Origin of the sequence: Brevundimonas sp. AAP58 (genome assembly GCF_001295975.1) — a bacterium.
In the GTDB taxonomy this organism is placed as follows: Bacteria; Pseudomonadota; Alphaproteobacteria; order Caulobacterales; family Caulobacteraceae; genus Brevundimonas.
In genome coordinates this window covers 1-42,863 of sequence record NZ_LJHU01000131.1, presented here as the reverse complement: position 1 = coordinate 42,863, position 42,863 = coordinate 1, and the positions used below count along the sequence as shown (strand labels likewise).

Here is a 42,863-nt window from a genome sequence, read left to right as displayed (position 1 = left end):
AACACACCCGGATATGAGGGCGCGTTCAGCGCGTCTCGAACAGGACGGGCGTTGATTCCACTGACGAAATCCGGGCGTCGTTGGATGATTGAGAAAAACAGCGCGCTTTCCTCCCTCCCCGGCACGGGGAGGGAGGAAGACGAAGGGCCCCCGGATCGCTCCGGGGGCCCTCGTCACTTCAGCGCCGGTCGGTTTCAGGCCGCGCCGTCCGCCGCCTTCTTCTTCTCGGCATAGATGAGCAGAGGCTGAGCCTTGCCTTCGATGACCTCGGCGTTGACCACAACCTCCTCGACACCGTCGAAGGTCGGCAGTTCGAACATGGTCTCGAGCAGGATGCCCTCCAGGATGGAGCGCAGGCCGCGCGCGCCGGTCTTGCGCGTGATCGCCTTCTTGGCCACCGCCGACAGGGCGTCGTCGGTGAAGGTCAGGCCGACGTTCTCCATCTCGAACAGGCGCTTGTACTGCTTGATCAGGGCGTTCTTGGGCTCGGTCAGGATCTTGACCAGAGCCGCCTCGTCCAGATCTTCCAGGGTCGCCAGGACCGGTAGACGGCCGATGAACTCCGGGATCAGGCCGAAGCGCATCAGGTCATCGGGCTCCACGCCTTTCAGGATGTCGCCCGTCCGGCGCTCATCGACTTCCTTCACCTTGGCGCCGAAGCCGATCGAGGCGCCCTGGCCGCGCGCGGAGATCACCTTCTCCAGCCCCGCGAAGGCGCCGCCGACGATGAACAGGATGTTGGCCGTGTCGACCTGCAGGAACTCCTGCTGGGGATGCTTGCGGCCGCCCTGCGGGGGCACGGAGGCGACAGTGCCCTCCATGATCTTCAGCAGGGCCTGCTGCACGCCCTCGCCCGAGACGTCGCGGGTGATGGAGGGGTTGTCGGACTTGCGCGAAATCTTGTCGATCTCGTCGATGTAGACAATGCCTCGCTGGGCCCGCTCGACGTTGTAGTCCGACGCCTGAAGCAGCTTCAGGATGATGTTCTCGACGTCCTCGCCGACATAGCCCGCCTCGGTCAGGGTCGTGGCGTCGGCCATGGTGAAGGGCACGTCGATGATGCGCGCCAGCGTCTGGGCCAAGAGCGTCTTGCCCGAGCCGGTCGGCCCGATCAGCATGATGTTGGACTTGGCCAGTTCGACGTCGTTGTTCTTCGTCGCGTGGTTCAGGCGCTTGTAGTGGTTGTGGACCGCGACCGAGAGGACCTTCTTGGCGTGGCTCTGGCCGATGACGTAGTCGTCCAGGACCTCGCGGATTTCCTTGGGCGTCGGGACACCGTCCTTGGACTTGACGAAGCCGATCTTGTGCTCTTCGCGGATGATGTCCATGCACAGCTCGACGCACTCGTCGCAGATGAACACGGTCGGTCCGGCGATGAGCTTTCGCACCTCGTGCTGGCTCTTCCCGCAGAAGGAGCAGTAGAGCGTCGACTTGGCGTCGGTGCCGGCGGCTTTGGTCATGGACCCTTCTCACTCTCACGTTCCGGGGAGGGAACGCGCTTCCTTCGCGTTGATTCCACCACTATGGACGCGAAGATATTCAAAAAATGACAATCCCCCATCCGGAGCGCCGCCACAACCCCGTATTCGGGGCCGAAACAGGCTTCGCCGGGGATGGTTCGATGGACGCGACAGACATGACGGGGATTGCGGCGCATGACTGAGATGGGGGCCGCGCCGGGCCTTCGCCAGCCCCCCGCTCCCGGCCAGCCGATCGTCGCGTTCGACTTCGACGGCACCCTGACGGTCCGGGACAGTTTCACGAGCTTTCTGAGACAGCGGGCAGGGCGCCGGCGTTGGGCGCTGGGTCTCGTTCGTCTGGCCCCGGCGACGGCAGCCTATGCCCGAGACCGCGACCGGGGCGCGATCAAGGCTGCGGCGGTGAAGGAGTTCCTGCAAGGGATCAGTCGTGCCGAGCTGGAGGCCGACGCCGAGGCCTATGCGGCGCGGGCGTGGACCAAGCTGATGCGGCCGGATGCGCTCAAGACCTGGGCGGACTGGGGCGCGAAGGGCGCACACCGGGTCATCGTCACGGCCTCCCCTGCCCTGACGGTCGCGCCGTTCGCGCGCAGGCTGGGTGCCGACGGGTTGTTGGGGACGGAACTGACGTTCGACGCCGAGGATCGACTCACCGGCCACTTCGAGAGCCCCAACTGTCGGGGCGAAGAGAAGGTTCGGCGGCTCTACGCGGCCTATGGCGCTGACCTGCGGCTGGCGGCGGCGTACGGCGACACCTCCGGCGACACTGAGATGCTGCAGATCGCTGATCACGCGGGGTTTCGCGTCTTCAAGGGCCGCCCTTAGCCCGGATCAGCGCCCCTCGGCGTCGACATCGAACACCACGGCCTTGCCGCGCGAGGCGGGGTCCCAGCCCGCTTCGATGGCGGCCGTCACCGCATTGCGGACCGCGTCGAGGTCGACCTTCTGCTTCTCCACGTCCGGCCGCCCGTTGGGACGCAACGGCGGCGGGAACTGCACGATGGCTTCGCGCTTGAAGTCCTGATGGCGCAGGCTGACGGCCACGCCCTCCCAGCCGCCACCGGCGACCGGACGCGGCTGGCGGCGCAGCTCCCAGACGTAGGTTTCACCCTCCACCTCGAGGGTTCCGGACTGGTCTCGCGTGGACTGCGCCACCGCTTACGTCGGCCTCAGACCGTCTTGACGCCGTCTTCGTCGGCCTGCTCGCGGCGGTCGTAGACGTGGTCGACGATGCCCCAGGCCTTGGCCTCTTCCGCGCTCATGAAGTGGTCGCGGTCCAGGGTCGTCTCGACCTCCTCATAGGTCCGGCCGGTGTGCTTGACGTAGATCTCGTTCAGGCGGCGCTTGGTGTAGCGGATGTCCTCGGCGTGACGCTCGATGTCCGAGGCCTGGCCACGGAAGCCGCCGGACGGCTGGTGCACCATGACGCGTGCGTTCGGAAGGGCGATGCGCTGGCCCGCCTCGCCCGCCGTCAGGATCAGGGAGCCGGCCGAGGCCGCCATGCCCATGACCACCGTCGAAACCGGCGACTTGATGTACTGCATGGTGTCGTAGATCGCGAGCGCCGACGACACCTGGCCGCCAGGGCTGTTGATGTACATGGAGATTTCCTTCTTGGGGTTCTCCGATTCCAGGAACAGCAGCTGGGCGCAGATCAGGCTGGCCATGCCGTCCTCGAACGGCCCGGTCAGGAAGATGATCCGCTCGCGCAGCAGGCGCGAGAAGATGTCGAACGCCCGCTCCCCCCGGCTGGACTGCTCCACCACCATGGGGACGAGGTTGTTCGAGATGAGGTCGAGGGGGTCGCGCGTCATAGGATCTCGCTGATGGACTGGCGCGACTCGAAACGGCCGCCGCCTTGTGTCCAGCATATCGCCACACACCCGCCGGTGCGCAAGACGCTCAGTCCGGCGTAGACGTCGTCCGGTCTGCCTCGCGCCGGCGCGCGAGGGCACCCGCTACCGCATCGGCCTGGGCTGCGGCGTTCTGTGGTCCCTGCGGCTCATCCAGGGTCGTGTACAGCGCCTCGAGGAAGCTGCGGTCCCAATCGGTCAGCCCATCGGGCGCACCCGACCGCTCGACGAACAGGTTCAGGATGCTATCGTAGCCGACGAGCTCGGCTTCGGGATCGATCTGCGCGAGGGCCACGAGGGCCAGATAGTCGGCAAGCTGGGCCGCCGTGACATCGTGGAGTTGATCGATGTCCACGAAGATCAGGGCCTTGAAGATGTCATCTCGGACCTGTGTGTTCAGGCGAGAGGCAATGGTCGAGACATAGGGAGCTGACGGGGCGCCGCCTGACCTTATGTCTCCAGGCAGGCGTGTCGCTCGAGCACCCGTCTCCGCGTCGACGGGCATGCTGAGGTGCCACCAGCGCACGGGACGGTCGCCGTTCAAAAATGCCTGAAAAGCGCGCTCGCCTCGTTCGAGCCCGCTGGTTCCCGGCCGAAACGCGCGACGTCGTTCCTCTGCTAAGGTTCCGACCATGGCCGTGGCGTCGGCGGCGAACACGATCACTACGTTCGCGTCACAGCCGTCGCCCCCGATCCGAAGGCCAAGGCCAGCCGCCATGTCGGATACCCGCTCGACGATGGGGCGAGCGATCTCCGCGCGCAGATTGACCACAGCGGCGCAGACACGCCCCTGCCAGCGACCGAGACCCCGGCCCCGAGCAGGCGCTGCTGCACGATCAACGAAGGTCTCTGCACGCTCGCGAAGTCGGACGCCCTCGACGACGACGTCATCGACGGTCGCCGGGGCCTGCTGGACGGCTGACTGAGCGTGCACATGTGACGCGACCCCACAAGCCAAGACCCAAGCCGCGACCACAACGCCCAGCCTGCCCGGGCAGCACCTCATGCCATCACCTTAGCTAGGTCGAACAAACCGGAAGTTGAAAAAATCGATAGCGCAACACGGCATGGTCACTCATGGAGGACGCTATGAAGTTCATCCGTTCGACTGTACTTGCGCTCGCGGTGGCTGGTGCAGCTCTTGTGGCCCCGGCATCAACAGCGCCAGTTCAGGCCCAGACGTGCATTGAGGACGAGTGTTATTGGACCTACTACCACCTATGCCTAGGGCGTGGCGAAGGTACCGCCTACTGCGCGGCTTCCTGCGCCAACGAAACCTGTTGACCGCCTAGTAGGCCTCGGGGGCGTCCAGCCGGGCGTCGGCCATGGCGTCGGCGACAGCGCGCGCGTTGCGACGGCCGTCGACCTCGGTCTGGTCGGCGGAATAGAGGCCGCGCAGATAGGCGAGGTCCCAGTCGGTCAGGTATTCGTCCACCGCCACGGTCGGCTGGAACAGGTTCAGGATGGTATTGAAACCGCGCGTGTCGGCCTGGGGATCGACCTGGGCCAGGGCGATCATGGACACGTAGTCCGCGATCTGGGTGAAGCTGGCATTGCCCAGGGCGTCGACGTCGATAACGACGATGACCTTCTGCAGGTCGTCCCGGATCTGGCTGTTCAGCCGGGACGCGGCATTCACGGCGAGGGTCGGGGCGTAGTCGTAGATGCTGTCGCAACTGCCGGTGCATTGACCGGGGATGCGGACGGCCGGGGCCCCAGTCTCTGAGTCGATTGGCAGGCTGACGTGCCACCAGCGGATCGGGCGCGTCGAACCGATGAAGTCCTCGAGAGCACCATCAGGACGGTTCGCGCCGGAGATGTTGGTGTCGAAGGCCCGACGCTCACGGCCTACCAGCTCGCGCGCCATCGCCTGACCATCCTCCGCACCGGCGATGATGACGTTGGGCGTACATCCCGGATCGCCGATATCGACGCCCAGATCCTCGGCGACGGTGGAAACGCGGTCGACCAGATACTGGCCCGCTTCCCGCTGAAAACCGACCGCGCCCACGCACAGGCGACCTCGCCAGAGCGCAAGCCCCCGGCCTCTGGGAGGAGCGGCGACCTGACCGACAAAGTCGCGGGTCGCCTCGTCGAGCCTGCGCCCCTCGACCACGACGTCGGGTAGGGCGTCAGGATCGGCGGTCTCTTGCGGAACGGCCTGAAACGCCCCGATCGCCGCTAACAGGGCCACTGAAAAAGACATGAACGCCTCCCCGGGGGGCCACAGTGTGCAGCCGATGGCGGTTCGCTAACGGAGATTGATGACAACCGTTGGGCGCATCATTACGCCGGCGTCACAGAGGGCCGGAGCCCGAGGTCGAAGGCTCAGATCAGCCCTCGTCCTCGTCCTTGAGCAGATCCTCCTTGGAGATCGGCGTGTCCTTGACCTCGGCCAGGGTGAAGATCAGGTCGCAGACCTTCTCCTCATAGATCGGGGCGCGCATCTGGGCGGCCGCGCCGGGGTTCTGGCGATAGAAGTCCAGCACCGCCTTCTCCTGGCCCGGATAGTTGCGGGCTTCCTGCATGATGGCCTGGTTCAGCTCCTGATCGGAGACGCCGACGTTGTTGGCCCGGCCGATCTCGGCCAGCACCAGACCCAGGCGAACGCGGCGCTCGGCGATCTTCCTGTATTCTTCCTTGAGCTTCTTGTCGGACTTCTTGGCGTCCTCGGGCGTCAGGCGGCCGGCTTCCTTGTCAGCCTCGACCTGCTTCCAGATGCCGTCGAACTCGGCCTCGACCATCTTGGGCGGCAGGTCGAAGCTGTGGGCGGCGTCCAGAGCGTCCAGCAGGGCGCGCTTCAGCTTGAAGCGGGCGGCGCCGGCGTACTGCTGGTTCAGGTTCTGACGCAGGAGGTCCTTGAGCTTGTCCAGGCTCTCCAGCCCGATGCGCTGAGCGAATTCGTCATCGACGGTCGTCTCGGCCTCGGCCTTGATGGCCTTCACCTTGACGTCGAAGGTGGCCAGCTTCCCGGCCAGGTTCTTGGCCTGATAGTCCTCGGGGAAAGTGACCTCGATGGTCTTTTCCTCGCCGACCTTGGCGCCCTTCAGCTGCTCTTCGAAGCCGGGGATGAAGCGGCCCGAGCCGATCACCAGGTCCGCGTCCTCGGCGGCGCCGCCGTCGAACGGCACGCCGTCCAGCTTGCCCAGGAAGTCGATGGTCAGCTGGTCGCCCTCGGCGGCCTTGACCGTCTTGCCCTTCTTGTCCTCGTAGGACTTGGCCTGACCGGCGAGCTCCTTCAGCGCCTCGTCCAGATCGGCGTCGGAAGCTTCATAGACCGGGCGCTCCAGCTTCAGCGTCTTGGGATCGACCGGCTCGAAGTCGGGCATGACCTCCAGCGCCATTTCGTAGGCGAGGTCGTCGGAGCCGGCGAGCACCTTGTCCATGTCGGACGTCAGCTTCATCTCGGCGGGGGCGGCGGGGCGCACCTTGGCCTCGTCCAGCGCCTTCTGGCTGCTTTCGTTGATGGCGTCGTTGACGATCTCGCCCATCATGTCGCGGCCGAACGACTTCTTGACGTGCGACACTGGCACCTTGCCCGGGCGGAAGCCCTTCAGCTTCATCTTCGGCGCGATCTCGGCGGCCTTGGCGTCCAGGCGGGCGGTCAGGTCGGCGGCCGGGATGGTCACGGCGATGACGCGGCTCAGGCCTTCGGTGGATTTCTGGACGACTTGCATGGACGGATCTGACGCTCTGGGGCGGCGCCGAATCAGGCGCGCGCGGCGGGAGGGATAAACGAAAAGAGGCCGCCCCATCCGGAGCGGCGTCTCGAAGCCCGCCCTTATGTCGAGACAGGGCCGAAAGGTCAACGCGGGGGACGGCCAGAGCTTCTCCCTCCCCCGGCGGGCGAGGGTGGTCGCGCAGCGACCGGGTGGGGGCGGCAAGGCTGGACGCACGCGACGGTCGGAGTCTAGCTCGCCCGGCCGCCCCCACCCGGTCTTCGCTTCGCTTCGACCACCCTCCCCCAAGTGGGAGGGAGAGGCTATGTCATTGATCATGACCTCCTCCCCCTCCCCCGTCGGCGTGTTCGTGACGCCGGTCACACCGCTTCAGCAGAACTGCACGACCGTCTGGTGCACGAAGACGATGAAGGCCGCGGTGATCGATCCCGGCGGCGCGGTCGATGCGATCCTCGGCGAGGTGGCCCGACGCGGCCTGACGCTCGACCAGATCTGGATCACCCACGGCCACCTCGATCACGCTGGTGGCGCAGCCGAGATGGCGGAAAAGTCCGGCGCGCCGATCATCGGCCCGCATCTGGAAGACCAATTCTGGATCGACGGCATCGAGGCCCAGGGCCAGATGTACGGCCTGCCCGAGGCGCGCGGTTTCGTCCCGACCCGCTGGCTGGATGAGGGCGATGAGCTGTCGTTGGGCGAAACCCGCTGGGCCGTCCGCCACTGCCCCGGCCACACGCCGGGCCATGTGATCTTCTTCAACGAACAGGCCCGTTTCGCTCAGGTGGGCGACGTCCTGTTCAAGGGCTCGGTCGGGCGAACCGACTTCCCGCGCGGCGACCCCGACGCCCTGATCCGGTCCGTCATCGACAAGCTCTGGCCGCTGGGCGACGACGTCACCTTCGTGCCGGGGCACGGCCCGCATTCGACCTTCGGCGAGGAGCGGCGGACCAATCCCTTCGTCTCGGATCGGGCGGTGGCCGGAACGCCGCCGGCGCGGGCGGCGTCCGGTCCGGCTTAGGCCTCAACGGCGCAGCAGGATCCCGATCATCACACCGACGCCCAGCGCATAGAGCGTCGCCTTGAGCGGCTGGTCCTCGATCGCTGTCCGGGCACGGCTCGCACGGTCGCGCGCCCAGTAGCGTCCGGTCTCGATATCGCTGCGCAGGGCCTGCCGCAGGCCCCGCTCGCGGGCGAAGGCGCGCTGCTCGCCTTCCACCAGAAGGCGGTCACCCTCGACGTCGAGCGTTCGGGTCATGTCACCGTCGTCGACGATGTCTTCGGCGTTCAGGGCGGGGTTCAGATCGGTCATGGAAAGCTCCTTGGGCGGGGCGTCGGTGCTGACCGATTGAACCCGACGCCCCGCGAGCGGTTCCGACAGGATCACCGTTCTCTTGCGAGGCTCCCATGACCGACCCGATCCAACCCACGCCGCAACCGGAAATCCCGCCGCTGAACCCTGTCCCGCCCCAGCCCGAGATCGACCCCGCTGGCACGCCAGATGAGGTCCCGCCCCAGCCCGGCGAGAACGACGGAGAGGTCCGCGTGCCCGGCGTCCAGTAGGGCTCCAGTTGATTCGCAGCCTGTTGAAAACGCGGACCTTCGGAACCTTGGCGGGGCGGCGGGGTTTGTCATTCAACCGGCAGCACCAGTTCAGTAAAGGGATCATCAGATGGCCGAAGGACAAACCCCCCGTCCCTCCGGAGTCTCCAAGCGCGGCTTCGCCTCCATGGACCCGGCCCGCCAGCGCGAGATCGCCCGCAAGGGCGGTGCCAGCGTCCCCAGCGAAAAGCGCAGCTTCTCCCAGGACCGCAGCCTGGCCGCCCAAGCCGGCCGCAAGGGCGGCGAAGCGTCCCACGGCACCCGAAAGCCCGGTGACGTCGCGGGCCAGGCCGAATAGGTCTGTATCAGGTTGGAAGCGAAGGGCGGCCGGCGAAAGCGTCGGCCGCCCTTATTCGTATCTGTCCGACTGACCTCAGGCCAGGACGGCCAGCGCCACCGACGGCGCGGGACCCGCCCGGAACGTCGCCACGCGCCAACCTGCCGCTTCGGCCATCGCCGCGACGGAGCCTTCCGTGAACTTGCGCGAGCTCTCCGTGTGGATGGTGTCTCCGGCAGCGAAGGCGAATGTCTGTCCGCCGATATGGACCGACATGTCGCGTCCGGCGCGCAGGTGCATCTCGATGCGCGACGCCTCGGCGTTCCAGCGCGCCTCGTGGGCGAAGCTGTCCAGGTCGAAGTCGGCGCCGAGCTCCCGGTTCGCCCGCACCAAAAGGTTCCTGTTGAACGCCGCCGTCACGCCCTGGGCGTCGTCATACGCCGCGACCAACGTGGCCTCGTCCTTCACCAGATCGACGCCGAGGATGAACAGGGCGTTCGGCCCCAGCCGCTCGCGCGCATTGGCCAGGAAGGCCACGGCCTGATCCGGCTCCAGATTCCCGATGGTCGAGCCGGGGAAGAAGCCGATGCGGCGGCCGCGACCCAGTTCTGGCAAGGGCGCGAGGTTCAGGAAATCGCCCACCATCGGCGCCACCTGCAGATGGGGATAGGCCTCCGCGATCGAGGCGGCCGCCGCGTTCAGCGCATCGGGACTGATGTCGATCGGCACATAGGCGCCGAGCGTCGGGGCGGTGTCCAGCAGGATGCGGGTCTTCTCGCTGGCCCCCGACCCGAATTCCACCAGGACGGCGTTATCCCCGAACCCGGCCGTCAACTCGCCCGCCAGCGCGCGCAGCAGGGCCGCCTCCTGCCGGGTCGGATAGTACTCAGGCAGGCGCGTGATCTCCTCGAACAGCTCCGACCCGGTCGCATCATAGAACCACTTGGGCGACACGGCCTTCTGTGGTCGCGACAGACCCGCGATCAGCTCGGCGCGGAAGCGGGCGGTCTCGACGGATTCGATGCGGGGTTTCGACATGACAGGAGCGTCCGAGGCGAGGCGGAGGCCGAGGAACGCCCAACGCTGATGCGGATAGAAGAAGTTACGATAGGTCCGACGCGCATGGCCCGACGGCGTGGCGAACGACCCGCCGCGCATGACCCGCTGATTGGCCATGAACTTGCCGTTGTACTCCGACGCCGTGCCTTCGGTGGGCTTAAAGCCCGGATACGGCGCATAGGCCGACGACGTGTGCTGCCACACCTCGTTGAACAGGTTGGAGAAAACGGCCGGGGCGGTGGCGACCGCGCTTTCCCATTCGGCCTCGGTCGGCAGGCGCTTTCCGGCCCAGGCGGCGAAGGCCTCGACCTCCCAGGCGCTGACGTGGCGTACAGGCGCGTCCGGATCGACGGGGACGCGACCGGTCAGGCTCATGGTCGTCCAGCCGCCGTCCGCCTCCTGTCGCCAGTACAGCGGCGCGGTCCAGCCCTCGGCCTTCACCGTGGCCCAGCCGTCGGCGAGCCACAGCTCGGGTCGACGATAACCGCCGTCGGCCATGAATTCGATCCACTGGCCGTTGGTGACCAGGTCGTGGTCGAGGTGGAAGGGCTCCAGCCAGACCTTGTGGCGCGGCCCCTCGTTGTCGAACGCGAAGTCGCTGCCGCCGTGCCCGATCTCGATCAGACCGCCCTCGAACCGGGTGGCCCCACCCCGGGCCGCCTGGCGCGCGCCCCCCGGACGCGGCTCCTCGGCATAGGCGGCGGGGTCCAACGGCGAGTGGGCCATCAGCGCCAGCAGGTCCATCAGGAACAGCTCCTGATGCTGCTGGTCGTGATGCAGACCAAGCACGAACAGATAGCGTTCCAGCTCGGTCTCGAACCCCGCCCCGATGCGGGCCTCCATGCGCCGGTCGATCTCGGCGCGATACGCCACCACCTCGTCCAGCGACGGTCGGGTCATCAAGCCCCGCTCATGCCGCTCCACGCGGTGGCCGAGGCTTTCATAATAGGAGTTGAACAGGGTCTGCAGGCGCGGATCGACGGGCCTATAGCCCTCCTCGGCCGCCAGGATCATGGCCTCGAAGAACCAGCTGGTATGCGCGAGGTGCCACTTGCCGGGGCTGGCGTCCGGCATCGCCTGGGCGGCGAGGTCCTCACCCGACAGCCCGGCCGCAAGTGCGGGCATGGCGACGCGAACGGCGCGGTATCGGGCCAAGAGGTCGGTTTCAGCCACCGGACTCTGCGCGGAAAGGGTGCGCGCGGGGTCGTGCATGATGGGCGGCTCCGTGACGTCGTCCAGCTAGGCTGCCAGCCGGACTACGCTAACACGCCGCCCGAGGTTTCGTTGCCCCGGTCACGCGGTTCGGTCGCGACTGCTGACGCGGTGTGGCAACAGCCGATCAGCGGACCGGCTTGCCGCCGTGCTTGGCATACTCCAGCCGCGCGATGGTGCGATTGTGGACCTCGTCGGGGCCATCGGCGATGCGCAGCGTCCGCACCGTCGCATAGAGCTCAGCCAGCGGCGTGTCGCCCGAAACGCCCGCCCCGCCGAAGGCCTGGATGGCGTCATCGATGACCTTCAGCGCCATGCGCGGCGCGGCGACCTTGATCTGGGCGATCTCGGACTTGGCGTTCTTGGCTCCGGCCTGATCGATCATCCAGGCGGCCTTCAGCACCATCAGGCGGCACATCTCGATGTTGGTGCGGGCCTCGGCGACGCGCTGTTCCCACACCGAGTGCTCCGCGATCTGCTTGCGGAACGCCGTGCGGCTCAGCAGCCGCTGACACATCAGCTCCAGCGCCCGTTCGGCGCAGCCGATCACGCGCATGCAGTGGTGGATGCGGCCCGGTCCCAGGCGCCCTTGCGCGATCTCGAAGCCCCGCCCCTCGCCGGCGATCAGGTTCTCGACCGGGACACGGACGTTCTCCAGCACCACCTCGGCGTGGCCGATCGGCTTTTCGTCATAGCCGAAGACGCTCAGCATCCGCTCGACGCGGAAACCTGGCGTGTCGACGGGCACCAGGATCTGGGACTGCTGCTGGTGCGCGGCCGCGCCCGTGTCGGTCTTGCCCATGACGATGGTGATGGCGACGTTGGGGTGCGCCATGTTGGTCGACCACCACTTGCGGCCATTGATGACGTAGTGGCCGCCGTCGCGCTCGATGCGGGTCTGGATGTTGGTGGCGTCGGACGAGGCGACCTCGGGCTCGGTCATCAGGAACGCCGAGCGAATCTCGCCGGCCATCAGGGGCTTGAGCCAGCGCGCTTGCTGCTCGGCGTTCCCGTACATATGGAGCACTTCCATATTGCCGGTGTCGGGCGCGTTGCAGTTGAACACCTCGGGCGTCCAGAGCCCCGCCTTGCCCATGGCCTCGGCCAGCGGCGCGTATTCCAGGTTGGTCAGGCCCGCGCCGTGATCGCCGGGCAGGAACATGTTCCAGAGGCCTGCTTCGCGCGCCTCGGCCTTCATCGCCTCCATCGTCGGCGGCTGGCGGTTCGGATCGGCGTGGACCTCGTCGTGATAGTCGGCCGCGCGGGGCAGCACCCGGTCCTCGAGGAAGCGGCTGACGCGCTCCTGCCAGTGAAGTCCACGGTCGGAGTGCTGGAAATTCATGGTCGTTCCTCGGCCTAGGCAAACGGCGCGACCCGAGCGGGCCGCGCCGTTTCAATATTCGTCTTCTCAGGCGGGCATCAGCGCTTCAGCAGCGGAGCCAGCTTCTGGGCGATCATCATGTCGCCGGCGATCTTCAGCTTGCCCTGCATGAAGGCCATCATGGGGTCCAGCTGGCCGTTCGAAAGGGCCATGAAGTCATCCCAGTTCATCGACACTGTGGCGTCGGCGGGCTTGTCCTCGTTGGTCACGGTGTTCGGCACCGACGCGCCGTCGATGTAGATCTTGCCGGCGTCGCCGAGGTCGAGCTTCACGGTCTTGCCCAGACCGGAGTTGTCGCCGACGGCGCCGCGGATGTGTTCGGTGACCTGGTTCAGATCGGCCATGTCGCTCTCCCTGGAAGCAATGGAGGCGAAGGGGTAACCCTCCCCGCTCCGGCCCACAAGATCACGTCGGGGAAAGTTGGCGACGACCCGATTGCGCAGCCGCGCGGCCTCCGCTATCGACGCCTCCTGCCGGAGACGTGGCCGAGTGGCTGAAGGCAACGGTTTGCTAAATCGTCGTACCGGGTAACCGGTACCGAGGGTTCGAATCCCTCCGTCTCCGCCAGGCCCTCCGCTCCATGAAGCGATCGGAAACCCATGCTGGGCGTGACCCGGCATGAAAGCTTTGGTGCGCTTGGACCCACTTGGTCACTCTGGCTGACCTGTCGGACCCGATCGGTCTGCGAACGGAGCAGGAAGGGGCCGATCGTCGATCGGCCCCCCGCATCCTTAGCTCAACCGAGAGGCGATGCCGATCAGGGTCTCGGCGAGGCCGGCTCGCCGACGCGAGGCCGTATCGGCGCCGGATCCCCCAACCTGAGCGGCCAAATCGCGCAGGCTCTGGGCCACAGCGGTATCGGAGCTGCCCGCGTCAATCAGCGGGGCGGCCGCGTCCACCGCCCGTGACACCGCCGTGATCTGATCGGCGGGCAGGCCACCGTCGCGGGTCAGTTGGTCCAGATAGGCGCGCGCCACCACAGGATGGGCGGGCCACGTCGTGCGGAACTGCTGCTGCGGGTTCACCGTCTCACCCTGCTGAGCCATGCGGGCCGCAGCGATCTCGTTCTCGGTCAGATGCTCGCTCGGCGTCAGCTCCAGCACATCCAGGCCGCGCGCGATCTCGGTGCCGTAGATCCGGCCATTGTACCAGTACACCGACCAGAAGCCGCCCAGGATATCGTGCTGCTCGCTGATCGGGCCGCGGTCGAAATAGGCGATCTCGCGCGGGTTGGCCGAGTCGGTGAAGTCACTGATCGACAGGCCGCCCTGGTACCAGGCCTGGACGAACAGGTCGCGGCCCGGCACCGGGATCAGAGAGCCGTTGTGGGCGACGCAGTTCTCGCGCGCCGTCTGGGGCGCGGGCAGCTTGTAGTAGCTGCGGAAGACCAGCTGGTTGTCGACGATGTCGTAGATGGCATTGGCGCCCCAGGTCACCGGGTCCTGGACGCGGCAGCGCGGGCGCCCGCCCCCGCCCCACTCATCGGTGAAGACCACCTTGGTGCCGTCGTTGTTGAAGGTCGCGGAGTGCCAGTAGGCAAAGCCCGGATCATTGACAGCCGCGATCCGGCGAGGAGCCGCCGGATTGGAGATGTCCATGAGGATGCCGTTACCCGAGCAGGCGCCGCCCGCCAGGTTTCCATCCGGGAACAAGGTGATGTCGTGGCACTGGTCGGTACGGCTGGTGGTCTGGGTGCCCTCGCCATGGTCGCCACCGCGCCACAGGCCGGCGACCGCGCCGGTCGCGTCGTCAGCGAATACGCGCGGGCTGTCGATGATGCGGGCCTGGGACGGATCAGCCAGCGGGATCTCGATCACGTCGATGCTGAAAAGGGCGGTGTCGTTGTCGCCCGGCAAGCCGACGACACAGCCAGCCAGTTCACGTTCATCGCGCACTCCGGCGGTCCCGGAATTGTAGACGATCAGGCGACGGCTATCCGCCGAAACAATGGAGTGGGTGTGCGAGCCCCGGCAGGTCTGGACCTGACCGACCTGGACCGGATTGGCGCGGTCCGAGATGTCGAAGACCCGCAGACCCCTGAAACGATCCGCCTGCGGTCCGTCGCCCACGCCCTGGCGACCGCAGTCGACACGGCCGTTGTTGGATTCGACCGACATCAGCAACAAGTTGCCGTGGATCGACACGTCGCCCTGGCCGCCGGGGCAGACGACCGAGCTGATCAGCTGGGGTTCCGGCGAGGCGTCGCTGAGGCGATACAGGTTGAAGCCGTGATAGTTGCCGACCGCCAGCAGGTCGCCGGAGAAAGCCATGTCGGTGTTGGCGAAGCTGAGGAAGGGCGCGCGTCGACCGAACTGGCCCGACGGCGAAGCAGGGGTGTCGTCGCTGTCGTTCGCCGAAGGAACCGGGGGCGGCAAACCCTCCGGATTGGCCGGGTCGAAGAAGCCCGTGGGCTTGGGCAAGCTGGCGACCAGACGAAGATTGCCTTCGGCCTGTCCTGCGTCCCGGAACCCGGCAGCAAGAGTGCTCCTGGGATCGCCTGCCCGCTCGCGCAGCAGCAGCGACATCCGGTTGATCTCGGCTGTCTGCTCGCTGGTGATGTCGTTGACGAAACGAAACAGGACAGGGTCATAGGCTGATCCGGAACGACCCAGCAGATCCGCCACCATCGTCACCGCGCCCTCGTGATGAGCGATCATCAGATTGAGGAATTGCTGGTCGAAAGCCTCGCCCGAGGCAGCCGCGAGCGCGGCCATCTGGGCCGGCGTGGCCATCCCGGCCATCTGGGCGTGTCCGGCATGGGCGGAGTGGTCCATACCGGCGTGTCCGGAGTGATCCATGCTTGCCATTGCATGGCCCTCGGCAGGATTCGGAGCCGTCTCACCACGCTCGGTCAGCCAGCCGCGCATGAACTCGATCTCGTCGGCCTGAGAGGCGTTGATGCGCCCGGCGATGTCGCGAATGGCCTGGGTATTGGTCCGCTCCTGGACCAGATTGGCCATTTCCACGGCCTGGGCGTGGTGCAGGATCATGTCTTGCATGAACTTGACGTCGTCGGCCGAGTAACGGTTGTCGGCGATGCGCGAAGCTTCATCTCCGTTCAGGGTGCGGGTCGCTTGCCCCGGCGCGCCCGGCTGGACGATCGGAGCCTGCTGGGCCAGGGCTCCCGAGGCGAACAGCAGGACGGTGGCGGCGGCCGAAGCCCCCAGACGATGACGGACGGACGGCGCGAACTTCAGCAAAGACAACTCTCCCGGTCGGTGGGTCGACGACCCCTCGCTGTCTTTTGACCACGGCCAGAGCGCGGGGCCAAGCTGCCTTTCGTCGCCGAACCGTCGCACGTCCGCTCCAGCCGTTAACGCGACATCCACGGGGGCCGTGCATGATGGCAACATGACCACGGCCTTCGATCTGACGCGCGGCGCGGACGCCCGGCTGGACGCCTCCGCGCTCCAGGCCTTGGCGGCGCGAACGCTCAAGACGACCGGGGCCGACGGCAAGTCGCGGCGTGGTCCGTTCAGACCCGAGGTCTGGCTGAACACGCGACAGCGGCACGCCTCGCGGCTGGCGGTTCACTGGTTCCGGACGGCGGACGTGGCGATCGTCGGCGCGATCACGACGGCGGCGCTGGTTCTGTCGTCACCCGGCGGGCTCATGGCGTCGCCGCTGGGCGACCTGCTCCCGCTGGCGATCGGCGCCCTGTTCGTGCTCGGGGCCCTGCGCTCGCTGAGCCTGTATCGGTTTGAACGGGGGCAGCGGCTGCCGCTTCATCTCGCGGCGGTCACGGGCGTCGCGGTCGCCGGCGGCCTGACCGCCATGCTTCTCGAGACGATGCTGTCGTCCGGGCGGCCGGACGCCTCGCTGACGATCCTATGGACGGCCTTCGTCGCCGTGGCGCTGTACGGCTCGCATCTCGCGTGGAGCATCACGGTCGCGCAGTGGCGCGCCAAGGGTGCCCTGACACCGAACATCGTTCTGGTCGGCGCCACTCGCCACGCGGAGCGGTTGATCCGCGACGCCCTGCAGCGTCGTGACATCAATGTGCTGGGCGTCTTCGACGACCGACTGGCCCGGTCGCCGGACAGTGTCGCGGGAGTGCCCGTTCTCGGCGACGCCGAAGCGCTGATGACCCACCGCATGACGCCCTATGTCGACAAGATCGTGCTGGCGCTCGACCCCAAGGCCGAGGCGCGGGTGCGCGAACTGACGGCGCGGCTGTCGACCCTGCCCAACGAAGTGACCCTCCTAGTCGATCCGGTCGACGCCTCGGAACGCGGCGCGGCGCTGGACCGGCTGGCCCGCGCGCCTCTCGCCTCGCTGGACGGTCCCGTGGACGACGACCGTCGAGCCTTCAACAAGCGCATCCAGGACCTGGTGATCGGCACGGTCGCCCTGGTCCTGCTGTCGCCGGTCATCGCGCTCACGGCACTCGCTATCCGCCTCGACAGCCCCGGCCCGATCTTCTTCCGCCAGCGGCGGCACGGCTTCAATCACGAAGAGATCGTGGTCTGGAAGTTCCGCTCGATGCGCCACGAGGCCGCCGACGCCACCGCCAGCCGCCAGGTCACCGCCGACGACGACCGTGTGACCCGCGTCGGTCGCTTCATCCGCAAGACCAGCCTCGACGAGCTGCCCCAGTTGTTCAACGTGCTCAGGGGCGAGATGTCACTGGTCGGCCCGCGCCCGCACGCCATCGGCATGAAGACCGGCCAGGTCGAGAGCGCCCGCCTGGTCGCCGAATATGCCCATCGCCACCGCATGAAGCCCGGCATGACGGGCTGGGCCGCCATCAAGGGCTCGCGCGGGCCGCTGCACACCGCCGCCGAGGTGCGCACCCGGGTGCGGCTCGACATCGAATACATCGAGCGCCAGTCGCTGTGGCTCGACCTCTGGATCATGCTCGTCACCGTGCCCGTGCTGCTCGGCGACCGGGCGGCCCAGCGGTGACGGGAGCGCCCTGATGTTCTGGCGCGGGGTCTGGGGCTATCTGCCCGCCAACATCGTCCAGGGGCTGGTGGGCTTCGGCTCCATCGTCGTCTTCACGCGGCTGCTGACGCCCGAGGATTTCGGCCGCTACGCCATCGCCTTTTCGGTGATGACCCTGTTCCACGTCGCCACCTTCAGCTGGCTGGAGGCGGCGATGGCGCGCTTCTGGGCGGCGGAGAGGGGGCAGTCGCTGGCCGATCACTTCCTGACGCTCTATCGCACCGCCGCCGTCGTCACGGGCGCCGTCCTGCCGTTGATGGCCCTGCTGCTGTGGCTCGCGCCGATCGGTCCCGGCATGAAGCTGACCATCGGGATCGCGCTGGCCGGCATCCCGATCCGCTGCCTGTCCAAGCTGGCGCAGGAACGCTTCCGCGCGGCCGGAGAGGTCCGCAAATCCGCGACGATGGATATCTTCGTCAGCCTGGGCGGTTTCGGCTTCGGGGTAGCGGCGGCGTTCGCCGGCCTGGGTTCGGCCTCCCCCTTCATCGGCCTGCTGCTCGCGCCGCTCCTGACCCTGCCGTTCGTCCTGCCCGGCGAGCTGCGGCGCGCCAAGGGTGGCGTCCTCTACCGCGACCGGCTGTGGTCCTATGCCCGGTACGGCTATCCCATCGCGGCGGGGCTCAGCCTGACGCTGGTCATGGCCTCGACCGACCGCTTTCTGCTGGAGCTGTTCCAGGGCCCGGCGGCGGTGGGTGCCTATCACGCGGGCTACAGCCTCGCGAGCCGGACGCTGGACGTGCTGTTCATCTGGCTGGGCGCGGCCGGTACGCCCGCCCTCATCATGGCCTGGGAGCGGTCCAGCCGCGAGGGCTTCATGGCCGCCGCCCGGGAACAGGCCTCGACCTTCTTGCTGATCGGGCTGCCCGCCGCCGTGGGTCTGGCCCTGGTCGCGCGGCCATTGGCCGAAGTGATGATCGGCGAGAACCTGCGGGTCGTGGCAGCGTCGGTGACGCCCTTGATCGCGATCTCCGCGTTGCTGTCGGGCATGACCTCCTACTACCTCAGCCAGAGCTTCGTGCTGGGCCGCCGGACGGACCGCCTCCTGCTGACGCTGTGCATCCCAGCGGGGTCGAACGTTCTCCTGAACCTCGCGCTCGTGCCGACCATGGGTGTCCTCGGCGCAGCGATCGCGACGACCGCCAGCTTCGGTATCGGCGTGCTCGCCTCCATCGCCATGGGGCGCCGGATCGGTGTCGCCATGCCCATTCCGTGGGAGACAGTCGGCCGCTGCGCCCTCGCCTGCCTGGCAATGACCGGGGCCGTGCTGCTCGTGCCTGCGTGGGGCGGCGTCGCCGAACTGTTCGCCAAGGCGGCGCTCGGAGCGGCTGTCTATGGCGTCGCAGCCTGGACCTTGAATGCCGCTGGAGTGCGCGACCTGACGGGTCGCCTTATCGGCTCGCGTCTCGCACGAAAGGCGGCGGCATGAGCGGCTCGCCCACAATCCAGAACGCCCACTGGGCAAAGGCGCGACCGGCCCTGTCTGTCCTGATCCCGTTTCTGCGCGACGACCCGTCACAGCTGCTGGCCCTGCTGGACCGCGAGGCCGAGGCGCTCGGCAGCGTTGTCGAGATCGTCGTCATGGACGATGGCACCGGCGACGCGGCGCTGACGGCGCGGCTCACCGCGCAGGTCCAGACGATGGCGCTGCCGATCAGGCTCATCACGCTGCTGGCCAACGAAGGCCGGTCGAGGGGGCGAAACCGGCTGGCCGGGGCTGCCCGGGGCGGCTCGCTGCTGTTCCTCGACAGCGACATGCGGCCGGACAGCGACCACTTCCTCCAGACCTGGGCCGAGCTGGTCCGCCAACAGGCCCCCGCCGTGGCCTTCGGCGGATTCTCGCTCCTCCAGGCGCCGGACGAGCCGCGCTTCTCGGTGCATCGCGCCATGGCGACAAACGGCGAATGCATCGGCGCCGCCGAGCGGGCCAAGGCACCCGAGAAATATGTCTACACTTCCAACCTGCTGGTCCGTCGCGACGTGTTCGAGGCGGAAGGCTTCGACGGCACCTTCACCGGCTGGGGCTGGGAGGACGTGGAGTGGGCCATGCGCGTCTCGCGCCGATGGCCCGTGCTGCACATCGACAATCCGGCGACCCACATGGGGCTGGATACGGTCGAGCAGCTGGCCGGCAAGTATGAGCAGTCGGCCGGGAACTTCGCCCGCGTGGTCGCCCGCCATCCGGATATCGTCAGCGCCTATCCCAGCTATCGTGTCGCCAAGGCCCTCAAACGGGTGCCTGCGCTGCGGCAGGTGCGGCCCCTGATCAAGCAGGTGGCGCTCGCGGCCTGGGCCCCGACCAAGGCGCGGGCCTTTTCCCTGCGTCTTTACCGCGCGGCCCTCTATGCGGAGGCGGTGTGATGCAGGCCGTCTGCGTCCTGATCCCGACGATGCGACGGCCGGAAAGCCTGGCCCGCGCGCTGCGGTCCGTGTTTACGCAGGAGGGCCTGAACGGTCGCCCGGTCAGCATCGTCGTCGTCGACAACGACCCGGCCGGGACCGCGCGGACGACGGTGGAAGCCCTACGGTCCGAATGCCCCTTCCCCCTCGCCTACCGCCACGAGCCGCGCCCCGGCGTGGCCACGGCGCGGAACGCGGGTCTGGCGGAGACCAACGCGCCGCTCATCGCCTTCCTGGACGATGACGAAGCCGCTTCGCGCGGCTGGCTGGCGGCTCTGCTGGGCGCGCAGGAGGCCACCGGGGCCGACGCCGTCTTCGGCCCGATCGTCGGACGCATCCCCGACGAGACCGGTTGGGCAGCGGCCTATCTGCAGCGCTTCTTTGGGCGCGAGGGACCTGCGTCAACAGGTTTGATCAATCATGGATATGGCTGTGGAAACTCCATGATGGTGCGAGCGGCGGCCCTGCCCGGCGCTGCCCCCTTCGACACCTCGGCAGATCAGAGCGGGGGTGAGGACGACGCCCTGTTCGCGGCGCTTGAGGCGCGCGGCGGTCGCTTCGGCTGGGCGCACGATGCCTGGGTGGAGGAGTTCGCCCCGCCGCATCGCGCGACCATGCGCTATGCCCTGTCGCGCGCCTTTGCCTATGGCCAGGGCCCCAGCCAGACCGCCGCCAGGGCGCGGGACTGGCCAGGCGTGATCCGCTGGATGCTGATCGGCGGGGCGCAGGCGGTCATCTGGGGGGCGGCGTCGGTGGCCCTGACCGTGATTGCGCATCCCCGGCGGGCGGACATGATGGACCGCACCGCGCGTGGTCTCGGAAAAGTGTTCTGGATGAGGGGCTTCGAGCCCAAACTCTACGGCGCGCGCGAACTGCGCCGGCTGGATGCCGTCAGCCCGTCAGCCGCCTGAGGAAGGGCGGAGGCGCGTAGGTCGAACGGTTCACGACCACACCCGCGATGCGCCCGCCCACGGCCTCGATCTCGTCTCTGAGGATCACCGGCTCGGCCGCCGAAGTCGCCTCGGTCGCCACCACCAGCACCGTCGCATCGACGAAGGGCGCCAGCGTGATCGCCGTGTCAGACCGGTCAGCGGCGGGCGCGTCGATCACCACCGTGTCGGCGAACTTGCGCATCGCATCCCAGTAGCGGGGATCGGCCAGAGGCTCGGCGCGCTGGCCGGAGCGCAACAGCTCCGCGCGGAAGCGCGTGATCCACAGACGACCGCCCAGGCAAGGACGCGCCGTCATCAGACGGGCATGGGCCACCGGTTTGCGATCGCGGCCGATCACGGGCGGGGTGACCGCGAAGAAGCTCGATCCGTTCGGTGAGGAGGCAGCGGGTGCGCCCAGTCGGCCGAAACGGTCGAAGTCCGAAGCCACGGCCTCCTGCTGGCCGGGCTGGGCCAGGTCGGCGTCGATCAGCCAGACGGGCTTTCGCGCCCGCACCGCCGCCAGCCGGGCGAACTCGCGCGCGACGGTCGAGGCCCCCTCCCCCGTCGTGGCGCAGGCGATCTGGACGACCCGTCCGCGATGGGCGGGAGCCGGTCCGAGAGCCGCCCAGAGGCCGGCCATTTCGCTCGTGAGGTCGACCATCGAATCGGTTACGCGCTGACTGAACCGGCGAAGGCTAACACGTCATCCGGCCTTCACCGGCGCGACGGCGAGCACCGGCATCTCCAGCGTGCGGCCGACCATCCCCGGCGTCGAGAGCCCCCTGCGTGTGAAGACCCGAAGCAAGCCGACGCACAGGGCCGTGAAGCCGGCGAACAGGATCACCAGAGCCATGAGCGGCATCTTCAAACTGGTGCCGCGCGTCGGGGCGGCAGCGCGTTCGATGACGCGCACATTGTCGGCGCCGGCACGGACGAGGCCGTTGTCGGCACGGCTCTGGGTCTCGCGCTGCTGGAACTCCCGGATAGAGGCGGTCAGGACGTCGCGGTTGGAGGCCAGGGTCGCGTTCTCTGATTCCTGCCGGGTCAGTTGCGCCTGACGCTCCAGGATATCGGCGATCTGCCGGTTCACCGAGGCCAGCCGTGCCGACAGACTGTCGCGTTCAGCCTGGGTCGTGATGCGGGTTGTTTCCAGCTCCGTCCAGATCGGATTCGGGCCCAGGCGGACTTCACGGGCACCAACGGCGGTCCCCGTGGCCACATACTCCTGAAGCTGAGCGATCTGCGCCTCGATGTCGCGCACTGGCTGGCTGTCTGGCTGATAGCGGGCCAGCAGTTGCTCGCGCTGGGTGCGCAAGGTCAGGATCTGGTCCTGCGCCGACACGTTGAGGTCCTGCTGGAGAGCGATCTCCGGTGGTTGCCGAGCGAGCTGAGCCTCTATGGTGACCAGCCGCCGAGCCGCCTGATTCAACTGGTTCTCGACCGAAAACTTCTCGGTCAACTGCGTCTGGTAGATCGCCGCGAGAGCGGTCTTGTAGGCAGCGAAATCACCGATCTCGTTGGAAGCCAAGAACTCCTCATAGGTCCGATCGACTTCGGCGAGCTCGTCCTCGAAGGCCCGGCGCTGGCTGGCGATGGCTGAGGTCGAGCGATCCTGGAACACCTCCCGGCGATAGATCAGGTACTGGTCGATGATGGCGTTCAGGACCCGCGCCGACTTCTCGGCGCTGTCGCTCTCGAAGCCAAGACCGATGGTCGAGCCCTGCGGCGTCGTCGAGATCGACAGGCCGTCGTTGATGAAGCGGATCGCGTCACCTTCCTGCTTCTCCACCGGATCGGTCGAGACGCGACCGGGCTTCTGAAAGAACGGCAGCCCAAGCGCGCGTACGGCCCTCAGCTTCACCTCGCGGCTGCCGATGATGTTGGCTTCGGTCTGAGCGACCTCGCCCGGGGCCGGCGGCTGGGACTGGCGATCCTGCAAGCCGCCGACGCGGGGCTGGTAGACGTATTCCTGGCCCGCCCCGACGAACAGGCTGGCTCCGGCGGTGTAGGTCTTCTTGAGCGTCAGGACGGCGGCGGTGCCGATCGCCAGGACCACAAGGAACACGACAACCATGATCCACAGCTCGCGGAACAGCAGGCCGACAACGTCGCCGAACCCGTAGCGCGGGCGGGCCGAGACATAGGCGGTGGCCGTGGAACGCATGAAGGGACGGAGTTCCGAGGAATCGTTGACGTGGCCGATCCTTCGCCGGTCGGCGTTAACCACTGATTACCCATGTTCGGCGAGCCTCGCGCTCATGATGGATCGGCGGCGGATTCTGTGGGGTGTTCTGGGCGCGGCCGTCGTGGCCTCGACCGGCGCGTGCGCCTCGGGCCAGAGCCGGTCGACCAATCGCGTGCGCCAGGGCGGCTTTTCCGACATCGCCTTCGCCGACTGGACCGACGCCGAGCCGGAATATGTCCTCTATCCCGGTGACGAGATCGACGTGGCCCTGCCCACCGCGTCCGAGCTGAACCGGTCGCTGAGGGTCGGCCCTGACGGCCGCATCGCCCTGCCGCTGATTGGCCAGGCCATGGCGGCGGACCGGACGTTGGCGGAACTGGAATACACGCTGAGCGAGGCCTACGCCTCACAGTTGGTGCGGCCAGTCGTCGAGATCACGCTGAAACAGGCCGGACCGATCCAGGTCTGGGTCGCCGGCGAGGTGCGCACGCCCGGAGTCTTCGCCATGACCGGCGATCTAAACGCCTATCAGGCCGTGATTCAGGCAGGAGATTTCCTGCCAACAGCCCAACCGCAACAAGTGGCACTGATCCGGCGTGGGCCTGGGGGACGGGCCATGATGCGTGTGGTGGACCTGAGGCCCCGCCGCGGCGAGGTCGTCGCCTTGCGACGCGGGGACATTCTCTATGTGCCGCGCTCGACGCTCGGCGAGCTGGCGAACTTCTTCACCCAGTTCCGGAACGCCCTGCCGATCGGGTTCAACTACTCGATCAACGGGCAGTATCAGTCATTCTAGTGGGCTACCGCTCGCGACGCGGTCACTCGCTACTTGAGCCCAGCTTAAAGCGCTGAATCTGGGCTCGCAGAGCCCCGCTGCTTGAGCGCGGTTGGAGGCTCAGGTCACGCCGCCAGCTTCACAACGCCCGCGTCGATGTAGCGACGGGCCGCGCGCTGGGCCTCGGCGATCTCGTCGCGTTCCATCTCCTCGGACATCTCGCGGCGATAGACCCGGGCCTCGATCGAGCCCTTCATGGCCGCCAGGTTGAAGATCATGTGGGCCGAGACCCGGTCCATCGGGCAGCCGCCCGAGCCCGAGGAATACATCATCCCCAGCCGGAACAGGGCGTCGCCGTCCATGTCGGGCGTGGGCAGAGGCAGCGGCGCGGCCTCGACTTCGTTGATCGCTTCCGGCGCGGTTTCGTGCGCGTTCATCGTCGTATCCTTTGCGATGGCCGACCCTTCTGGTCCGCCTCTCTGATACGCGATCAAATACCGCCGGTTTGAAGTTAAAGTTAACAGCGACGCGGCCGCCAAAGTCTTTTCAGTAAAGGCGAAATGAATACTCCGCGATCGATTCAGGACTGCGAAATACACTGTAAACGCCTGATTCAGGATTTCCGGGCGCGCTGCCCGAACAGCAGCTTCCGGGCCTCCTCCGCCGCCGTGCCAGACGCCGCCAGATTGCTGCGAAGCTCGTCGCCGACAGCCCTCCCCTTCCGCACCGCCGGACGGGCCCCGACCCGCTCGAGCCAGGCCTTCAGGTTCGGAAAGTCCGCCAGATCCTGTCCCTGATGTCCTGGCAGGATCCAGGGCCAGGCGGCCATGTCGGCGATGGAGTAGTCGCCGGCCAGGAACTCGCGATCGGCCAGGCGCCGATCCATGACGCCATAGAGGCGGTTGGTCTCGTCAGTGTAACGGCGCACGCCATAGGCGATCTGGCGCTGGTCCTTGATCAGGGCGGGCGCGTACTGGCGGAAGTGATGCGTCTGACCCGCCATCGGGCCGAGACCGCCAACCTGCCAGAACAGCCACTGATCCACCTCGGCGCGGGCGCGGACATCGGTCGGATAGAAGCGGCCGGACTTGGTCCCGAGATACTGCAGGATCGCCCCGCTTTCGAAGATCGACAGCGGCTTCCCGTCAGGGCCGTCCGGATCCACGATGGCGGGCATGCGGCCGTTAGGGCTGATGGCTTGGAACTCCGGCGTGAACTGCTCGCCCCGGCCGATGTTCACCGGCTTGAGCTCATAAGGCAGCGCCATCTCCTCCAGGGCGATGGAGACCTTCCAGCCATTCGGTGTGGGCCAGTACCAAAGTTCAATGGGCGCGGTCATCGCGGGGTCTCCTTCGGTCCGGCATCGATCTGGCCGCGTACACGGCGTGGCGCAAGTCGTTCAGACACCATTCATGCGACCGCCGCGAGCGTAGTGGGGAGCCGCCGGCTATCGGCGTGCGGGGAAGATTGACATGAGAAGGTTCCTGACAACGTGCGTGGGCCTGGCTGCGCTGACACTGCCCGCCACTGCGACAGCCCAGGAGGATGTCGGCGCACCGAACTCGCGGGATCTCAGCGCTGATGTCGTTCGGGAAGCACCGGCTCCGCGCTTCGACCGGCCCCGCGAAACGCGGGCAGAACTGCCACGCCCACCTTCTCCCGAAGTCCAGGACAGGCGAGGCGGCGGAGATCGCGACGGCAGAGGTGGCCGCGGCGGCCGGGGCGAGGGCGAAGGGCGCCGCGATCGAGGAGGCGACGGTGATGGCGACCGCAGGGACCGTGGCGGCGACGGCGGACGAGGGGGAGGCTGGAACCGTGGCGGCGGCGGAACCGGTGGCGGCTGGACTCCGCCATCCCCACCGCCTCCTGTTGTACAGCAACCGGGACCGGCCGAGGGCGGAGGGTGGAACCGCGAAGACCGTCGTCGGGATCGCAACGGGGACGGCAACCGCTGGAACCGCGGCGGCCAGGACGGAGGCCGTGACCGCGGCCGGGACGGCGATCGTGATCGGGACCGTGGACGCGACCGTAATGGTGGCGGCTGGAATGGTGGAAACTGGAATGGCGGGCAGGACCGCGGCGGCTGGGAGCGTGATCGCGGCGGGAACTGGGATCGCGGACGCGATCGTCGTCGCGACTACGATGGCTTCCGCAACCGCTGGAACCAGGATCAGTGGCGGCGAGACTGGAGCCGCAGCCGGGGCTACGACTGGTGGCGTCGCGACCGGGGCTTTCGAGGCTACACAGGCTTCCGTTCAGGGTTCTATTTCGCGCCGAACTACGGCTACTACGCGGTGCCGAGGAACTATTGGGGTCAGCGCTGGTATGTCGGCGACTATCTCCCGTCGATCTTCTGGCGGTATCGACTGAACGACTGGCGGACCTTCGGACTGGGCTTCCCTCCACCTGGAACCCAATGGGTCGCCGTCGACAACCACATCTATCTGATCGACAGCGTCGACGGCTACATCATCGAGGTCATCTTCGACGCCTGGCGCTGGTAGCGTCCAGACAGCCCGGGATCAGCCGCAGTCGACGGTGCGGATGATCCCGGTGGCCTCGTCGAAGCGCACGTTTAGCCGATCGGGCCGGTAGTCGCGGGTCGTCGGGCAGGTGGTGCAGACGATCCGCACATTGGCGTCGGACGGGAAGGTCACGGCCCCGACATGGGTTCCGATGAGCGACTGGGCGGCCGCGGCGTCACAGCGGCCAGGTCCCACCCCAGGCGACGTCGGCTCCGGCGTCGCCGCGCAGGCGGTCAATGCGGCTGTGGCAGCGAGGAACAGCATCATCCGCATCGAACCTGCTCCACGATCTGGGTTTGGGAATTGTAGAATATATTCAGCCGGTAAGCCGAGAAATCCATCGTCACCGGACAGGTGGTGCAGGTCACCCGGCGGTTCACCACCTCGACCGGCACCGGAATCTCGTTGCGATGGCGTCCGACCAGATACTGGAAGTCACGCGCCTTGCAGAGGTCGTCTTCCGCATCCGGCATCCGGCTGCCCACCGGCTGACTCTCCTCGGCGCGTTCAACCACCGCAGGCGCGGTCGCCTCAGGCACAGTGGAGGAGCAGGCAGCCAGAAACAGCGCGGCGATCAGGCCGCCTTTTCCCAGCGTCCCTCGTCCGACTGCTTCCAGTAAGCGAGGTTGGCCCCCTGCTCCTTCAGCGCTTTCCAGCGCGCTCGCGCCGTTGTCAGCGCGGCCTCGTCCCGGCCGTCGAATATGATGAAACATCGCTTGAACTCCTCTGTCAGGCTCATGTCTGACCGATCAACGATGAATAGCGCCTGAGAACCGTTCAGGTTCGCGTCGTCCCCGGTCAGCAGGATGGGTTGCCGGTCGGCGTGAGGCTCTTCGGCCAGGCCATGCGCAAGAAAGCTATCCTCGCGCCAGGTCCACAGCCACTCGTCGATTTCGCGGCGCTGGTCGGCGTCGGCGACGCGCACGCGGGCGCGCCAGCCCCGCTGCAGCGTCCGGTAAAGCAGTTCGGGCAGCACCTGATCCAGCGTCGACCTGTCGAGGTGATAGAACCAGACTTCAGCCAGTTCGCTGGAAACCGGGACCGTCGGCTTGTTCATCAGATGTCGTCATCCTCGATGATATTGCCGATATCCCAACGGCAGGCCAATGTGCTCCGGACATCTTGCTTTGGAGGCTTCGTCATGTCCGTTTCGTCGTCAATCCCCGCACTCGCGGCCGCCATGGGTCTGGCCCTGGCTCTTGCGCCAGTCGCTTCGGCCCAGGATTACTCTCAGAACCCCAACTACGGCAGCGCGAACCTGTCCGGGGGATTCACGCCGGATCCCTATCGGGTATCCTTGCGGGCTGGCGGCTCAATCGATGTTTCCCAGTCGATTTCGCGCTGCAGGGGCTACATAACCAACGCACCGGATTTCCGACTGAGCTTCTCGGCTGGCAGCCTGCCACTGATCATCTCGGTCGCCTCGAGCGCTGACACTACCCTGGTCATCAACGGCCCCGATGGCAACTTCTACTGCGACGACGACGGCGGCGTGAACGGTTCGAACCCGTCCGTCCGCTTCAACTCGCCCGGTTCGGGTCAGTACGACATCTGGGTCGGCACCTATTCGCCGGGCAGCAATCCGTCGGCGACGCTTCACATCTCCGAGGTCAGCAGTCAGTAGACCTCAGCTTTCGTAGGCGTCAGCCACCATCCGATCGAGCAGCCGGACGCCCCAGCCTACGGGGCCGTCCGGCACAGTCGGGCGGGTCGACTTGTTGACCCAAGCCGTCGGGGCGATGTCGATGTGGGCCCAAGGCAGACCGTTCACGAACCGCTGCAGGAACAGGGCGGCGGTGATCGAACCGCCGTCGCGACCGGCCGAGTTCTTCACGTCGGCGTTCACGCTGTCCATGATCTTGTCGTACTGGGGCGGCATCGGCATGCGCCAGACGTTCTCGCCGACCTTGGGGCTGGCGGCCAGGATGGCATTGGCCAGGTCATCGTCGTTGGAAAAGACGCCCGCGTAGTCCAGGCCCAGCGAGATGATCATGGCGCCCGTCAGGGTGGCCAGATCGACCATGAACTTGGGCTTGAACCGGTCCTGGGTGTACCAGAGGGCGTCGGCCAGCACGAGGCGACCCTCGGCGTCGGTGTTGATGACCTCCACCGTCTGGCCCGACATGGACTTGACGATGTCGCCCGGACGCTGGGCGTTGCCGTCGGGCATGTTCTCGACCAGGCCCAGAACGCCCACCGCGTTGACCTTGGCCTTGCGGCCGGCAAGCGCGTGCATCAGGCCGGCGACAGCGGCAGCGCCGCCCATGTCCCAGATCATGTCCTCCATGCCCTGGGCCGGCTTGATCGAGATGCCGCCGGTGTCGAAGCAGACGCCCTTGCCGACGAAGGCGATGGGCTGGTCGCCCGACTTGCCACCGTTCCACTGGATGACCGCCAGCTGGCTCTCGCGCACCGAGCCCTGACCGACGCCCAGCAGGACGTTCATGCCCAGCTTGCGCATCTCCTCCTCGCCCAGGATCTCGACCTTGAGGCCCAGCGGCTCCAGCGCCTTGACGCGGCGGGCGAACTCTTCGGGGTAGAGGACGTTGGCGGGCTCGGCGACCAGGTCGCGCGAGAAGTAGACGGCGTCGGCGACGGCGTTCATCGGCTGGAACGCCGACCGCGCGGCGGCGGCGTCCTTGGTCACGATGTGGACCGTCTTGATCGACGGCACCTTCTCCGGCTTTTCCTTGGTCCGATACTTGTCGAAGCGATAGGCGGCCAGGCGCACGGCGAAGGCGGCACGCGCGGCCTGCTCGGCCGACAGGTGCGACAGGTCAATGGTCAGGGCCTCCAGCCCCGACAGCTTGACCGCGTGATAGGCGGCGCCCACGGCCGTCTCCAGCGCCAGGTCGTCGAACTTGGCCGCATCGCCCGCGCCGCTCAGCACCACCAGATCAGCGTCCAGACCCGACGGCGCGGCGACCAGCGTCGTGGAGTTCGCGCCGCCAGTGAAGCGGCTGGCCCCCATCGCCTTGATCAGGGCACCGGAGGTGGCGGCGTCGTGGTCTGCCCCGGCTCCGGCCAGGGCGCGGCCGTCGTGGACGAGAATGGCGAGAGCGCCCGCGCGGCGGGCGTCGGCGACGAAATCGATCGTAAGGGGCAAGACACACTCCAGCCGGGTTCAGGCCCGGTCGTTGATACTGTGAAGCTTGGACTATAGCCGCCATTGTCGGCGGCTCGCCAGCGCGTGTATTAGATGCGCCGCAACGAACGCGCCCGCAACCGGGTGATCCACATCGCCCGCATGACCCTGATTCAGCGTTACCTTTTCCGCCAGATCGCCCTGCCCGTCGTCGGGGCATGCGCGTCGCTGGCCGGAATCGGCATCTTGTCGCAGAGCCTGGATCAGCTCGAGATCATCGTCGAACGCGGTCAGAGCGTTTGGGTCATGCTGAAACTGACCCTGCTGGCGGTACCTCAGCTGTTTGCCGTCATCCTGCCTATCGGCCTGTTCGTCGGTGCCCTGATCGCCCTGACCCGGCTGCAGCGCGAGCAGGAACTGACCGCCGCCTATGCCTCGGGTATGACGCGCTGGCGCATGATCGAGCCCGGAGCCCGGCTGGCGGCCATCGTCGCGGTGGTCATGCTCGTCACCAACGTCCTGATCCAGCCCTGGGCCCAGCGCGAGGCGCGCGACCAGGCCTTCGAGATCCGTACCGACCTCGCCGCCCTGCTGGTCGAAGAGGGGCGCTTCGTCCAGGGCCCGAACGGCCTGACCGTCTACGTCCAGGAGATCGGGCAGAACGGCCTGCTCAAGAACCTCTTCATCTACATCGAGGAGGGCGACGAGGTGACGACCTGGGATGCATCCGAGGCCCGCTTCGGCCGCGTCGACGGCCAGCCGGTCCTGACCATGCAGGCGGGCTCATGGCAGCAGTACAGCTCGGCCGGAGTGCTGCAGCAGCTATCGTTCGATGGCTATGTCTTCCCGCTCGGCCAGTACGTCACCGACACCGAGACCGTCCGCTACAAGCCATCCGACCTATACCTCGACCAGCTCTTTGAGCCCTCAGCCCAACTGATCGACACCGCCGGATCGCGCAGCGAACTGATGGCGGAAGGTCACGCTCGCCTTTCGTCGCCGCTCTATGCCCTGGCGGCGATGGCGATGGCGCTGACCGCCATTCTCGGTGGGGCCTTCAGCCGGACGGGCTATTCCAGCCGCATCGCCAAGGCCTCGGCCGCCTTCCTGCTCGTTCGTATCGTCGGCTATGCCGTAGTGGCCGCCAGCGCCTGGAACGGTTGGCTGAATGTCTTCCAGTACCTCCTGCCCATCGCCGCGACGGCGTTGTCGCTCCAGCTGCTGTTCCGGGCGTTGAAGCCCAAGAGGGCGAGCGCCTGGTCGATCTCGGCGTTGAAGGCGAGGTTTGCATGACGGCGCTCGGCTCCGTCTCGGCTGCGCCACGCCACGTGTTGAGCGCGCTGCGTCTCGGCCGCATCGAACGCTATGTTCTGATCCAGCTGGCGCGGTCGCTGGCGGTGGCGCTCGGGGTCATCTCCGCGCTCGTCATGCTGATCGACTTCGTCGAGATCTCCCGCGGCCTGGGCTCGGACACAGACCTTTCGGCGCTGCGGATCTTCGGCCTGATGCTGGTGAAGAGCCCGGCGGTCATCGTCCAGCTCCTGCCCTTCGTCTTCCTGTTCGGGACACTGTCGGCCTTCGTCAGCCTGAACCGTCGCTCCGAGCTGGTGGCGATGCGGGCGGCCGGCGTCTCGGCCTGGCGGTTCGTGCTCCCAGCCGCAGGCGCGGCGCTCGCCTTCGGCATCCTGACAGTGACGGTCATCGGCCCGCTGGCGGCCTCGGGCGACGGCCTGTTCCAGCGCGAACGCCAGCGCATCTCGGGCTCGGTCATGAGCGGCCAAGAACAGGAGGCGATCTGGCTGCGCGAAGGCGACGGGCCGCGCCAGATGGTCATCCGCGCCGGCCGTCAGGACCGGGCCAATGCCCGGCTGCTGGATGTGACCTTCTTCATCTACACCACCGACCCCAACGGCCGCCGGGCCTTCACCGAGCGCATCGATGCCGAGGCCGCCAGCCTGTCCGCCGGTCGCTGGCGACTATTCGACGCCGTGGGGGCCCAAACCGGCCAGCGCGCCATGCGCTACGCCACGCTCGACCTGCCCTCTGCGCTCGCCGACGAGGAAGCCTTCGAGCGCTTTGCCCGGCCGCAGTCCACGCCCTTCTGGTCCCTGCCCGGCCAGATCCGACGAATCGAGGACGCGGGTTTCTCCTCCACCGCCTATCAGCTGCGCTTCCAGCAGCTGCTGTCCACCCCCCTGACCTTCGCGGCCATGACCATCCTCGCGGCGGCCTTCTCGTTGCGGCTGATGCGATTCGGCGATCTGGCGCGCATGGCGGTGTCGGCCGTTGTGCTGGGCTTCGCCTTCTTCTTCCTGAACCAGTTCTCGGCGGCGATGGGGTCAGCGGAAGTGGTTCCACCGCTTGTCGCCGCCTGGCTTCCGGCGGTGCTGACGGCGCTCGCCGCCTTCACCTTGCTGTTCTATACCGAAGACGGCTAAGCGGAGCCCCGGCGGGGGCCATCAGGAGCGGTTCTTCATCCCCATGCGGCCCGGCGGTTTCGTCCCGATGACCAAGGCCCTGCGCCTGCGCCTTCTGGCCGGGGCGGCCGCGTTCGCATGCCTGCCGGGCCTAGCTCAGGCCCAGACCGCGACGCCCCGCCAGCCGGACATCCAGCCCGAGACCGGCGGCCTTGCCCCCGGGGCCCTCTATATCGAGGCCGACAGCGCCGGTCGCGCCGGTGACGTCATTTCCGCGACGGGCGACACCGAGCGCGTCTTCGCCCGCTACCAGGACCACACCCTGATCGGCCAGTCGATCACCTTCGACATCGCCCAGGGGATCGGCACGGCCGACGGCGAGGTCGAGCTGACCGACCCTGAGGGCAACCGCGTCTTCGCCAGCCACCTGGAACTCGATGAGGACCTGCGCGCCGGCGTCGCCGTCGATTTCGCCACCCGCCTGACCAACGGCGCCAGCCTGATGGCCGCGACCGCCGTGCGGCGCAGTGAGAACGTCAACGAGCTGAACTACGCCCTGTTTACCCCCTGCCCCATCTGCGACGCGGACGGGAACCCCGAGGAGCCCAGTCTCTCGATCCAGGCCGAGAAGGTCGTCCAGGACGAGGAGCTTCGGGCAATCCTGTACCGCAACGCCGTGTTCAAGCTGGGTGGCGTGCCGGTGTTCTGGCTACCCGCCTTCGCTCATCCCGACCCGACGGTGGAACGGGCCTCGGGCTTTCTGGTCCCGACGGTGAACTATGACGACGGGCGCGGCCTGTCGGTCGAGACGCCTTATCTGCGGGTCGTGTCGCCGTCCGAGGACTGGCTGATCAGCCCACAGTTCAACACCCGCGTCCTGCCCTTCCTGAACCTGCAATGGCGCAGGCGGTTCGCCGACGGAACCGTCGTCCTGCGCGGCGGGGCGACCTATGCCCGCAACTTCGGCGACTTCGATCTGGACGGCGACGGCGACGCCGAATCCAACGTCGATTTCGGCGACAGAACGGCCCGAAGCTACTTCCTGGGCCATGGCCGCTTCGATCCGGACGGGCCGTGGAGATGGGGCTTCACGGCCGAGCGTACTTCGGACAAGACGCTGTTCGATCGCTACGACATCCAGGATCCCTATCAGGACAACGGCCTGTACTACGGCGACCAGCGTCGCCTGATCAGCCAGCTGTACGCCGAGCGCCAGACCGCCCGGTCCTATCTGTCCGTCGCGGCCTTCACCATCCAGTCGCTGAGGGTGTCGCGTTTCGATCCGGTCACGCCAGCGCTGAACGTTTTCGAGGACGACGACGCCTTGCCGCTGGTTGCGCCTCTAATCGACGCCCGCTGGGAGCCTGAGACTGGCGTTCTGGGTGGACGTCTGCGCCTGCGCGGTTCGGCCGTATCCATTTACCGCGAGCGGTACTTCGGCAGCCCGGTGCTGCGTCCCGAGGTCATCCCCACCGGTTCCACCGTCGGCCTGCCCGGCGTCGACAGCCGCCGGGTGACGGGGCAGGTCGACTGGCGCAGGACCTTCATCGCGCCCGCCGGGGTCCGCTACGAGGCCTTCTTCGACGGCCGGGTGGACGTTTATTCCGTCAACGACCTGCCGCCGGTCCTGAGCCTGGACAATGAGACCATCACGCGCGAGCGGGCCACCCTCGGCCTCGACATCAGCTACCCTCTGATCCGTCGCCTCGCCGACGGCGCCGACCTGATCGTCGAGCCGATGGGACAGTTGTCGCTCTCCACCGACCCCGACCTCGACCCCCGAATCCCCAACGAGGACGCCGAGACCATCGAGCTGGACGAATCGTCCCTGTTCCGCGTCGATCGCTTCCCCGGTTACGACCTTATGGAAGGCGGTCTGCGCCTGACAGCCGGCGTTCGCTCGACAATTCGCTGGGACCAAGGCCGTAGCGCCAGCCTGTTCGTCGGCCGTAGCATGCGAGACGCCGGGCAGGACAGCTTCCGTGTGCCGATCCCGGATGATCCGTCACGTCTCTACGATCCCACAGGCCTGGCGTCGCAGACGTCCGACTGGATCGTGCAAGGAGAATTCAAGCCGTCCGACCGGATCCGCAGCTGGGGCCATGCCACCGTCGACGGCTCGGGGGATGTGCGTCGCGCCGAGGCCGCCGTCGACGGGCGCTGGGGCCGCCGCAATCTGGCGACCGTCAGCTACATCCTGGATCGCTCCAATCCGCTGGATGGCCCGCTGAACCGCAACTACGAGTTCGTCCAGGTCGCGGCCCAGCAGTTTATTTACGGCAACTGGGGCGTGACCGTCGCGGGCATCGCCGATCTGGAGCGCGACCTGATAACGCGCTCGGAAGTCGGCCTGCTGTTCGACGATGACTGCTTCCGCATTGAGGTCGGCTATCGCCGCGACAACACCCGCGTGCGGCCGACCGGACCGGCCGAGGGCATCTTCTTCCGTCTCAACCTCGCCACTTTTGGCGGGTCAGGGTATGGATCGAACGGCCTGCGTTAGGCATGAGGCGTCAAGACAGCGCCCGCCCGGTTTGGAACCGACGCGCGAGGCTTCGAAGGAACCAGGACTGACCATGGGTTTGATGCGTATTTCGACCGCTGTCGCTGTCGCTGCGATGGTCGCGGGCTCGGCGATCGCCCAGACCGCGCCGACCGGACAGGCTGCCGGGACTCTTGACCCCGCCGCCGGGCAGGCACCGATCGCATCGGCGGCTCCGGCCCCGGAGTTCCGGCTGGCAGACGGCATCGTCGCGACTGTCAACGACCAGATCATCACGGGCTTCGATCTGCGTCAGCGCATGCTGACAGTCATCGCCATGAGCCAGGTCCAGCCAACCGAGGAGAACATCCCCGCGATCCAGCAGCAGGCGCTGCAGGCCCTGATCGAGGAACGCCTCCAGGCCCAGGAAATCGCGAACTACGAGACCCTGGTCGTGACTGACGAGGAGGTGGATCAGGAAATCGCGGCCATGGCCCAGGACGCGGGCGTGACGCCGGATCAATACATGAACTTCCTGGCTCAGGGCGGCATCCGGCCCGAGAACATGCGCCAGCAATTGCGCACAGAGATCGGCTGGCGCCAGTTGGTCGGAGGCCGCTTCAACACCCGCTCGCGCGTCAGCCGCGCCCAGGTCGAGCAGGCGCTGCGTCAGCTGTCCGAAGCCGCCCAGCGGCCACAGTATCTGATTGGCGAGATCTACATCGAAGCCGCGCGCGTCGGCGGGCAGCAGGCGGCCCTGAACGGGGCCGAGCAGCTGGTCGCCCAGATGATCCAGGGCGCGCCGTTCCAGGCCGTGGCCCGCCAATTCTCAGCCGCGCCATCGGCCGCGCGCGGCGGCGACGCCGGCTGGATCGTCCAGGGCACCGTCCAGCCCGCGCTCCAGACCGCGCTCGACACCCTGGAGGTCGGCCAGCTGTCGCGACCCATCCCGGTCGAGGGCGGCGTCTACATCATCTACATGCGCGACAAGCGCTCGGGCTCGGCAACCAGCCTGGTCAGCCTGAGGCAGGCCATGATCGAACTGCCCGAGACCGCCAGCGAAGCCGAGGTGGCCGCCGCCACCGAGCGACTGACCGCGCTTCGTCCCCAGCTGACGTGCGACAACATTTTGCAGCGCACTACCTCCGAGGCGGGTCTGCTGGGCTCGGATCTGGGCGAGAGCGATGTCGCCAATCTCGCGCCGCAGTTCCAGCAGGTGGCGCGCTCGGCCGAGGTCGGCACGGTCTCCAACCCGGTCCGAACTCCGCTCGGTCTGCACCTGGTCGCCGTCTGCGGCCGTCGCGTGGGCGGTGCCGATGTTCCGACCTACCGCGAGGTCGAGAGCCGGTTGCAGAACCAGAACCTGGCAATGCTGGCGCGCCGTTATATCCGCGATCTGCGCGCCGACGCCCTGATCGAGGTCAAGTAGGCCCTTGGCCCGGCCGCCCCTGGTCCTGTCGCTCGGCGAGCCTGCCGGGATCGGACCGGAAATCGTGGCCAAGGCGTGGGCGTCGTTGAAAGGCGAAGCCCCCTTCTTTGTCCTTGGCGACGCTGGGCTTCTGGCGATGCAGAGCGCATCCGTCGTTGAAATCCACGACCCGGCCGATGCACTTTCGGTCTGCGCGACCGCCCTTCCCGTCCTGCACCATCCCGCCCCCGCGCCAGTGACGGCCGGAGCCCCCGACGTGCGCAACGCCGGCGTCGTCGCCGACTGGATCGAGCGGTCGGTCAATCTGTGCCTGGCGAAAGAGGCTTCCGGCCTCGTCACCGCCCCCATCGCCAAGGCCCCGCTCTACGCCGCCGGCTTCCGCTTTCCCGGCCATACCGAGTTCATCGCGGAACTGACTGCCGACACGCCCTTCGACGGCACGCGCGGCCCGATCATGATGCTGACGGCCAAGGGCCTCCGTGCCTGTCTCGTCACCATCCATCTGCCGCTGGATCAGGTGCCGGAGATGGTGACGGCGGAACGGGTGAAGCGTACGGCCCGCGTCGTCCACGAATCGATGCGCCGCGACTTCGGCATCGCACAGCCCCGGCTGGCGCTCGCGGCGCTGAACCCCCATGCCGGTGAAAGCGGTGCCCTGGGCCTGCAAGAGATCGAGGTGCTCAAGCCGGCCGCTGAAGACCTGCGCGCCGAGGGCATCGCCATCACCGATCCCCTCCCTGCCGATACGATGTTCCACGACGAGGCCCGGGCGACCTATGACGCCGCCGTCTGCCTCTATCACGATCAGGCCCTGATCCCGGTCAAGACGCTGGACTTCTGGGGCGGGGTGAACGCAACGCTCGGCCTGCCCATCGTGCGCACATCGCCGGACCACGGCACGGGCTTCGAGATCGCGGGCAAGGGCGTCGCCCGGCCCGACAGCCTGATCGCGGCGATCCGTCTGGCCTCGGAGATGGCGGCGACCCGCGCCAGGGGCTAACAGCAGCGGGTGACCACCCTGCCGCCCCTTCGCGAATCCCTCGAGGCTCACGGCCTGCTGGCCAAAAAGAGCTTCGGCCAGCACTTCCTGCTGGACCTGAACGTCACACGAAAGATCGTCCGACTGGCGGGCCCGTTCGAAGGCCGCGCCGTGATCGAGGTCGGCCCCGGCCCGGGCGGCCTGACCCGGGCCCTCTTGGAGAGCGACCTTTCGCGGCTGGTCCTGGTCGAAAAGGACCCTCGCTTCCTTCCCCTGCTGTCCGAGCTGGACGACGGCTCCGGCCGCCTGACGCTGGTCGAAGGCGACGCGCTGCGGGTGCGCGAGGCGGACCTGGTCGACGGCCCGGCGCACCTCGTGTCCAACCTGCCCTACAACGTCGGCACGCCGTTGCTGATCAAATGGCTGACCGGCCCGTGGACCCCCCACGCCCTGACCCTCATGTTCCAGAAGGAGGTCGCCGAGCGGATCGTCGCCCAACCCGGTGACGATGACTACGGCCGCCTCGCCGTCATTGCCCAGGCGACGGCGACCGCGAAGATCGTCATGCACCTTCCCGCCGCCGCCTTCACCCCGCCGCCCAAGGTGGCCTCGGCCGTCGTGCATCTGGTCCCCCGGCCTGACCGTCCGCCGCCGGAAATGCTCAAGCGCCTCGAGCGCGTCACCGGGGCCGCCTTCGGCCAACGCCGAAAGATGCTGCGCTCCAGTCTCAAGCCACTGGGCGGCGGCTCCCTCTGCGAAGCCGCCGGCGTCGATCCCGACGCCCGCGCCGAGACCATCGACATCGCCGGTTTCCTGCGGCTCGCCGAGGCCCTGCGGCCTTAAGTCTCCCCGGCAGCGGCCCAGCCGCATCGAAAAACCGTCATCGCCTCCGTTTAGGCCTCGGCGCTCACAGTCTGGAGTGCTTCATGATCGTCCGCGCCGCCCTCGCCGCCATCGTTCTCGCCGGTTCGGCCCCGATCGCCCTGGCCCAGGAACCGCCCCAGGCCGCCGACAGCTATTTCGCCGAGGCCCGCGCGGATCTGGTAGCCCGCCTGAGCACCCGGCCCATCACCGGGCGGGCGCGCAACATCATCCTGTTCATCGGCGACGGCATGGGGGTCAGCACCCTGACGGCCGCGCGGATACATCAGGGTCAGCGGGCGGGTCAGGACGGCGAGTCGACCTGGACGGCGATGGATCGCCTTCCCTACTCCGCGCTCGTCCGCACCTACGCTCACGACGCCCAGGTGTCGGATTCCGCGCCGACCGCCACCGCGATGGTCGCGGGCGTGAAGACCCGAAACGACATCATCGGCCTGGACCAGACTGTCGCCCTCAACGACTGCATCGGCTCGCGCGGACGCGAGGTTCAATCCATCTTCGCCGTGGCCGAGGCCGCCGGCCTGCGGACCGGCTTGGTTTCCACGGCCCGGATCACCCACGCCACGCCGGCAGCCGCCTACGCCCATGTCGCCAACCGCGACTGGGAGAACAGCAGCGAGCTTCCCGCCGAGGCGCGCGAAGCCGGCTGCGTCGACATCGCCCGCCAGATGGTCGAATGGCCCCACGGCGACGGCCTGGACGTCATCCTGGGCGGAGGGCGGAGCCAGTTCCTGCCCACGACGGCCACGGACGTCGAAGACACCCAAGCCCGGGGCCTGCGCGACGATGGACGGGATCTGATCGCGGAATGGCGCGCCCGGCATCCGCAGGGTCGCTATGTCTGGAACGCGACCCAGTTCGCCAATCTGGGCAACGAGCGACCCGTGCTCGGTCTGTTTGAGCGCGACCACATGGAGTTCGAGGCGATGCGCGGCGACGATGCCGGCGGCGAACCATCCCTGACCGAGATGACGCTGAAGGCCCTCGACGTCCTGGAGGGCGGCGACGGCTATGTGCTCATGGTCGAAGCGGGCCGCATCGATCACGCCCACCATCTCGGCGCTGCCGGCCTGGCCCTGGAAGACACGGTGGAGCTGGATCGCGCCGTCGCAGCGGTCATGGCCCGCATCGACCTATCCGACACCCTGGTGATCGTGACTGCCGACCACAGCCATAACTTCACCATGGCCGGCTATCCCCAGCGCGGAAACCCGATCCTGGGCCTGGTCGTCGACGTGGATGGCGACGTGGTCGAGGCCCGTGACGGACATCCGTACACGACGCTCGCCTACGCCAACGGCCCGGGTGCCGTGAACGGGCCCCGCCCGGACCCCAGCGCCGCGGACACCACGGCCCTGACCTATCAGCAGCAGGCGCTCGTGCCGCTCGGTTCAGCCAGCCACGGCGGCGAGGATGTCGCCGTGCGCGCGGCCGGCCCCTGGGCGCACCTGTTCCAAGGCACGATCGAGCAGCATCTGATCTATCATGTCATGCGCCACGCCATGACCCAGCCGGAGCCGGACGCCGAAGCCTCGACCGACTGAGGCCGACCTGCGGCTCCGGAGCCGATGGCGCTGACCTTCGCCTTGATCCACAGTGGTTGCGCCTCCGTTGAGAGAGGCGAATGAGGGAGGCCCCGATGGGCGACGACAGCCAGAGAATCCCGGCCGAAGCGGTCGACCTCTACACCCGCTTTATCCACGGCGAGATCGACCGGCGGGCCTTCGCGAGGGGCGTCAGCCGCTACGCCGTCGCCGGCCTGACGGCCACGGCGATCATCGAGGCCCTGATGCCGAACTATGCCTTGGGCCAGCAGATCGCCAAGGACGACGAGCGCATCCGCGCCGAATACGTGACCGTTCCCTCTCCCGACGGCCACGGCGAGATCCGGGGCTATTTCGTCCGCCCGTTCAGCGCCGATTCACGCAGCGCCACGCCCGCCAAGCTGCCCGGCGTGATCGTGATCCACGAGAACCGGGGCCTCAATCCGCATACGGAGGACGTGGCTCGTCGCTTCGCCCTGGCCAACTTCAACGCCTTCGCCCCCGACACCCTGACCAGCGTAGGCGGCTATCCCGGCGACGACTATCGCGGCGGCCAGTTGTTCGCCTCGCTGGATCGCAACAAGATGACCCAGGACCTGCTGGCCGCTGCCCGCTGGCTGAGGGCCCGCGAGGACGGGAACGGCAAGATCGCCGCGACCGGCTTCTGTTATGGCGGCGCTGCGTCCAACCTTCTGGCCGGCATGATGGGCGACGAACTCGCCGCCGCCGCGCCCTTCTACGGCGGGGCCACCCCGTCCGAGCTCGTCCCCAGGATCAAGGCCGCCATCCTGATCCACCACGGCGCGCTGGACGGGCGTCTGGCCGAGGGCTTCCCGGCCCAGATCGCCGAGCTGGAACGTCACGGCATCATCCATGAAGGCCATCTTTGGCCCGACTCGGTCCACGGCTTCTTCAACGACGCCACGCCGGAACGCTACAACCCGACCACCGCCGCCCAGGCCTGGACCCGGACGCTGGAGTGGTTCAACCAACACACCCGGACGGCTGCGGCAAACTGATCTGGCGGTACCTCGGCTTGACGCCGGTCATGGGTCATCTGTTCATCGGCAGTTCACGTTGCGGCCACAACCTGAATCCTCGAAACGGGGTGGTTCAGGATCAACAAGGAACAACGGCATGCTGGTGAGCGCTCTTGTCATGGCAATCCAGGTGACGACGGCGTCGTCCCCCCCTTCATGCTTCGCGACTGCAATCCAGACCCATACTCCAGAGAGATCCGCCCAGATCTGCAGAAACGTTGGAAGCCGCCACTGTTTTTCTGAGGCGTACAGGTATCGAACACTGGAACCTGCCGCGGATGCATGCAGAAACGTCTACAGCGACGTCTGCATGTTGGATGCCATGCAATACAATACGGTATGGTTGTCCGCGCGAGCGTGCGCGGGCATGAACTCAGATGAGTGTTATCGGGTCGTCCGGCAGCGATACGGCATTGCCCGGTCGGTCGAGATCTGCCGGGGCTCGTAGGCATCTAGCTATCCACCACACGAGTGAGGGTAAAACGGTCGTGGTCCCGGACTGGCAGCTGCGCGGGTCCTGACGTCACCCGAGGCTGCACCGACCTTCCGCCCCTTGGCCTCACCCGCTACACCCGCGGCATGACCTCCACCGCCATCGAGCCGTTCCGCGCCATCGTCATCAGCCGACTGGCCCACGCCCTGAAGGCCGAGGGCCGCAGCGTCATTCACATGGAGTTCGGCCAGCCCTCCACCGGCGCCCCGCCGCGCGCGATCGCCGAGGCGCACCGCGTGCTCGACGCCGACGGCATGGGTTATTGGGAAAGCGCGCCGCTTAAAGCGCGGATCGCGCGGCTCTATCAGGACCGATACGGGGTTGAGGTGACGGCCGACCGCCTGCTGCTGACCTGCGGGGCCTCCCCCGCCCTGGTGCTGGCTCTCTCGTCACGCTTCCAGCCCGGCGACCGCATCGCCATGGCGCGGCCCGGCTATGTCGCCTATCGCAACGTGGTGAAGGGGCTGAACATGCAGGCGGTCGAGATCGCCTGCGGCCCGGCCGAACACTATCAACTGACCGCCGCCGCGCTCGAGGCCCTGGACCCCGCCCCTGCCGGCGTCATCGTCGCCAGCCCAGCCAATCCCACCGGCTCGGTGATCGCCGAGGCCGAACTGGCCCGGATCGCCGAGGTCTGCCGCCGGCGCGGCATCCAGATCATGTCGGACGAGATCTACCACGGCCTCAGCTACGTCGGCCCCCAGCCGACCATGCTCATCTTTGAGCCCGAGGCCATGGTGATCAACAGCTTCAGCAAGTACTGGAGCATGGCCGGGTGGCGCCTCGGCTGGCTGCTGGTTCCGCCCGACCAGATCGAGACAGCCAAGGCCTACATCGGCAACCTGTTCCTGACCCCGCCCTCCCTCAGCCAGCACGCCGGCCTGGTGGCAATGGACGAGCACGACGTCCTGGAAGGCCATCTCGAGGTCTATCGCCGGAACCGCGCCCTGATGCTGGAGGCCCTGCCTCGCCTTGGCCTGAAGACCATCGCCCCGCCCGACGGTGCCTTCTACATCTGGGCCGACATCGGCCACCTGACCGACGACAGTGTCGGTTTCTGCGAGCGCCTGCTGAAGGACACCGGCATCGCCACCGCGCCCGGCGTCGACTTCGACCCGGTCGAAGGCCACCGCTTCATGCGCTTCAGCTTCGCCGTCTCGACGCCAGAGATCGAAGAGGCGCTGCGCCGGATGGAGCCTTGGTTCGCCGCTCAGACGTCTTCGGACAGCAGGGCCTCGCGGTAGCCCTCGACCCAGGTGTTCCGGAACCGGCGGCTGCGCTCGGCGTGGTAGATGTGCGCCAGCTCGGCGTACGACCGGTCGAAGTCGTCGTTGACGAAGACGTAGTCGAACTCGGCACAGTGCTCGATCTCGCCCTTGGCGTTCTGGATGCGTCGTTCGATGACCTCTTCGGCGTCCTGTGAGCGGGTCACCAGGCGGCGACGGAGTTCCGCCAGGCTGGGCGGCAGGATGAAGACGCGCACGGCGTCCTCCGGGCATTTCGCGGCGATCTGGCGCGCGCCCTGCCAGTCGATGTCGAACAGGACGTCACGGCCTTCCGACAGGGCACGCTCCACAGGCTCGCGCGGGCTGCCGTAGCGATTGCCGTGAACATCGGCCCATTCCAGGAAGGCGTCGGTGTCGATCCCCGTCTGGAACTCGGCGTGATCGACGAAATGATAGTCCCGCCCCGCCACCTCGCCCGGCCGGATGCCGCGCGTGGTCATCGAGACCGACAGCTCCAGCCCGCCGTGGTCGGCCATCAGTCGGCGGCACAGGCTGGTCTTGCCGGCGCCCGACGGGCTGGCGACGATCAGGAGGACGCCTCGGCGCGGCGTGCGGTCGTTAGACATTCTAGCTCTGGGGCGTGTTGGCGACGGGCACGGTCGTGCGCGCTGGCGTCGCCGGACGCAAGGTCCCCGGCGGCTGCATGGTGATTATGGCCTCGCCGGACGGGGCAGGCGTTGCCGCCGCCTCCGCGGGGGCTTCCGGCGTCGTGCGGGCCTCGGGTGGGACGACCTCGGCCGGCTCTCCGGCGCGCTGGGCCTCGATCGCCCGCCAGCGGGCGACGTTCCTCAGGTGCTCCTCATAGGTGCGGGCGAAGGCATGGCCACCCGTGCCGTCGGCTACGAAGAACAGGTCATCCGTAGACGGAGGATTGAGCACCGCCTCCAGCGACTGCCGCCCCGGATTGGCGATCGGCGTGGGCGGCAGGG

At 67.5% G+C, this 42,863-nt stretch carries 41 protein-coding genes and 1 tRNA gene; 21 read left to right on the top strand and 21 right to left on the bottom strand.

What is annotated here, in order from left to right; genetic code table 11:
• Positions 1–194: 194 nt before the first annotated feature.
• Positions 195–1,460, bottom strand: coding sequence for an ATP-dependent Clp protease ATP-binding subunit ClpX (gene clpX, locus IP78_RS14565; RefSeq protein WP_054112378.1), 1,266 nt, complete (start codon positions 1,458–1,460; stop codon positions 195–197).
• A 195-nt stretch (positions 1,461–1,655) separates the two neighbouring features.
• Here clpX and IP78_RS14560 point away from each other — a divergent pair, with 195 nt between their 5' ends.
• Positions 1,656–2,303: an HAD-IB family hydrolase gene (locus IP78_RS14560; protein ID WP_054112377.1), complete on the top strand. Its 648-nt coding sequence runs from the start codon at positions 1,656–1,658 to the stop codon at positions 2,301–2,303.
• Positions 2,304–2,309: 6 nt separating this feature from the next.
• Here IP78_RS14560 and IP78_RS14555 read toward each other — a convergent pair whose 3' ends face one another.
• From IP78_RS14555 to tig, 5 genes are all read right to left on the bottom strand, one after another.
• Positions 2,310–2,633 (bottom strand): hypothetical protein, encoded by a 324-nt coding sequence (locus IP78_RS14555; protein ID WP_054112376.1) that lies wholly within the window; start codon positions 2,631–2,633, stop codon positions 2,310–2,312.
• 14 nt (positions 2,634–2,647) lie between these two features.
• Positions 2,648–3,292 (bottom strand): ATP-dependent Clp protease proteolytic subunit, encoded by a 645-nt coding sequence (locus tag IP78_RS14550; RefSeq protein ID WP_054112375.1) that lies wholly within the window; start codon positions 3,290–3,292, stop codon positions 2,648–2,650.
• An 88-nt stretch (positions 3,293–3,380) separates the two neighbouring features.
• Entirely contained in the window at positions 3,381–3,989 is a 609-nt protein-coding gene (locus IP78_RS14545; RefSeq protein ID WP_156320445.1) for a hypothetical protein, read from the bottom strand.
• Positions 3,990–4,619: 630 nt separating this feature from the next.
• Positions 4,620–5,537, bottom strand: coding sequence for a hypothetical protein (locus IP78_RS14540; protein ID WP_054112373.1), 918 nt, complete (start codon positions 5,535–5,537; stop codon positions 4,620–4,622).
• Between the two features lie 127 nt (positions 5,538–5,664).
• Positions 5,665–7,008 carry a trigger factor gene (gene tig, locus IP78_RS14535; protein WP_054112372.1) on the bottom strand — a complete coding sequence of 448 codons (1,344 nt, stop codon included), beginning with the start codon at positions 7,006–7,008 and terminating at the stop codon, positions 5,665–5,667.
• Positions 7,009–7,327: 319 nt separating this feature from the next.
• Between tig and IP78_RS14530 the strand changes: the two genes are divergently transcribed.
• Positions 7,328–8,029, top strand: a complete 702-nt coding sequence (locus IP78_RS14530) for an MBL fold metallo-hydrolase (RefSeq protein ID WP_054112384.1) — start codon at positions 7,328–7,330, stop codon at positions 8,027–8,029.
• A 3-nt stretch (positions 8,030–8,032) separates the two neighbouring features.
• Here the strand turns inward: IP78_RS14530 and IP78_RS14525 are convergent, their stop codons facing one another.
• Positions 8,033–8,320, bottom strand: a complete 288-nt coding sequence (locus tag IP78_RS14525; RefSeq protein ID WP_082385190.1) for a hypothetical protein — start codon at positions 8,318–8,320, stop codon at positions 8,033–8,035.
• 95 nt (positions 8,321–8,415) lie between these two features.
• Between IP78_RS14525 and IP78_RS15785 the strand changes: the two genes are divergently transcribed.
• Complete coding sequence (locus IP78_RS15785) at positions 8,416–8,571, top strand: hypothetical protein (protein WP_156320444.1); 156 nt, start codon at positions 8,416–8,418, stop codon at positions 8,569–8,571.
• 109 nt (positions 8,572–8,680) lie between these two features.
• Positions 8,681–8,908: a general stress protein gene (locus IP78_RS14520; RefSeq protein WP_054112370.1), complete on the top strand. Its 228-nt coding sequence runs from the start codon at positions 8,681–8,683 to the stop codon at positions 8,906–8,908.
• A 75-nt stretch (positions 8,909–8,983) separates the two neighbouring features.
• On the opposite strand, the gene egtB is transcribed toward IP78_RS14520, so the two are convergent.
• From egtB to IP78_RS14505, 3 genes are all read right to left on the bottom strand, one after another.
• Positions 8,984–11,158 carry an ergothioneine biosynthesis protein EgtB gene (gene egtB, locus IP78_RS14515; protein WP_054112369.1) on the bottom strand — a complete coding sequence of 725 codons (2,175 nt, stop codon included), beginning with the start codon at positions 11,156–11,158 and terminating at the stop codon, positions 8,984–8,986.
• A gap of 127 nt (positions 11,159–11,285) precedes the next feature.
• Complete coding sequence (locus IP78_RS14510; protein ID WP_054112368.1) at positions 11,286–12,500, bottom strand: acyl-CoA dehydrogenase family protein; 1,215 nt, start codon at positions 12,498–12,500, stop codon at positions 11,286–11,288.
• Positions 12,501–12,577: 77 nt separating this feature from the next.
• Positions 12,578–12,883, bottom strand: a complete 306-nt coding sequence (locus IP78_RS14505; RefSeq protein ID WP_054112367.1) for an SCP2 sterol-binding domain-containing protein — start codon at positions 12,881–12,883, stop codon at positions 12,578–12,580.
• Between the two features lie 131 nt (positions 12,884–13,014).
• Between IP78_RS14505 and IP78_RS14500 the strand changes: the two genes are divergently transcribed.
• Positions 13,015–13,106, top strand: a tRNA-Ser gene (locus IP78_RS14500).
• 164 nt (positions 13,107–13,270) lie between these two features.
• On the opposite strand, the gene IP78_RS14495 is transcribed toward IP78_RS14500, so the two are convergent.
• Positions 13,271–15,739 carry a DUF305 domain-containing protein gene (locus IP78_RS14495; RefSeq protein ID WP_054112366.1) on the bottom strand — a complete coding sequence of 823 codons (2,469 nt, stop codon included), beginning with the start codon at positions 15,737–15,739 and terminating at the stop codon, positions 13,271–13,273.
• A 151-nt stretch (positions 15,740–15,890) separates the two neighbouring features.
• Between IP78_RS14495 and IP78_RS14490 the strand changes: the two genes are divergently transcribed.
• The 4 genes from IP78_RS14490 to IP78_RS14475 are packed head-to-tail and all read left to right on the top strand — an operon-like array spanning position 15,891 to position 20,791.
• A complete protein-coding gene (locus tag IP78_RS14490; RefSeq protein ID WP_054112365.1) occupies positions 15,891–17,444 on the top strand; it encodes an exopolysaccharide biosynthesis polyprenyl glycosylphosphotransferase in 1,554 nt (517 codons plus the stop codon).
• 13 nt (positions 17,445–17,457) lie between these two features.
• Positions 17,458–18,909, top strand: a complete 1,452-nt coding sequence (locus IP78_RS14485; protein WP_054112364.1) for a lipopolysaccharide biosynthesis protein — start codon at positions 17,458–17,460, stop codon at positions 18,907–18,909.
• Positions 18,906–19,841, top strand: a complete 936-nt coding sequence (locus IP78_RS14480; RefSeq protein WP_054112363.1) for a glycosyltransferase family 2 protein — start codon at positions 18,906–18,908, stop codon at positions 19,839–19,841. The genes IP78_RS14485 and IP78_RS14480 overlap by 4 nt, the downstream gene beginning before the upstream one ends.
• On the top strand, positions 19,841–20,791 hold the full coding sequence (locus IP78_RS14475) for a glycosyltransferase family 2 protein (protein ID WP_054112362.1): 951 nt from the start codon (positions 19,841–19,843) through the stop codon (positions 20,789–20,791). Before IP78_RS14480 ends, IP78_RS14475 begins: the two co-directional genes overlap by 1 nt.
• Here the strand turns inward: IP78_RS14475 and IP78_RS14470 are convergent.
• Together IP78_RS14470 and IP78_RS14465 are read right to left on the bottom strand one after the other, a co-directional pair.
• Positions 20,772–21,452, bottom strand: a complete 681-nt coding sequence (locus IP78_RS14470; RefSeq protein WP_231681034.1) for a hfsB — start codon at positions 21,450–21,452, stop codon at positions 20,772–20,774. The genes IP78_RS14475 and IP78_RS14470 overlap by 20 nt on opposite strands.
• 63 nt (positions 21,453–21,515) lie before the next feature.
• Complete coding sequence (locus tag IP78_RS14465) at positions 21,516–22,976, bottom strand: Wzz/FepE/Etk N-terminal domain-containing protein (RefSeq protein WP_054112383.1); 1,461 nt, start codon at positions 22,974–22,976, stop codon at positions 21,516–21,518.
• 94 nt (positions 22,977–23,070) lie between these two features.
• On the opposite strand from IP78_RS14465, the gene IP78_RS14460 reads away from it, so the two are divergent.
• Positions 23,071–23,793: a polysaccharide biosynthesis/export family protein gene (locus tag IP78_RS14460; protein ID WP_054112360.1), complete on the top strand. Its 723-nt coding sequence runs from the start codon at positions 23,071–23,073 to the stop codon at positions 23,791–23,793.
• Positions 23,794–23,897: 104 nt separating this feature from the next.
• On the opposite strand, the gene IP78_RS14455 is transcribed toward IP78_RS14460, so the two are convergent.
• Positions 23,898–24,209, bottom strand: a complete 312-nt coding sequence (locus tag IP78_RS14455; protein ID WP_029415450.1) for an SEL1-like repeat protein — start codon at positions 24,207–24,209, stop codon at positions 23,898–23,900.
• A gap of 176 nt (positions 24,210–24,385) precedes the next feature.
• A complete protein-coding gene (locus IP78_RS14450; protein WP_054112359.1) occupies positions 24,386–25,111 on the bottom strand; it encodes a glutathione S-transferase family protein in 726 nt (241 codons plus the stop codon).
• A gap of 157 nt (positions 25,112–25,268) precedes the next feature.
• Here IP78_RS14450 and IP78_RS15585 point away from each other — a divergent pair, with 157 nt between their 5' ends.
• Positions 25,269–26,276 carry an RcnB family protein gene (locus IP78_RS15585; protein ID WP_231681033.1) on the top strand — a complete coding sequence of 336 codons (1,008 nt, stop codon included), beginning with the start codon at positions 25,269–25,271 and terminating at the stop codon, positions 26,274–26,276.
• A gap of 18 nt (positions 26,277–26,294) precedes the next feature.
• Here the strand turns inward: IP78_RS15585 and IP78_RS14440 are convergent, their stop codons facing one another.
• The 3 genes from IP78_RS14440 to IP78_RS14430 are packed head-to-tail and all read right to left on the bottom strand — an operon-like array spanning position 26,295 to position 27,354.
• The gene (locus tag IP78_RS14440) at positions 26,295–26,570 is read right to left on the bottom strand and encodes a hypothetical protein (RefSeq protein WP_054112358.1); all 276 of its coding nucleotides are present in this window, start codon (positions 26,568–26,570) and stop codon (positions 26,295–26,297) included.
• Entirely contained in the window at positions 26,561–26,812 is a 252-nt protein-coding gene (locus tag IP78_RS14435) for a DUF1996 domain-containing protein (protein WP_231681032.1), read from the bottom strand. Before IP78_RS14435 ends, IP78_RS14440 begins: the two co-directional genes overlap by 10 nt.
• A gap of 59 nt (positions 26,813–26,871) precedes the next feature.
• The gene (locus tag IP78_RS14430) at positions 26,872–27,354 is read right to left on the bottom strand and encodes a DNA polymerase III subunit chi (RefSeq protein ID WP_054112356.1); all 483 of its coding nucleotides are present in this window, start codon (positions 27,352–27,354) and stop codon (positions 26,872–26,874) included.
• Positions 27,355–27,438: 84 nt separating this feature from the next.
• Between IP78_RS14430 and IP78_RS14425 the strand changes: the two genes are divergently transcribed.
• Positions 27,439–27,921: a peptidase S1 gene (locus IP78_RS14425; RefSeq protein ID WP_231681031.1), complete on the top strand. Its 483-nt coding sequence runs from the start codon at positions 27,439–27,441 to the stop codon at positions 27,919–27,921.
• A 3-nt stretch (positions 27,922–27,924) separates the two neighbouring features.
• On the opposite strand, the gene IP78_RS14420 is transcribed toward IP78_RS14425, so the two are convergent.
• On the bottom strand, positions 27,925–29,403 hold the full coding sequence (locus IP78_RS14420) for a leucyl aminopeptidase (RefSeq protein ID WP_054112354.1): 1,479 nt from the start codon (positions 29,401–29,403) through the stop codon (positions 27,925–27,927).
• Between the two features lie 93 nt (positions 29,404–29,496).
• Between IP78_RS14420 and IP78_RS14415 the strand changes: the two genes are divergently transcribed.
• From IP78_RS14415 to IP78_RS14375, 9 genes are all read left to right on the top strand, one after another.
• Positions 29,497–30,675, top strand: a complete 1,179-nt coding sequence (locus IP78_RS14415) for an LptF/LptG family permease (protein WP_231681030.1) — start codon at positions 29,497–29,499, stop codon at positions 30,673–30,675.
• Positions 30,672–31,820 carry an LPS export ABC transporter permease LptG gene (lptG, locus tag IP78_RS14410; RefSeq protein WP_054112353.1) on the top strand — a complete coding sequence of 383 codons (1,149 nt, stop codon included), beginning with the start codon at positions 30,672–30,674 and terminating at the stop codon, positions 31,818–31,820. The genes IP78_RS14415 and lptG overlap by 4 nt, the downstream gene beginning before the upstream one ends.
• 67 nt (positions 31,821–31,887) lie before the next feature.
• Entirely contained in the window at positions 31,888–34,302 is a 2,415-nt protein-coding gene (locus tag IP78_RS14405; RefSeq protein ID WP_054112380.1) for an LPS-assembly protein LptD, read from the top strand.
• A gap of 82 nt (positions 34,303–34,384) precedes the next feature.
• Positions 34,385–35,710: a peptidylprolyl isomerase gene (locus tag IP78_RS14400; protein WP_231681029.1), complete on the top strand. Its 1,326-nt coding sequence runs from the start codon at positions 34,385–34,387 to the stop codon at positions 35,708–35,710.
• A 4-nt stretch (positions 35,711–35,714) separates the two neighbouring features.
• Positions 35,715–36,710: a 4-hydroxythreonine-4-phosphate dehydrogenase PdxA gene (gene pdxA, locus IP78_RS14395; RefSeq protein ID WP_054112352.1), complete on the top strand. Its 996-nt coding sequence runs from the start codon at positions 35,715–35,717 to the stop codon at positions 36,708–36,710.
• Positions 36,711–36,719: 9 nt separating this feature from the next.
• Positions 36,720–37,532 (top strand): 16S rRNA (adenine(1518)-N(6)/adenine(1519)-N(6))-dimethyltransferase RsmA, encoded by an 813-nt coding sequence (rsmA, locus tag IP78_RS14390; protein WP_054112351.1) that lies wholly within the window; start codon positions 36,720–36,722, stop codon positions 37,530–37,532.
• Between the two features lie 83 nt (positions 37,533–37,615).
• Positions 37,616–39,115, top strand: a complete 1,500-nt coding sequence (locus tag IP78_RS14385) for an alkaline phosphatase (protein WP_054112350.1) — start codon at positions 37,616–37,618, stop codon at positions 39,113–39,115.
• 80 nt (positions 39,116–39,195) lie between these two features.
• Positions 39,196–40,134: a dienelactone hydrolase family protein gene (locus IP78_RS14380; protein ID WP_231681028.1), complete on the top strand. Its 939-nt coding sequence runs from the start codon at positions 39,196–39,198 to the stop codon at positions 40,132–40,134.
• Positions 40,135–40,734: 600 nt separating this feature from the next.
• Complete coding sequence (locus tag IP78_RS14375) at positions 40,735–41,892, top strand: pyridoxal phosphate-dependent aminotransferase (RefSeq protein ID WP_054112348.1); 1,158 nt, start codon at positions 40,735–40,737, stop codon at positions 41,890–41,892.
• Here IP78_RS14375 and gmk read toward each other — a convergent pair.
• A complete protein-coding gene (gene gmk, locus IP78_RS14370) occupies positions 41,859–42,500 on the bottom strand; it encodes a guanylate kinase (RefSeq protein WP_054112347.1) in 642 nt (213 codons plus the stop codon). The two genes, IP78_RS14375 and gmk, sit on opposite strands and share 34 nt — an antisense overlap.
• A 1-nt stretch (position 42,501) precedes the next feature.
• The coding region (locus IP78_RS14365; protein WP_197272476.1) for an endolytic transglycosylase MltG at positions 42,502–42,863 on the bottom strand (362 nt) is incomplete at its 5' end.

Bases quoted from the DNA above. Each gene is read 5' to 3' on its own strand.
- clpX (WP_054112378.1), bottom strand. From the start codon at position 1,460: ATGACCAAAGCCGCCGGCACCGACGCCAAGTCGACGCTCTACTGCTCC.
- IP78_RS14560 (WP_054112377.1), top strand. From the start codon at position 1,656: ATGACTGAGATGGGGGCCGCGCCGGGCCTTCGCCAGCCCCCCGCTCCC.
- IP78_RS14550 (WP_054112375.1), bottom strand. From the start codon at position 3,292: ATGACGCGCGACCCCCTCGACCTCATCTCGAACAACCTCGTCCCCATG.
- IP78_RS14540 (WP_054112373.1), bottom strand. From the start codon at position 5,537: ATGTCTTTTTCAGTGGCCCTGTTAGCGGCGATCGGGGCGTTTCAGGCC.
- tig (WP_054112372.1), bottom strand. From the start codon at position 7,008: ATGCAAGTCGTCCAGAAATCCACCGAAGGCCTGAGCCGCGTCATCGCC.
- IP78_RS14530 (WP_054112384.1), top strand. From the start codon at position 7,328: ATGACCTCCTCCCCCTCCCCCGTCGGCGTGTTCGTGACGCCGGTCACA.
- IP78_RS14525 (WP_082385190.1), bottom strand. From the start codon at position 8,320: ATGACCGATCTGAACCCCGCCCTGAACGCCGAAGACATCGTCGACGAC.
- IP78_RS15785 (WP_156320444.1), top strand. From the start codon at position 8,416: ATGACCGACCCGATCCAACCCACGCCGCAACCGGAAATCCCGCCGCTG.
- IP78_RS14520 (WP_054112370.1), top strand. From the start codon at position 8,681: ATGGCCGAAGGACAAACCCCCCGTCCCTCCGGAGTCTCCAAGCGCGGC.
- egtB (WP_054112369.1), bottom strand. From the start codon at position 11,158: ATGCACGACCCCGCGCGCACCCTTTCCGCGCAGAGTCCGGTGGCTGAA.
- IP78_RS14510 (WP_054112368.1), bottom strand. From the start codon at position 12,500: ATGAATTTCCAGCACTCCGACCGTGGACTTCACTGGCAGGAGCGCGTC.
- IP78_RS14505 (WP_054112367.1), bottom strand. From the start codon at position 12,883: ATGGCCGATCTGAACCAGGTCACCGAACACATCCGCGGCGCCGTCGGC.
- IP78_RS14490 (WP_054112365.1), top strand. From the start codon at position 15,891: ATGACCACGGCCTTCGATCTGACGCGCGGCGCGGACGCCCGGCTGGAC.
- IP78_RS14485 (WP_054112364.1), top strand. From the start codon at position 17,458: ATGTTCTGGCGCGGGGTCTGGGGCTATCTGCCCGCCAACATCGTCCAG.
- IP78_RS14480 (WP_054112363.1), top strand. From the start codon at position 18,906: ATGAGCGGCTCGCCCACAATCCAGAACGCCCACTGGGCAAAGGCGCGA.
- IP78_RS14475 (WP_054112362.1), top strand. From the start codon at position 19,841: ATGCAGGCCGTCTGCGTCCTGATCCCGACGATGCGACGGCCGGAAAGC.
- IP78_RS14470 (WP_231681034.1), bottom strand. From the start codon at position 21,452: ATGGCCGGCCTCTGGGCGGCTCTCGGACCGGCTCCCGCCCATCGCGGA.
- IP78_RS14465 (WP_054112383.1), bottom strand. From the start codon at position 22,976: ATGCGTTCCACGGCCACCGCCTATGTCTCGGCCCGCCCGCGCTACGGG.
- IP78_RS14460 (WP_054112360.1), top strand. From the start codon at position 23,071: ATGATGGATCGGCGGCGGATTCTGTGGGGTGTTCTGGGCGCGGCCGTC.
- IP78_RS14455 (WP_029415450.1), bottom strand. From the start codon at position 24,209: ATGAACGCGCACGAAACCGCGCCGGAAGCGATCAACGAAGTCGAGGCC.
- IP78_RS14450 (WP_054112359.1), bottom strand. From the start codon at position 25,111: ATGACCGCGCCCATTGAACTTTGGTACTGGCCCACACCGAATGGCTGG.
- IP78_RS14440 (WP_054112358.1), bottom strand. From the start codon at position 26,570: ATGCGGATGATGCTGTTCCTCGCTGCCACAGCCGCATTGACCGCCTGC.
- IP78_RS14430 (WP_054112356.1), bottom strand. From the start codon at position 27,354: ATGAACAAGCCGACGGTCCCGGTTTCCAGCGAACTGGCTGAAGTCTGG.
- IP78_RS14425 (WP_231681031.1), top strand. From the start codon at position 27,439: ATGTCCGTTTCGTCGTCAATCCCCGCACTCGCGGCCGCCATGGGTCTG.
- IP78_RS14415 (WP_231681030.1), top strand. From the start codon at position 29,497: ATGCGCCGCAACGAACGCGCCCGCAACCGGGTGATCCACATCGCCCGC.
- lptG (WP_054112353.1), top strand. From the start codon at position 30,672: ATGACGGCGCTCGGCTCCGTCTCGGCTGCGCCACGCCACGTGTTGAGC.
- IP78_RS14405 (WP_054112380.1), top strand. From the start codon at position 31,888: ATGACCAAGGCCCTGCGCCTGCGCCTTCTGGCCGGGGCGGCCGCGTTC.
- IP78_RS14400 (WP_231681029.1), top strand. From the start codon at position 34,385: ATGCGTATTTCGACCGCTGTCGCTGTCGCTGCGATGGTCGCGGGCTCG.
- IP78_RS14385 (WP_054112350.1), top strand. From the start codon at position 37,616: ATGATCGTCCGCGCCGCCCTCGCCGCCATCGTTCTCGCCGGTTCGGCC.
- IP78_RS14380 (WP_231681028.1), top strand. From the start codon at position 39,196: ATGAGGGAGGCCCCGATGGGCGACGACAGCCAGAGAATCCCGGCCGAA.
- IP78_RS14375 (WP_054112348.1), top strand. From the start codon at position 40,735: ATGACCTCCACCGCCATCGAGCCGTTCCGCGCCATCGTCATCAGCCGA.
- gmk (WP_054112347.1), bottom strand. From the start codon at position 42,500: ATGTCTAACGACCGCACGCCGCGCCGAGGCGTCCTCCTGATCGTCGCC.